Origin of the sequence: Amycolatopsis sp. A133, assembly GCF_031082405.1 — a bacterium.
In the GTDB taxonomy this organism is placed as follows: domain Bacteria; phylum Actinomycetota; class Actinomycetes; order Mycobacteriales; family Pseudonocardiaceae; genus Amycolatopsis.
On the sequence record NZ_JAVHJU010000015.1, the window covers coordinates 1 to 56159 of the forward strand.

Genomic DNA, 56159 nt, shown 5'->3' on the forward strand with positions numbered 1-56159 from the left:
TAGCCCGCTGCCGGCTGGAGCGGCGAGTTCCACGGTCTGGGGGCCGGTGGCCGCCGGTGCCGGCGCGGCCACGGCCACGACCGCGGACAGGGTGAACGTGATGATGGCCAGAATTCTGGTTCTCAGATGCACTAAGAAATCCCGCTTTCCTTCGATTTATTCCTCGCGGAATACGCCCGCCGATGGACAGTCGGAATGGGCTCAGCGGATGTGGCCCGGGGTGGATTCACCGCCGTGGAGAATTGCAAGTATTATTTCTTCGCCGTCGAAAGATATGAACGGCGTTGCCGACGGGACGCCCGCGGCTTCCGCCCACCGGGGCACGCACCGGCAGCAAAAGCGGTCCGTGACAGCCGGGACGAAGAACTACACCGAACCACCTGCGTGCGGCAGGCACCCCAGCCGCCGCCCGAGCGCCGCGGGGAACCGCAGGTCTCCGGTCATCAGTCTTCCGCCTTCCCCCATGAGCCAACCCCAGTTGACGAGAGTGCCGGCCTCCCAGCCGGGTGAGGCACTCTTGCCAGGCCGACCGTGCCAGCGGCGGCCGGACGGCGTCAAGCGCCCCGAAACGTTTTACCCCTGCTCGAAGGGTCTCCGAAAACGGGAACCTCAACGCGTCGTGCCGTGACCTGCGGAATCAGTGTCACGGCGGGCTTCTTCAGGGCTAGTTCTTGCGCGCCACCAGCGCCAGCCCACCGCACTCGGCGGGGTCGGCGGGCATCTCCGCGGAGCCGTCCGGCCGCCACTCGGGGATGAACACGATGCCCGGGTCGACGATCTCGAAGCCGTCGACCAGCGCCCGCAGCTCGTCGGCCGAGCGGGGCGTCACCGGGTTCGCGCTCTTCTGGTACATCGCGACGGCGCGGGCGGTGTTGTCGCTCTGCTGCTCGTAGGTGGCGGACGACAGGGCGAGGTAGCTGCCGGGCGCGAGCGCGTCGCGGTAGGCGCCGATGAGCCGGGCCGGGTCGCGGGAGTCCGGGATGAAGTGCACGAACAGCGCCATCACCACCATGACCGGCTGGTCCAGGTCCAGCATCATCTCGGTGATGTCGTGTTCGAGGACGTCGTCGGGGAACTCGGCGTCGGCGTGCACCATCGCGGCGTTCTCGTTGCCTTCGAGCACGATCTCGCTGTGCGCGACAGCCACCGGCTCGTTGTCGACGTAGACGACCCGCGCGGCGGGGTCGACGGCCTGGGCCACCTCGTGCACGTGCCCGACGGTCGGCATGCCGGAGCCGATGTCGAGGAACTGCCGGATGCCCTGGTCCAGCCCGAACCGGATGGCCCGGCGCAGCCACTGCCGGTTGAGCCGCGCCCGCTCGCGCGCGTTCGGCTGCGCGGCCAGCACCTGCTCGGCGAACATCCGGTCGACGGCGTAGTTGAGCTGCCCGCCGAGGATGTAGTCGTACACGCGCGCGGCATTGGGCTTGTCGAGGTCGATGCCCCGCCGCGCGTACTCGTCTTCGCTCATCCGCCGCTCCTGGAGTCAGGTGTGCCGCGAGAATAGCCGCTCAGTTCTTGCGGGCCACCAGGGCCAGCTGGCTGGCCAGCTCCGGGCGCTCGCCGGCCTCGGCGGGGTCGTCCGGACGCCACTGCGGCGTGAACACGATCCCCGGCGGCAGGATCTCGAAGCCGTCCACCAGCGCGCGCAGCTCTTCCTTCGAGCGCGCGAAGACGTCGGTCCCGCTCTTCCGGTACAGCTCCGCGGCGCGCCGGACCTCCTCGCCCTGTCCTTCGAACGTGCCCGACGACAGTGCCAGGTAACTCCCCGGCACGAGCGCGTCCCGGTAGGCCGCGATCAACCCCGCCGGGTTCCGCGAGTCCGGGACGAAGTGGATGAACGCCGCCATGATCACCATCACCGGCCGGCCGAAGTCCAGCAGCCGCTCGGTCGTCGGGTGCTCGAGGACGGTGTCCGGGAACTCGGCGTCCGCCTGCACCATTTCCGCGTTGTTGTTGTCCTTCAGCACGATCTCGCTGTGCGCGACGGCGACCGGCTCGTTGTCCACGTAGACCACGCGGGCTTCCGGGTCGATCGACTGGACGACTTCGTGCACGTGCCCCACGGTCGGCATGCCCGAGCCGATGTCGAGGAACTGGCGGATGCCCTGCTCGGCGCCGAACCGGACGGCGCGGCGCAGCCACCGCCGGTTCAGCAGGGCCAGGTCCCGGGACTCCGGCCGCACCTCGAGGATCCGCTCGGCGAACTCCCGGTCGATGGCGTAGTTCAGCTTGCCGCCGATCAGGAAGTCGTACACGCGGGCCGCGTTGGGCCTGTCGAAGTCGATCCCGCGGGTGGCGAGCTCATCGGCCATCAGCGCTCCTTGCGGGCCACCAGCGCGAGGCCGCCCGCCTGCTCCGGCGGGTCTTCGAGCGGGCCGTCCGGGCGCCACTCGGGCGTGAACACGATCCCCGGCGGCAGGATTTCGAAGCCCTTCACCAGCGCCCGCAGTTCGTCGGGCGAACGCAGGGTCAGCGGCGTGCCGCTCTTCTCGTACAGCGCGACCGAGCGCTGGGACTCCTCGCCCTGGCCCTCCCAGGTGCCCGACGACAACGCGAGGTAGCTGCCCGGCGCGAGCACGTCGCGGTAGGCGGCGATCAGCCCGGCCGGGCCCCGCGAGTCCGGGATGAAGTGGATGAACGCCGCCATGATCACCATGACCGGCTCGCTGAAGTCCAGCATCGCCTCGGTGACCGGGTGGTCCAGCACCTCGTCCGGGCGCTCGGCGTCGGCCTGGACCATGGCGGCGTTCTCGTTGCCCTCCAGCACGATCTCGCTGTGCGCGACGGCGATCGGCTCGTTGTCGACGTAGACCACCCGGCACGCCGGGTCGATCGACTGGACGACCTCGTGCACGTGCCCGACGGTCGGCATGCCCGAGCCGATGTCGAGGAACTGCCGGATGCCCTGCTCCGCCGCGAACCGCGCGGCCCGGCGCAGCCACGCCCGGTTGACCAGCGCCATGTGCTTCGCGTTCGGCAGCACACCCAGGATCCGGTCGGCGAACATCCGGTCGACGGCGTAGTTCAGCTGCCCGCCGATCATGTAGTCGTACACACGCGCGGCGTTCGGTCTTTCGAGGTCGATGCCCCGCTTCGCGTGTTCGTCGTCGCTCATCCGCCGCTCCCGGGTCGAAGGTGTGACGGGAGAATAGTCCGGTTCACAGCAGCGGCGGCACCGCGGCGTCGATGAGGTGCGGGCCGGGCTCGGCGAAGGCCCGCTGCAGCTGCTCGGCGAGCTCCTCGGCGGTGGTCGCCCGCGAAGCCGGCACGCCCATGCCCTCCGCGATCTTCACGAAGTCCATGTCCGGCCGCGAAAGGTCGAGCAGGTCGTTCGCCTTCGGGCCGCCCGAAGCCGCGCCGACGCGCTGCAGCTCCAGCCGCAGGATCGCGTACGCGCGGTTGTTGAGCAGCACCGTCGTGACGTTCAGGTTCTCCCGCGCCTGCGTCCACAGCGCCGAAATCGTGTACAGCGCGCTGCCGTCGGACTGCAGGTTCAGCACCGGCCGGTCCGGCGCGGCGACGGCCGCCCCGGTCGCGACCGGCATGCCGTAGCCGATCGCGCCGCCGGTCAGCGTCAGGACGTCGTGGCGCGGCGCGCCGGCCGTCGCCATCGGCAGCATGAGGCCGGAAGTGTTGGCTTCGTCGGCGATGATCGTGTTGTCCGGCAGCAGCGCGCCGATGACGTCGACCCAGTTCTGCGGGGTCAGCGGCCCGCTCGGCAGCGCGGGCCGGGACGCCTCCGCCAGCACCGGCTCGGTGTCCGCGGCGACCAGCCCGGCGACCTCGGCCAGCGCGCGCGTGACGTCCTGCCCGACCGCCGCAAGCGTGTGCACCTGCGCGCCTTCGGGCACGAGGTCGCTCGCCTTGCCCGGGTAGGCGAAGAACGACACCGGCGCCTTCGTGCCCGCGACGACGACGTGCTTGATGCCGTCGAGCTGGTAGGCGACCTGTTCGGCGAGGTAACCGAGCCGCTCGATCGACGGCAGCCCGGCACCGCGCTCGAGCCGCGCCGGGAACGTCTCGACGAACACCTTGGCACCGGTCGCGGCGGCGATCCGGCTCGCGGCGCGAAGGCCATCTTCACGGCACGCGCTGCCGCCGATGAGCAGCGCCACCGGCTCCCCGGTGCCGAACACCGCGGCGACGTCCTTGACGGTCGAGGCGTCGACGGCCTGCGGCACGCGCGGCGGGATCGGCGCGCAGGTCTCGCCGCCTTCGCCCCACGAAGCGTCCGCGGGCAGGATCAACGTGGCGACGCGGCCGGGCGCGTCCTGCGCGGCGGCGACCGCGGCGGCGGCGTCCGCCCCGACGTCCTTGGTGTGCTCCGAACGGCGCACCCAGCCTTCCAGCGAGCCCGCGACGGCCTCGATGTCCGACTCCAGCGGCGCGTCGTACTGCTTGTGGTAGGTCGCGTGGTCGCCGACGACGTTGACGATCGGCGTGTGCGCGCGGCGCGCGTTGTGCAGGTTCGCCAGGCCGTTGCCCAGGCCGGGGCCGAGGTGCAGCAGCGTGGCGGCGGGCTTGTCCGCGATCCGCGCGTACCCGTCGGCCGCACCGGTGACGACGCCTTCGAACAGCGCCAGCACGCCCCGCATCTCGGGGACGGTGTCGAGCGCGGCGACGAAGTGCATCTCCGACGTGCCGGGGTTGGCGAAGCACACCTCGACGCCGGCGTCGACCAGCGTGCGGATCAGGGACTGGGCGCCGTTCAGCTCACTCATGGGCACACCTCGCTGACGCTCGGCGCGGCCTGAGCGGCAAACGCTGTGTTGAATGATTCGTTCGCAAGCTCACTCATGCGGTTCCTTCGGGGAAGAGAACACCGGGGTTGAGGATCCCGGCGGGGTCGAAGCTCTGCTTGATCCGGCGCATCAGCTCGATCTTCGCCGGGTCTTCGAGTTCGGCGTGGTAGTGCGCCTTGGTGCGGCCGAGGCCGTGCTCGCCGGAGATCGCGCCGCCGAGCTCCATGGCGTACGCGAAGACGTCGGTGAGCAGCTGCTTCCGCTTGGCCGCGTCCTTGCAGAAGATGGCGAGGTGGACGTTGCCGTCGCCGGCGTGCCCGCAGCCGAGCGCGCCGCCGCCCGCGGCCATCGCGAGTTCCCGCGCCTTGGTGATGAACTGCGGCATCGCGGTCCGCGGCACGACAACGTCGATCACGTCGTCGGCGCCGGCCGCCTTCGCGGTCCAGAAGGCCTTCTCGCGGGCCTCGATGAGCTTGCGGGCGGCGTTGCCGTCGAGGACGTAGACGTCGGTGGCGCCCAGTTCGCCGAGCAGCTCGCCGACGGTTTCGACGTCCTCCTCGAGCCGTCCGGTCTCGCGGTTTTCCAGCGCCACGACGAGGTACGCCTCGCTGGTCTCGCGGATCTTGTCCGGGACGCCGAGCTCGAGCTTCTCGTTGTAGACGATGGCCGCCATCGTCAGGTTGTCGATGTACTCGAGGATGTGCGGCGCGAGCCCGCTGGAGAGGATCTCCGGCACGGCGGCCATCACCTGGCCGAAGTCGCCGAAGGGGGCGAGCACCGTGGCGCCGTGGGCCAGCCGCGGGTGCAGCTTGACGGTGATTTCGGTGGCCAGCGCGAGGGTGCCCTCCGAGCCGATGATCAGCTGCGTGAGGTCGTAGCCGGTGGAGATCTTCGACGTCTTGCCGCCGGTCCGGATGATCTCGCCGGTCGGCAGCACGGCCTGCAGGCCGAGCACGTTGTTGCGGGTGACGCCGTACTTGACGGCCCGCATCCCGCCGGCGTTGGTCCCGACGTTCCCGCCCAAGCTCGCGCTGAGTTCACCGGGGTAGACGGTGTAACCGAGCCCGGCTTCGGCGGCCTTGGCATCGAGTTCGGCGAGGGTCACCCCGGGCTGCACGACGGCGACGTGGTTCCCGGTGTCCACTTCGAGGACGGCGTTCATCCGCTCGAACGAGATCAGGAGGCCGTCGGCCGTCGGCCGGGCCGCCCCGGAAAGCCCGCTCCCGGAGCCGCGAGCCGTCACGGGGACGTTGTACTCCGAAGCGGCTTTGAGCAGCTCCGCGACTTCTTCGGCCGTTGCCGGCTTCACGACGTACGCAGGTTTCTGCGGCTCCGCCGTCAACGCCTCGTCGTGCGCGTAGTCCTCCGAGATCGCCTCGCCCGTGAGCAGGTTCTTGTCCCCGACGATCTCGGCCAGCCGTGCTGCCACGTCGCCCATCGGCAGTGTCTCCTCCGCGCCGTCGCTGTGGTTACCGCAGCGTAGTACGTACTGCCGGTACGGTGCTATGAAGGTTTTTCACGTTCTGTCGATTTAGCTCAGGCTAAATCTCTGGTGGGTGACGGCGACGGCGGCGAAGCTTCCGGCATGACCTCGACCTACACCTTCGAAGACGGCCTTTCGGTGCACCGCCTCGGTTTCGGCGCCATGCGGCTCACCGAATGGGACCACGTGAAAGACGGCGCCAAGGCGGTCGCGCGCCGGGCGGCCGAGCTCGGCGTGACGTTCTTCGACACCGCCGACGCCTATGACCTGGGCCTGAACGAAGAGCTCCTCGCCGACGCACTCCACCCCTACCGCGGGTTGCTCGTCGCGACGAAGTGCGGGCACGCGCGGCCGAGCCGCGGCGAGTGGGTTCCGCTCGGCCGGCCCGAATACCTCCGGCAGCAGGCGGAACTCTCGCTGCGGCGGCTGCGTGTCGATCACCTCGACCTGCTCCAGCTGCACCGGATCGACCCGCAAGTCCCACTCGCCGACCAGGTCGGCGCGCTCGCCCGGCTGCGGGACGAGGGCAAGGTCGCCCGGATCGGGCTGTCCGAGGTCAGCGTCGCGCAGCTGACCGAGGCGCGGGCCGTCGCACCGATCGCGAGCGTGCAGAACCGCTACAACCTGACCGACCGCGCGTCCGACGACGTGCTCGGCCACTGCGAGCGCGAGGGGATCGCGTTCGTCCCGTGGCTGCCGATCGCGCGGGGTGACCACGCGACGGCCGGCGGGGTGCTCGGCAAGGTCGCGGCCGCCTTGGGTGCGACACCCGCTCAGGTGTCCCTCGCCTGGCTGCTGCGGCGCTCGCCGGTGGTGATCCCGATTCCGGGGACGTCGTCGATCGCGCACCTGGAAGAAAACTGCGCCGCCGCGGAAATCGGGCTTTCCGACGCCGATTTCGAGCAGCTGACCGCCCTGGGGTGAAGCGCGCGAACGAGAGCCTCTCGCCCTCGACCCCCCGCAGCCACAGGTCCTGCGCGGCCGCCGCCATCGCCCGATCGCTGTGCGCTTCGCTGCCTTCGTCGTAGCCGTACGCCGGGTTGCCGATCTCCCTCAGTTCCCCGTGACCGAAGCGACGACGTCCCCGAAGATCCGCAGCGCCTCGTCGACCTGCTCGGCGGTGACGACCAGCGGCGGCACCATGCGGACGACGTTCATGTACGGCCCACAGGTGAGCAGCAGCAGGCCGTTCTTCGCCGCCGCCTGCTGCACGGCCTGCGCGGTGGCGGTGTCCGGCTCGCCGTCGGCGGTGGTGAACTCCGAGCCGACCAGCAGCCCGAGCCCGCGCACCTCGCCGATCGACGGCGTCTTGTCCGCGATCACCCGCGCGCCTTCGAGCAGCTGGCGGCCGCGCTCGGCGGCGTTCTCGACCAGGTTCTCCTGCTGGATGACTTCGAGCGTCGCGATCGCCGCCGCGCACGAGACCGCGTTGCCGCCGTACGTGCCGCCCTGCGAGCCGGGGAACGCCTTCGCCATCAGCTCCTGCGAAGCGGCGATGCCGGACAGCGGGAAGCCGCTCGCCAGGCCCTTCGCGATGAGGACGATGTCCGGCGAGACGTCGAAGTGGTCGTGGCCCCAGAACTTCCCCGTGCGGCCGAAGCCGGTCTGGATCTCGTCGACGACGAGCAGGATGCCGTGCCGGTCGGCGCGCTCCCGCAAGCCGGCCATGAACTCCGTGTTCGCCGGGACGTACCCGCCTTCGCCGAGCACGGGCTCGACGAAGAACGCCGCAGTCTCGTTCGGCGCGCAGATGGTCTGGAACAGGTAATCCAGCTCGCGCAGGGCGAACTTCGTCGCCGTCTGCTCGTCCCAGCCGTAGTGGTAGGCGTAGGGGAAGGGGGCGACGTGCACGCCGGCCATCAGCGGGCCGATGCCGGCGCTGAACCGCGTCCCGGACGTCGTCATGCTCGCGGCCGCGACCGTCCGGCCGTGGAAGCCGCCCTGGAAGACGAGGACGTTCGGGCGTTTTGTCGCCTGCCGCGAGAGCCGCAATGCCGCTTCGACGGCTTCGCTGCCCGAGTTCGCGTAGAAGAGCGAGTCGAGGCCGCTCGGCAGGACCTCGCCGAGGCGCTCGGTCAGCTCGAGCAGCGGCTTGTGCATGACCGTCGTGTACTGCCCGTGGACGAGCTTCCCGATCTGCTCCTGCGCGGCCCGGACGACGTGGGGGTGGCAGTGCCCGGTGCTCGTGACGCCGATGCCGGCGGTGAAGTCCAGGTGGCGTTTGCCCTCGACGTCGTAGAGGTAAACCCCTTCACCGTGGTCGACCACGACGGGCGTTGCCTGCTTGAGCAGCGGAGAGAGCTGGGCCACAGCGTGCTCCTCGGTCGGTCTGGGCGGGTTGTCGATTGTTGACAATATCCATAGCATGGCTCTCGGGACAACACGTGAGGAGCAAGTCGGGATGAGCGCGAGCACCGAGTCCGGCGTCGTCGAGGCGGTCGGCAAGGAACTGTTCATCGGCGGCAAGTGGGTCGCTGCCCAGGACGGGAAGACCTTCCCGGTGGTCGACCCGGCCACCGGCAAGGAGCTGTGCCACGTGGCCGACGCTTCGCCGTCGGACGGCGTTGCGGCCTTGGACGCCGCCGTCGCGGCGCAGGCCGGCTTCGCGAAGATGGCGCCCCGCGAGCGCGGCGAGATCCTGCGCCGCGCCTACGAACTGCTGATGCAGCGCCAGGAGGAACTGGCGCTGCTGATGACCCTGGAGATGGGCAAGCCGCTCGCCGAGTCGAAGGGCGAGATCGCCTACGCCGCGGAGTTCTTCCGCTGGTTCGCCGAGGAAGCCGTCCGCATCGGCGGCGGCTACGCAACCGCCCCGAACGGCTCGGGCCGGTTCCTGATCACGAAGCAGCCGGTCGGGCCGACGCTGCTGATCACGCCGTGGAACTTCCCCATGGCGATGGGGACGCGCAAGATCGGCCCGGCGATCGCCGCGGGCTGCACGGCGGTGATCAAGCCCGCCGCGCAGACGCCGCTGTCGATGCTCGCGCTGGCCGGCATCCTCGCCGAGGCGGGGCTGCCGGAAGGCGTGCTCAACGTCGTCACGACCAGCGACTCCGGCGGTGTGATGGAGCCGCTGATCCGCGACGGCCGCGCCCGCAAGCTCTCCTTCACCGGCTCGACCGGCGTCGGCCGCAAGCTGCTCGAGCAGTGCGCCGACAAGATCCTCCGCACGTCGATGGAACTGGGCGGCAACGCGCCGTTCCTGGTCTTCGACGACGCGGACATGGACGCCGCCATCGAAGGCGCCATGCAGGCGAAGATGCGCAACATCGGCGAGGCGTGCACGGCGGCGAACCGGTTCTACGTGCAGCGCGGCGTCGTCGACGAGTTCGCGCGGCGGCTGACCGAGCGCATGCAGGCGCTGCCGATGGGCCGCGGCACCGAGAAGGACGTCGTGGTCGGCCCGCTGATCGACGACAAGGCCGTCGAGAAGGTCACGGAGCTGGTCAAGGACGCCACCGACCGCGGCGCGAAGGTGCTCACCGGCGGTTCGGAAGTCGACGGGCCGGGCCACTTCTACCAGGCCACCGTGCTGACCGACGTCCCGCAGGAGGCGCGGCTGACGCACGAGGAGATCTTCGGGCCGGTCGCCCCGATCACGTTGTTCGACACCGAGGAAGAGGCGGTGGCGAAGGCGAACGACACCGAGTTCGGCTTGGTTTCCTACGTCTTCACCAGTGATCTCAAGCGCGCGCTGCGGGTCTCCGAAGCTCTGGAGGCCGGCATGATCGGGCTCAACCAGGGGATCGTGTCGAACCCGGCGGCGCCGTTCGGCGGGATCAAGCAGTCCGGGCTCGGCCGCGAAGGCGGGTCGGTCGGCATCGACGAGTTCCTCGAGACGAAGTACATCGCGGTGGCCCTGTGACGACCCGCCGCTTGGCGAGCATCCCCGGCGACGGGATCGGCGTGGACGTCACGGCCGAGGCCCGCAAGGTCCTCGACCGGGCGTCCGCTCGGTTCGGTTTTTCGCTGGAGTGGACCGAGTTCGACTGGAGCTGCGAGCGGTACGCCCGGGTCGGCGCGATGATGCCGGACGACGGGGTTTCGCAGCTTTCGGCGTTCGACGGGATCCTGCTCGGCGCGGTCGGTTTCCCCGGCGTCCCGGACCACGTTTCCCTGTGGGGCCTGCTGATCCCGCTGCGGCGGGCGTTCCAGCAGTACGTCAACCTGCGCCCGGTGCGGCTGCTGCCGGGCACGACGTCCGTGCTGGCCGGTCGGAAGGCCGAGGAGCTGGAGCTGGTCATCGTCCGCGAGAACTCCGAAGGGGAGTACTCCGCGATCGGCGGGCGGCACAACGCCGGGCGGCCGGACGAATTCGTGCTGCAGGAATCGGTTTTCACGCGCGTCGGCGTCACCCGGATCATCCGGTACGCGTTCGAACTGGCCCGGACGCGGTCTTCTCGGGTCTGCTCGGCGACGAAGTCCAACGGCCTGATCCACTCGATGCCGTTCTGGGACGAGATCTTCGCCGAGGTCGCGGCGGAGTTCCCGGACGTCCGCAGTGAACAGGTGCACGTCGATGCGCTGGCGGCCCGGATGGTCCAGGCGCCGGACCGGCTCGACGTCGTGGTGGCGTCGAACCTCTTCGGCGACATCCTCAGTGACCTCGCGGCCGCGATCACCGGCGGCCTCGGCATGGCCCCGTCCGCCAACCTCAACCCATCGGGTGAATTCCCGTCGATGTTCGAGGCGGTCCACGGGAGCGCTCCGGACATCGCCGGGCAGGGTATCGCCAACCCGGTGGCACAGATCCTGGCGGCCGCGATGCTGGTCGAACACCTCGGCGAAACCGTTGCCGCACAAGCGATCCGCGCCGCGGTGGACCGGGTGCTCGACGAGGGCCGCGTGCGCACGCCCGACCTCGGCGGCACGGATACCACAGAACGGCTCGGCACGGCGGTGGCCGAAGCGCTGGGCTGAGTTTTTGTCGGTGCCCTCCGGCACGGTGGTCCCGAGCCCACCGAAGGGGAGGAGTCACCGATGTGCTTCGAGTGCGAGAACCGGGACAGATCCGGTTACCTGGAACGGCTTCGCTGCGGCGTAGCCGACCGGGGCTGGCTGGTGCAGGGGGTGGAGGGAGCCGGCCCGTACCCGCCGTGGGCCTACACGATCGGCCTGAGCGGGTACGGCCTGCCGGAGCTGGTCGTGACCGGCCTCCCGGCCCTCGCGGCCGGCAACCTGTTGAACTCCCAGGCATCCCGCGCCCTGCGCGGCTCGCCCCTGGCGCCGGGCGACCACATCCCCCTGGACGACGGCCGGCTCATCGAGGTCGTCTCACTCGCTGAGCCGTCGGCCCACCTGGTGTTCGCGACGGCGTTGTACGGCCCCGAAATCCGCGCGCTGCAACTGGTCCACGCGGACGCCCAGGGCCGTTTCCCCTGGTCCCCCGACTACCGCGACGGCCGCGCCGGCCAGCCGGTCCTAGGACCCCGCCATGCCCGCTAACCCCCACCCAACACTCACCCCCTCCCGCAAGATGCCCCTCCAGTCACGCAAGATGCCCCTCCAGTCACGCGAGATGCCTCTCCAGTCACGCGAGATGCCTCTCCAGTCACGGGAGATGCCCGCCCAATCACGAGAGATGCCCGCCCAGTCACGCGAGTTCCGCCCTCAATCACGCGAGTTCCGTCCCCAATCACGCGAGTCCCGCCCCGAATCACGCGAGTTCGGGCACCCGTCACGCGAGCCGAGCGCTCAGGAACGCGAGCCGACCGCCCCGGCACGCGAACCGACCCGCCGATCACGCGGGCCGGCCCTGCGATCACGCGTTGCCCGGCACCGGCGGGGCGTGCCCGTCCTTCAGGCTCGTGCCCGGCGCGAGCCGCTGCACCGCGTCCTCCATGTGGGCGTCGAGCAGGGTCAGCGCCGTTTCTTCGTCGCCGTCCCGAAGCGCCTGGATCAGCTTCGTGTGCTCCTCCACGCGCTCCTCGACCCGCTGGTACGTGCTCTGCAACGCGGTCAGGCACATCCGCGTCTCGATGAGCAGCGTCCGGGCCATCCGCACGAGCCGCTTGCTGCCGGACGCGTTGATGAGGGCCTCGTGGAACTTCAGGTCCGCGGTGGAGAGCGCGCCGGGGTCGTCTTCGCTCGCCGCCGTCGCCATCTCGGCGACGGTCTGCTCGAGCAGGTCCGCGATCCGGTCGCGGTCGCCGCCGCGCAGGGCGCGCAGCATGGCGGCGCGCTCGATCGCGGAGCGGGCGGCGTAGATGTCGTAGACGTCGCCCGGCTCGAGGTCGATCACGAACAGCCCGCGGTGCCGTTCACTGCGCAGCAGCCCTTCGGACACCAGGTGCTGCATGGCTTCCCGGAGCGGCCCCCGTGACACCTGGAACCGCGCGGCCAGCTCGGTCTCGCCGAGCTGGGTCCCGGGCCGGAGGGCGCCGGTCATGATCGCGTCGCGCAGCTGGCGCGCGATCACGGCGGCCGTCGACTCGCGGCTCACCGGTTCGATCTCGGGCAGCGTGCCCGGTGGCAGGGCCATGTCAGGCGCTCCCGTCCGGCAGGTGCCGGAAGAGCGCGCCGAGCGAGCGGACGAGGCGGTGCTGCCCGGTCAGGCGCAGCCCCTCCCAGACCGTGACCTGGTTGGCGGTCAGCACGGGCTTGCGGAGCGCGGCCTCGACGGTGTTGATCTCGCCGAGGGTGCGCATGGCGGTGTCCGGCACGAGCACCGCCTCGGCGTCCGGGTGGTCGTGGCGCACGGCGAGTTCGACGACGGCCTCCGGGCTCATGGCGCCGACCTCGGCGGCCGTGACGATGTCGGCGCCGGCCATCGAGACGACCTCGATGCCGCCGGCCTCGAGGAAGTCCACGAACAGGCGGGCGATGTCGTCCGGGTAGCCGGCGGCGACGGCGACCCGCTTGACGCCCAGCGCACGCGCGGCGTGCACGAACGCGAAGGAGGTGCTGGAGGCCGGGACCCCGGCGACGGCGGTGAGGCGCTCGGCCTGGTCGCGCGCGCCTTCCCAGCCGTAGACGAAGCTGCCGCTGGTGCACGCCCAGATCACGGCGGCGGGCTCGTGCTTCTTGAGCAGGGCGACGCCGTCGGCGAGGCGGGCCTCGCTGCCGAGGTCCAGCAGCTCGGCCACCGCGTGCTTGTCGGTGCCGTAGATGTGCTCGACCGCCAGCCGGATGTCGCCCTCGTCGACGGCCGCGCCGCCGAGCAGCTGCTCGGCCAGTGGGTAGTCGTCTTCGGCCGCGTGGTCGGGGTAGATGAAACCGATGGTGGGCACGGAACCTCCGGAGGGGACGCAAATTGTCGACAATCCTAGAGGGGTGGTCAAGGAAAATCTTCACGACACGTCACGAAGCCACCTCCCGGTCCGACGATGGGAGGTTCATCCGGCGCAGGCACGCCCACATCGTCAGCTGGTTGGCGGTCAGCACCGGCTTGCCGAGCGCGGCTTCCAGGGGTTCGATCAGGTCGTAGGTGGGGAGGTTGGTGCCGCTGACGAAGATCGCTTCGGCGTCGCCGTGGAGGTCGAAGGGGGCGATGACACCGATGACACCGATGCCCCGCTGGGCCAGCGGGCCGTCGAACGCGAGGAAGTCGAAATCCAAGGCTCAGCCTCCGGAATGTGCAGTCCGGTGCTCCGGGGGTCGTTCCTCGGATTGTTGACAATCATACGAGTGACTTTTACCGTGTCAACGTGATCGCCTCGGAACACCGGGAAGCTCCCGTCCTGGCCGTGCTCTGCGGTGAGTCCCGCCCACCGGACATGCGTGCTGTCGAATCCGGGGCGGTCTTGCGTTACACGGACGCGGCGGGCCTCGCCGGAGCGTTGTCCGGAGCGGACGCCCTCTTCGTCTACGACTTCCTCTCCACGGCGGTGCCCGGCGCGTGGCACGCGGCCGACCGGCTGCGCTGGCTGCACATCGCCAGCGCGGGGGTCGACCCCGTGCTGTTCCCCGGGCTGCGCGAGAGCGACGTCGTCCTGACGAACTCGCGGGGCGTCTTCGACGACGCCATCGCGGAGTACGTGCTGGGCGTCGTGCTCGCCTTCGCGAAGGACTTCGCGCGCTCGCACGACCTGCAGCGCGAGGGCCGCTGGCTGCACCGCGAGAGCGAACGGATCGCCGGGCGGGAGGTGGTGGTCGTCGGCACCGGGCCGATCGGGCGGGCCATCGCGCGGCTGCTGCGTGCGGCCGGGATGCGGGTGCGCGGCGCCGGACGCCGTGAGCGCACCGGCGACCCGGACTTCGGCGTGGTGCACGAGTCCGCGCGGCTCACCGAAATCCTGCCGCACGCCGACTACGTCGTCGCGGTCGCGCCGCTGACCGAGCACACCAAGGGCATGTTCGACGCGCGCGCGTTCGCCGCGATGAAGCCGTCGGCGCGGTTCGTCAACGTGGGCCGCGGCGAGCTCGTGGTGACGTCGGACCTGGTGGAAGCGCTGGCCACGAAGGCCATCGCCGGCGCCGCGCTCGACGTGTTCGACACCGAGCCGCTGGCGGCCGAAAGCCCGCTGTGGACGATGCCGGACGTGCTGATCTCGCCGCACATGTCGGGGGACTTTGCCGGCTGGCGGAACACCCTGGTCGAGGTGTTCACCGAAAACTTCCGCCGCTGGCGCGCGGGGGAGCCGTTGCGCAACGTCGTCGACAAGACGCTCGGGTACGTGCCGTCGGGGAACCAAGGAGCCGGATGAACGACAGGATGCTGACCGCCGGCGAGCTCGTCGCCGCCTACGCGACCGGTGAGCTGTCGCCGGTCGAGGCGACGCAGAACGCGCTGCAGGCGATCGAAGCCCGGGACGGCGACTGCAACGCCTTCTGCCTCGTCGACGCCGACCGGGCGCTGGAGCAGGCCAAGGCGTCCGAGGTCCGCTGGCGGGACGGCAACCCGATCGGCTGGCTCGACGGCGTGCCGTCCTCGATCAAGGACATGTTCCTCACCCGGGGCTGGCCGACCGTGCGGGGCTCGAAGAGCATCGACCCGGACCAGCCGTGGGACGTCGACAGCCCGGTCGCCGCGCGGATGCGCGAGGCCGGCCTGGTGCTGCTGGGCAAGACGACCACCCCCGAGATCGGGTGGAAGGGCGTCACCGACAGCCCGCTGCGCGGCATCACGCGCAACCCGGCGGACCCGTCGAAGACGGCGGGCGGGTCGAGCGGCGGCAGCGCCGCGGCCGTCGCGGCCGGGATGGGCGAGCTGTCGGTCGGCACCGACGGCGGCGGCTCGGTGCGGATCCCGGCGTCGTTCTGCGGCATCGCCGGGCTGAAGCCGACCCACGGCCGGATCCCGCTCTACCCGGCGAGCCCGTTCGGCCCGCTCTCGCACGCCGGCCCGATGGCGCGGTCGGTGGACGACATCGCGCTGCTGCTGGACGTGCTGTCGCTGCCCGACCACCGGGACCCGGCCGCGCTGGCGCCACCGGCGGGGTCGTTCCGCGAGGCCGTCCGGCGGGACGTGCGCGGCCTGATCGCCGCGTTCTCGCCGGCACTCGGCTACGTCGACGTCGACCCGGAGGTGGCCGCGATCGTCGCGGACGCGGTCCGCGCGCTGGGGGACGCCGGCCTGCACATCGAGGAGACCGACCCGGGCTTCGCCGACCCGAAGCCGGCGTTCGACATCCTGTGGTCCTCGGGTGCGGCGAAGCTGCTGGACTCGTTCCCGCCGGGTTCCGAGGAGCGGACCGACCCGGGCCTGCGCAAGGTCTGGGAATCCGGCCGGAAGTGGACGGCGAGCGACTACCTCGACGCGACCGCCGAGCGGGCGGCGCTGGGCATCCGGATGGGCGAGTTCCACACGCGCTACGACGTGCTGATCACGCCGACGCTCCCGATCGCGGCGTTCGAGGCCGGGCACGACGTGCCGCCGGGCAGCGGGCTGAGCGAGTGGCCGGAGTGGACACCGTTCACGTACCCGTTCAACATGACCCAGCAGCCGGCGATCAGCGTCCCGGCCGGGCGCACATCGGCGGGCCTGCCGGTGGGCCTGCAGATCGTCGGACCGCGGCACTCGGACGACCTGGTGCTGGCCGTGGCGAAGCTGCTGGAGGAAGTCCGCCCCTGGGCGCCGGCCTGACCACACGTGAGAGTGAACCCCGGACCCCGGAGGGTAAAGCTGTGCCACTGTCGGCCGGATGAACGCTCAAGGCTGGCGCTACGAACGAGCCATCCCCACCGTCGACGCAACCGGGCAGCCAACGCGGGTGGTGGTCGGCCTCATCGACCAGGGCGACCGGCTGGCAGCGGCGTTGCGAGTGGACGACGGCAAGACGGCGCTGGTCCCGCTGGAAACGGGCGGCGAGCTGCTGAAGGCGCTGCGCGAGACGCTGGAGAGCTGGTGGCGCCTCGACGGCCACCGCGACCTGACGTCCGGACCCCGCGTGGGCCGGTAGGTCAGCTCGCGCCGGCCGGCGCCCGGCGGACCAGGCCGCGCACCTGCGGGCTGCACAGCACGAGTGCGGTCGCCCCGACGACGAGGGCCGCGCCGCCCAGGAGCGTCGCCGATCGGCCGGCGTGTTCGGCCAGCGGGCCCGCGCTGATCTGGCCGATCGGTATCGCGATGAACGAGCCGAGCATGTCGTAGGAGTAGACGCGGGCGAGCTTGTCCGGCGGGATGTTCTCCTGCAGCGACACGTCCCATGCGACGGAAAACTGTTCGATCGCCACGCCCGAGAGGAACATCGCGAGCAGCAGCGGCAGCAGGTACGGCGTCTCGCCGAGGACCAGCATCGGCAACGCGTCGACCACGATCAGCGCGACGCCGACGAGCAGCATCCGCCGCGGCTGCCAGCGGGCGGCGAGGACGCCGCCGAGCAGTGCCCCGGCGGTCTGCACGGCCAGCGCGAGCCCCCAGCCGGTGCGGCCGAAGGTGTCGTCGGCGACCAGCGGGCCGATCACCAGCAGCGCGCCCGCGTTGACGGCGTTGACGACCATGAACTGCAGCACCACCAGCCACACCCACGACCGGGCGCGGAACTCCCGCCAGCCTTCGGCGAGTTCGGCGAGCGGGCGGCGGCCGGGAACCCGTTCGCCGCGCGGCAGCCGGATCCGGCGGTACGCCAGCGCGGCGGCGAGGAACAGCAGGGCGTTCCCGGCGAGCGCCCAGCCGGAGCCGGCGAAGGCGACGAGCACGCCGGCCAGCCCGGCCCCGGCGATGCGCCCGGCGTTCGACAGCAGCCGGACCAGCGCGTTCGCCTGGGCGAGCTGCGAGCCGGGCACGGTCAACGGCGTGAGCGACGCGGCCGCGGGCAGCGAGATGGCCGAGACGGCACCGTTGACGAGCCCGAGCCCGGCGAGCAGGGGGATGGAAGCGAATCCGCCGAGGACACTCGCGGCCACGGCGGCCTGCGTGAGGGCGGCGGCGGTTTCGGTGCCCTGCAGGATGACCGACCGCGGCAGCCGGTCGGCCAGCATCCCGCCGAACAGCAGGAGCAGCACGTTGGCGAGCGACCGAGCCCCGACGACCACCCCGAGGTCCACGGCGGACCCGGTGAGATCAACGACGGCGAAGGCCAGGGCAAAGGGCGCAACGGCATTTCCGAAGTCGGCCAGGCTCCGGCCGGTGACGAGGGCGCGGAACCGGGCTTCCCGCAAGGGGGCGAGGAGGGGAGCGGTCATCGGAGCGGCTCCGGATCCACCCACAACTCCGCGTGCGTCAAGGAAGCCGGGCGCTCCGCTGCCAGCACCCGGAGGAGGTCGTGGGGCATGGCGGCAGCGTACGACCCCTGTCAAAGAGTCCGGCGCACGCTTCTCGAGCACTAGAGACCCAGCATTGCGGGACACAACAGGTTCACAGCGAGAACCGGGCGCCATCCGGAGGCAGCGAAGCGCCCGCGGCCAGCACCGCCGCGTGTTCCGGCGATGCGGGGTCGAGCACCGGGTTCGTGTTGTTGAGGTGCGTGAACGCCCAGTGCCGCCCGGCGATCCGCGGCAGGCTCGCCGTGATCGGCAGGTGGCCCATCGCGAGCTGGTCCGGCCCGCCCACCCCGGCCATCTCGTCCGGCGCGTGGAACGTCCCGTCCAGCAACACCAGGGAAGCGTCCGCGACGAACTCGTCGAGCCCCGCAGGCCAGCTCCGCAGGCACGGCGCGTACACCAGCACCCCGCCCGTCGCCGGGTCCGAGATCCGGTACGCGACCACCCAGGGGCCGTCGGAAGCCGCGGCGTACTTCGGGCGCTTGTCGCTCACCGGCAGCACGTCGACGCGCAGGCCGGGGATGTCCACATCGGACGACCACGTCCAGCCGCCGTAGCCGTCCACGATGGCGCGGAACGGCGACAGCGCGGACAGCACCGCCGGTGGGGCCCACACCGGGAGCCCGCCCGACTCGCGCAACATCAGCAGACCCAGCGAGTGGTCGAGTTCGGCGTCGGTCAGCAGCACCCCGCGCAGCGGGATCTCGCGCGGCCCCGGCCCGGCCCGCAACTCCGGCGTCCCGAGGATCTGCGACCGGATGTCCGGCGAGCAGTTCAGCAGGTACCAGCCGGCGCCGTCCGCGCTGATCGCGACGCAGTCCTGCGAGCGCGGCGCCAGCTCGGATGTGCACAGCCGGCAGGCGCAGTTCCACTGTGGACACCCGCCGCCCGCCGCGGTGCCGAGCAGGATCACCTTCACCGGCGCATGACCAGGTCGGGCACCGGCGGGCGGGACAGGATCAAATCGACCACGCCGCGTTCAGGCGACCGCGAGCACACCGGGTCGGTGGCCGCGGCGTCGCCGGTGAGCAGGAACGCCTGGCAGCGGCAGCCGCCGAAGTCGAGTTCGCGGCGGTCGCACGTGCGGCACGGCTCGGCCATCCACTCCTCGCCGCGGTAGGCGTTGAACGACGAGGAGTGGTACCAGATGTCGGCCAGCGGCGTGTCCCGCACGGTAGAAAGCGAAAGCGTCGAAATCGCCGACGCCGCCGGGCACGGCAGCACGGTCCCGTCCGGCGCCACGGTCAGCTGCCGCGCACCCCACCCGTACATGCACGGCTTCGGGTACGGCTCGTGGTAGTCGGCGACGACGTAGACGATCTCCATCGTGCCCCGCAGGCGGGCGACGGCCGCGCGCACCACCGGCTCGGCCGCGGCGAGCTGCGCGGGAGTCGGCATCAGCGCGTCCCGGTTGCGCAGCGCCCAGCCGTAGTACTGCGTGTTCGCCAGCTCCAGCCGGTCCGCGCCCATCCGCTCGGCGAGCTCGATGATCCCGGCCAGCTGGTCGTGGTTGCGCCGGTGCAGCACGACGTTCAGCGACAGCGGCAGCCCGGCCGCCTTCACCAGCGCGGCCGCGGCGAGCTTCCGGTCGTGGGCCTTCGTGCCGGCCAGCGGATCGGCCCGCTCCCGGGTCGCGCCCTGCGCGGACAGCTGGACGTGCGCCAGCCCGCGCTCGACGAGGTCGTCCAGCCGCTCCCCGGTCAGGCCGAGCCCGGACGTGACGAGGTTGACGTAGCAGCCGAGCCCGCTCGCGTGCGCGACCAGTGCGGGCAGGTCCCGCCGGAGCAAGGGCTCCCCGCCGGACATGTGCACCTGCAGCACGCCCAGTTCCCGGGCCTGGGACAGCACCGAGAGCCAGTCCGCAGTGGACAGTTCGGCGTCCCGGGCGGTCAGTTCCACCGGGTTGGAGCAATAAGGACAGTGGAGCGGACAGCGGTGGGTCAGCTCGGCCAGCATGCCGAGCGGCGGGGTCACGTCCATGCGACGACCCGCCGTTCGCCCAGCCGGGACAGCACGGTGAGGACGTCCTGCGCCACCACGCCGGAGTAGCGCCGGGAAAGCGCCGCCGTGATTTCGGTGACGGACCGGGTGCCGTCGCAGAGCTCGAGCACCGCGGCCGCGGTGGTGTTCGGCACCAGGACGCCTTCGGGGAACAGCAGTACGTGCGTCTCCCGGACGTGGTCGAAGGACAGCCGCACGCCGCGGCGCAGCTGCGGGACGGACTCGGCGGTGATCACGCGGCCGCCCGTTCGACCGCGTCGAGCATCGACCACAGCACGTCGCACTTGAACGCCAGCGCGGCGATCGCGCGGTCCTGCTGTTCGCGCGTGCCGCAGTGGCGGACCACGATGTCGAGGGTGTCCTTGCCTTCGCCGGCGACCTTGTCGATCCGGTTGGTGAAGTAGGCGAGGTCTTCGCGGGCGATCCACGAGTAGTTCGCGAGCATGTCCGCCACGCGCTGCTGCATCAGGTGCCCGGCGAACATCTCGGTCAGCCCCGACGCGACGGCCTCCCACCACGGCTTCGTCCGCGCGAAGGTCACGTAGGCGTCCACCGCGAACCGGACGCCGGGCGCGACGTGCCGTTCGTCGAGCACCTCTTCCCGATCCAGGCCGACCGCCGTGCAGAGCCGCAGCCAGCGTTCGATCCCGCCGGTACCGGCGCTCACGCCGTCGTGGTAGACGATCCGGTCGAGCCACTGGCGGCGGATCTCCGGCAGCGGGCAGTTGCTGATGATCGCCGCGTCCTTCTGCGGCAGCACGCACTGGTAGTACCAGCGGTTCGCCGCCCAGATCCGCAGCGCGCGCTCGTCGAGCTCGCCCGCGTGCAGCCGGCGGTGGAACGGGTGCGTGCCCCAGTACCGGCCGGAAAGACCGCGCAGCTCGTTGATGAATGCGCTTTCCGGCAGTGGCTCGACCGGCATCCGTCAGTCCGCCATGCGGGCCGCGTAGGCGGTGACCTCCATCGGGGTTTCGTACTCGACGAAGTCCGGCGTCGTCCACTCCTCGGTCATGCCCTGCTCCTCTTCTCCGGGGTTGATCGCCGCCACCCTAGGAGCGGTAAGAGCCGCCTGACCAGCATTTTCGCCCCGCTTTCGGAAAGTTTCCTTCCGATGGGGGAGCCAGCGTGCCGGTGAGCGGGCTACCTTACCGCAGCTTCGAGTTCCACCAAGGCTGTGTCGAGGTGTGTCAGGATCCGCTGCAGGTGCGGGACGCTCCGGCGGCAGCCGGTGATGCCGAAGTCGAGGTGGTCGCCGTTGCTGGTCAGCGTGATGTTCACGGCCTGGCCGTCGAGCAGCACCGACGCCGGGTAGATGCCGTCGAGCTGGGCGCCGTTCCAGTACATCTGCTTGCGGGGGCCGGGCACGTTCGAGATCACCACGTTGAACGGCGGCCGCGTGTTCTTGACGACGCCCGGGATCGGGGAGGCGCCGAGCTGCGCGACGTTCACCGCCGACAGCAGCAGCGTCTGCAACGGCGTCAGCTCGGAAAACAGCCGCTTGCCATTGCGCATCGACTGGTGGATCGTGACGAGCCGCTTGCCCGCGTCCGGCAGGTCGGTGGCCAGGTTGCACAGCAGCGCGCCGATGTTGTTGCCCGCCGCTTCGCCGGGGTCGTTCTGGCGGCGCAGCGACACCGGCACCATCGCGATGAGCGGCGCGTCCGGCAGCGCGCGCTGTTCGATGAGGTAGTCCCGCAGCGCACCAGAGCACATCGCGAGCACGACGTCGTTGCGCGACACCCCGGCCGCGGTCGCCACCTGCCGGACGCGATCCAGCGGCCACTTCTGCGCCGCGAACCGCCGTGCGCCGCCGATCGTCACGTTGAACATCGTCTTCGGCGCCTGTCCCGGCAGCGTCAGGGTGTGTTCGCCGAACGCCTCCCGCGCCACCTTCATCGCGGCCGGCGCCAGGCTCGCCAGCTGGTTGGCCGTCTTGCTCGCGGTCTGCAGGAACGACCGCGGGCGCTTCGCGCGTTCTTCGCGGGGCTCGCGCCGGCTGCCCCACCACGGCGGGCAATCCGTGTCCGCGGGATCGTCCGACAGCGTGCCCTGCAGCTGGCGCAGCGCCGAGACGCCGTCCATCAGCGCGTGGTGCACCTTGGTGTAGACGGCGAACCGGCCGTCGTCGAGGCCCTCGATGAGGTGGGTCTCCCAGAGCGGCCGGTGCCGGTCGAGCAGGGTGCTGTGCCAGCGGCTGGTCAGCTCCAGCAGCTCGCGGACGCGGCCCGGCCCCGGCAGCGCCGAATGCCGGAAGTGGTAGTCGAGCTCGAGATCGACGTCGGTCGCCCAGGCCACGTGCCCCATCGTGGTCACCGGCCGGGCCGGGCGGCGGCGGAACACCGAGCGCATGTTGTCCGACTCCAGCAGCGAAGTGCGGATGTCGCGCAGGTACTCCGGGCCGGCGCCGTCGGGTTTCTTGAACAGCTGCAGACCGCCCACGTGCATCGGATGCTCGCGCGTTTCGACGAGGAGGAACATCGAATCGGTCACGGGCATCATCGCCATGGGACATCACCTTCCGAGCTCGGCACGCCGACTCTACGCGCTCGGCGGCCGCCGGTGGATCACGTTCTACTCTGCGAGGATGACCGCCCGCGGCGCAGCGGAAACGTCCTTGCCGCCGATGGCCGAACGGCCGCAACCGGATCGCCGGGAAAGCGTCTTGCGGTCGTGGTGGTCCCACGCCGGTCCGGACACCGGGGGGCTGATTGCCAGATCGTTCAACGATCTGGCAGTATCCGGGCCGTGGCTGTGAGTGGTGCTCGGGAGCTGGTGGACGCGCTGGAAGCGCTCGGAACGGAGATCGTCTTCGGGCTCCCGGGGGTGCACAACCTGCCGTTGTGGGAAGCGCTCGGCGAGACCGGCATCAAGCTCGTCGGGGTCCGCCACGAACAGACCGCCGGGTACGCCGCCGACGGCTACGCCCGCGCCACCGGCAAGCTCGGCGTCGCGCTGGTCACCACCGGCCCGGGCGCGGCGAACACCCTCGGCGCGGTCGGCGAGGCCATGGCGTCCGCGGCTCCGGTGCTGGTCATCGCCACCGACATCCCCTCGACGCTGCGGCGGCCGGGCGTAGTCCGCGGTGCGCTGCACGAGACTTCCGACCAGCAGGCGATGTTCGCGCCGGTGACCAAGGGCGGCTTCACCGTGCGGGCCGCCGACCAGATCGGCACCACCGTGCACCGCGCCGCCCGGCTCGCGCTGCAGCCGCAGAGCGGCCCGGTCTACCTCGGCGTGCCGACCGACTACCTGCGCGAAAGCGTCCCGCACCGCCGCCCGCCCGCACCGCACCGCAAGCCCGACGTCGACGTCCCCGACCTCGCCCGGGCCGAGGCGATGCTGTCCGACGCGCGGCACCCGCTGATCTGGGCCGGTGGTGGCGCGCTGCGCTCGGGGGCCGGCGACGCGATCGGTGCCCTCGCGGAGAAGATCGCCGCCCCGGTGATCACCACGTTCGCTGCGCGCGGGCTGCTCCCGCTCGACCACCCGTGCCTGGCGCCGAACCCGGTGCACACGCCGGAGGTCGGCGAACTGTGGGACGAAGCCGACGTCGTGCTCGCCATCGGCACCGACTTCGACGGCCTGATGACGCAGAACTGGCGGATGCCCAAGCCGCCCAAGCTGATCGCGATCAACGTCGACGCCGACGACGCCGCCAAGAACTACCGGCCCGACCTCACGCTCGTCGGGGACGCGCGCTCGATCGTCGAGCGGCTGCTGCCGAAGCAGCGGGCCGGGCTCGACGACATCACCCTGCGGCTGGCCGGCATCGGCCGGCGCGTGCGCCAGCGGATCCGGGACGAGGAACCGCAGGCCTACGACTTCCTGTCCACTTTGGACGAGGTGCTGCCGACGGACGCGGTGCTCGTGTCCGACATGTGCGTCGCCGGCTACTGGGTCGGCGGCTTCCACCGGGTGCGGGCGCCGCGCAAGCTCGCCTACCCGATGGGCTGGGGCACGCTCGGCTACGGCTTCCCGGCCTCGCTCGGCGCGGCGGCGGCCGGCACCGGACGCGCGGTCTGCATCACCGGTGACGGCGGTTTCCTCTACGGCTGCGGCGATCTGGCGACGCTCGCGCAGGAGCAGCTGCCGGTCACGGTCGTGGTGGTCGACGACGGCGGGTACGGGATGCTGCGCTACGACCAGGACCGCGAGGGCCTGCCGCGCCGAGGGGTCGACTGGGACAGCCCGGACTTCGTCGGACTGGCCCGGTCGTTCGGGGTGCACGCCGACCGCGTCTCCGGCTTCGGGCGGGCGTTCCGGCGGCTGCTCGGCGAGTTCGTCGAGTCGGACGAGCCGAACGTGCTGGTGGTGAAGGCCAAGCTGAAGCCGCCGCTCAACACCTCGCCGCGGTGGTACCGGACATGAGGATCGGCGTCGACATCGGCGGGACGTTCACCGATCTCTGCGCCGTGGACGAGACCGGGATCGTCGCCGTCGGCAAGGTCCTGACCACACCCGGCGAGCCGGCCCGGGCGGTCGAGGAGGGCCTGGCCGCGCTGCTGCCGGACCTCGGGGCCGTCGAGCAGGTGGTGCACGGGACGACGCTGGTCACGAACGCCCTGATCGAACGCACGGGCTCGCGGACCGCGCTGCTGGCGACCGCCGGCTTCCGCGACGTCCTGGAGATGCGCCGCGAGCACCGGTACGAGCTCTACGACCTGCACCTCGAGCTCCCCGCGCCCCTGGTGCCGAGGCACCTGCGGTTCGACGTCCCCGAACGGGTCCTCGCCGACGGGTCCGTCCACACCGCACTCGACGAGGAGCACGTCGCCCGGCTCGGCCGTGAACTGGCCGGACGCGGGATCGAAGCCGTCGCGGTCTGCTTCCTGCACGCGTTCACCAACCCCTCGCACGAGCGCCGGACCGGGGAGATCCTCGCCGAGGTCGCGCCCGGCATGCGGGTCGCGTTGTCCTCCGACGTCGTCCCCGAGATCCGCGAGTTCGAGCGGGCGTCGACCACGGTCGCCAACGTCTACGTCCAGGACCTCACCGAGCGGTACCTGCGCGACCTCGAACAGCGGCTGCACCGGCTGGGGATCTCCCGGGCACCGCACGTCATGCTGTCCAACGGCGGTCTGGCCACTGTGGACACGGCGGCGAAGTACCCGATCCGGATCCTCGAGTCCGGCCCGGCGGGCGGGGCGAGAGCCGCTGCGTCATTGGGGCCGGCGGACCTGCTGGCCTTCGACATGGGCGGCACCACGGCGAAGCTGTGCCTGATCGCCGGCGGTGCACCCCTGGTGACGCACGAGTTCGAAGTCGACCGCAAGTACCGGCTGCTGCCCGGGTCCGGCCTGCCGGTGCGGGTGCCGGTCACCGACATGATCGAGATCGGCGTCGGCGGCGGCTCGATCGCCCGGATCGACGCCCTCGGCCTGCTCGGCGTCGGACCCGATTCGGCCGGGTCCGAACCCGGCCCGGCCTGCTACGGCCGCGGCGGCACCGAACCCACGGTGACCGACGCCGATCTGGTGCTCGGCTACCTCGACCCCGGTTACTTCCTCGGCGGCGAGATGCGCCTGGACGTCGAGGCCGCGCGGAACGCGATCCGGGCGCGGATCGCCTCGCCGCTGGGCGTGAGCGTCGAAGAGGCCGCGTGGGGCATCCACACCAGCGTCAACGACGACATGGCCAACGCCGCCCGGGTGCACGCCGTCGAGCGCGGCCACGACCCGGCGAAGCTGCCGATGTACACCTTCGGCGGCGCCGGCCCGGTGCACGGCGCCGGTGTCGCGCGGGCGCTCGGGGCGCCGTCGGTCGTCGCACCACCGGCCGCCGGCGTGCTGAGCGCGGCCGGGTTCCTCACCGCGCCGCCGGCGTTCGACTTCGTGCGGTCGGCCCGCGCGGCCGTCCACGACCTGGCGTGGGAGCAGGTCGACGCGCTGTTCGCCGAGATGGAGGCCGAGGGCGCGGCGCTGCTCGCCAAGTCCGGGGTGGACGAGGTCACGCACCGCCGGATCGCCGAGATGCGGTACGCCGGACAGGGTTACGAAATCCGCGTCCCGGTCTCCGGCGGCCGCTGGCCGGACACCCTGATCGGCGAGTTCACCCGCACCTACCGCGCGCTCTACCGGCGGACCGGACCGGACGTCGGCGTCGAGGTGCTGAACTGGCGGGTCGTCTCGAGCGGCCCCAAGCCGGCGGTGACCTTGCGGCCGGCCTCGTCGAACACTCCGGGGAAGGCCCACCAGGGCACCCGGCGGGCCTACTTCCCGGCGGCGGGTGGATTTGCCGACACGGCCGTGTTCGACCGGTACCGGCTGGAGGCGGGGACGCGGATCGAGGGACCGGCCATCGTGGCGGAACGCGAGTCCACTGTGGTCATCCCGCCGGGCGCGCACTGCGTGGTCAGGGCCGATGCCGCGCTGGAGGTGACGGTGTGAGCGTCGGGCCCGTCCTGGCCGGGCTGTTCGGCAACCGGCTGCACTCGATCCTCGCCGAGCAGCAGAACGCGCTGGTCAACACGGCCTTCTCCGCGGTGGTGCGGGAATCGCTCGACCTGGCGTGCGCGGTGTTCGACTCGCGCGGCGAGATGATCGGCCAGTCCGTCGGCGGCACGCCGGGGCACATCAACGCGATGGCGACCGGCATGCACCACTTCGTCGCGCAGTACCCGCCGGAGACCCTCGAACCCGGCGACGTGCTGCTCACCAACGACCCGTGGCAGACCGCCGGGCAGATCAACGACATCACGGTGGCGACGCCGGTGTTCCGGCACGGACGGCTGGTCGCCTGGTTCGCCTCCTGCTGCCACGCACCCGACATCGGCGGCCGGCTGGTGTCCGCCGAGGCCCACGAGGTCTTCGAGGAAGGCCTGCGGCTGCCGATCCTCAAGTTCCTGCGCGCGGGCGAGGTCAACGCCGACCTCGAGCGGCTGATCCGGGCGAACGTCCGGACGCCGGAAGAGACCATCGGCGACCTGTACGCGCAGGTCACCGGCAACGAGGTCGGCGCGGCGAGCCTGCTGCGGCTGCTGGACGAACTCGGCCTCGAGACGCTGGACGAGGTCGCCGCCGAGATCATGGACCGCTCGGAACGGGCGTTGCGCGACGCGCTGCGGGAACTCCCGGACGGGACGTACACCAACAAGATCGCCACCGACGGCTTCGAGGACGAAGAGATCGTCCTGCGGGTCGCGGCCACTGTGGACGGTGACGAGATCCACCTCGACTTCGCGGCTTCGTCGCCGCAGAGCCGTCGCGGGATCAACGTCGTCCTCAACTACACGCGGGCGTACGCGTCCTTCGCGGTCAAGGCGGCGATCGCGCCGGAGGTACCGCACAACGCCGGGTCGTTCCGGCCGGTACACGTCACCGCGCCCGAGGGTTCGGTGCTGAACTGCCTGCCACCGGCGCCGGTGGCCTCCCGGCACCTGATCGGGCACTTCCTGCCGTCGCTGCTGATCGGCGCGCTGCCCGGCACGGCGATCGCGCCTAGCGCGGACGCGCTGTGGATGACCATCTGGCGCGGGCCGGGGTTCATGCTCAACGTCTTCCAGACCGGCGGCACGGGCGCACGCTCGGACAAGGACGGCCTGAGCACCACCGGGTTCCCGAGCGGCCTGCGCTCGACACCGACCGAGGTGATCGAGACCATGGCGCCGCTGGTCCAGCACGCTCGGGCGCTGCGGGCCGACTCCGGCGGCGCGGGCCGGTTCCGCGGCGGACTCGGACAGGTGACCACGATGGGCGCACTCGGCGTGACTTCCTGGAGCGTCAACGGGAACGTGGACCGGGTGCGGGCCGCGGCGCCCGGAGTGGACGGCGGGCTCGCCGGCGCGCCCGGTCGCTTCGGCCTGCGCGGCGGGGCGGACCTGCCCGCGAAGAGCCGGGTGCCCCTGGCCGTGGAGTCCGTTGTGGACGTCACGCTGCCCGGCGGCGGCGGGTACGGGCCGCCGTTCGAACGGCCGGTGGCGGCGGTGCTCGCCGACGTCGTCGACGGTTACGTCTCGGCGGCCGCGGCGCGCGAGGTGTACGGCGTCGAAGTGCGCTACCTGGGGGAGCCGGACGCGCTCGTCCGGCTGCCCGGGGACTACGCGGTGGACGAAGAGCAGACAGCACGACTGAGAGCGGGGCAGTGAGCATGGATCGGTTGGCCGGCAAGGTTGCGGTGGTCTTCGGCGGCGCGCGGGGCATCGGCCTCGCCACGGTGAAGGAGTTCCTCGCCGAGGGCGCGACGGTCTTCGCTGCCGACATCCGCGAGCCCGCGGAAGCCATCGACGGGTACCGCCATTCCATAGTGGACGCCACCGACGAAGCCGCCGTGGCGGCGTTCGTCGACGGGGTGATCGCCGAGGCCGGCCGCATCGACGTGCTGTTCAACAACGTCGGCATCCACCTCGGGAAGTCCCTCGTGGACACGACGCTGGCCGACTTCGACCACATCTTCGCGCTCAACGTGCGGGCCGCCTTCCTCGGCACCCGCGCCGTGCTGCCGCACATGATTGAACGAAAGGCCGGCAGCATCATCACGACGTCGTCGAACGGCGGCGTGATGGGCCGCCCCGGCGACCCGGTGTACAACGCCACCAAACACGCGCTGGTCGGGCTGACGAAGTCCATCGCCGTCGCCCACGCGCACCAGGGCATCCGGGCCAACACGGTGAACCCGGGCGCGATCGACACCGACATGCTCCGCAGCACCCTGGCGTCGCCCGAGGAATTCGAGACCAAGCAGCACCAGCTGGTCGCGAGCACCCCCGCGGCCCGCGTCGGCGAGGCCTGGGAGGTCGCGAAGGCCGTGGTGTTCCTGGCCGGCGACGAGTCGCGGTTCATCAACGGCGTCGTGCTGCCGATCGACGGCGCGAAGGCCGCGGGCGCGATGCCGGGGAACCGCTACAGCCTCGATTTCGAACTCGGCGTCAGGTAGCACCGTGACCGTCGATGCCTCGGGGCTGGAGAGCGCGCGGCACCTGCTCGAGCGCAGCGGCACGGCCGAGCGGGTCGCCGCGATCCTGCGGCAGTACATCACCGACGGCGTCTTCGCCCCCGGTGAACGGCTGTCCGAGCCGGTGATCAGCTCGGCGCTCGGCGTCTCGCGCAACACACTGCGCGAATCGTTCCAGCTGCTCGCCCACGAACGGCTGGCCGTGCACGAGCTGAACCGCGGCGTGTTCGTGCGCGTGCTGACGACGGAGGACATCGAGGACCTCTACGTCGTGCGCCGCGCCACCGAATGCGGGGCCCTGCGCCGCGCGGCCGAGCTGTCCACGGTGGATCTTTCGGTGCTGGAGCAGGCGCTGCACGACGGCCGGGCGGCGGCGCGGGCCGAGGACTGGCGGTCGGTCGGCACCGCCAGCATCCACTTCCACCAGGCTCTCGCGGACCTGGCGGGCAGTGAGCGCCTGTCCGCGACGATGCGCCAGGTGCTCGCCGAAACGCGGCTGTTCTTCGTGCTCAACGAGAACACGCGCGAGTTCTACGAGCCGTTCCTGGACTGCCACGACAAGATCCTGCGCGATCTGCGCCGCGGCCGGTTCGACGCGGCGGAGGCCGCGTTGGACCGCTACCTGCGTGACGCCGAAACCCGGCTGCTGGAGCTCAGTACGCCGGCGCCGCGGGGAACCGGGACACCGGGAACACCACGCTGAACGCGTACACCTTGTGATAGGTGGTGGGGCGGTACCTGCCGTCGGCGCCGGCCGACCAGCCGTACCGGACGATCGTGCGGAAGACGGAACACGCGCTGTAGCCGGCGGCGGGTGGGCCGGCGGCGCGAGCCGTGGCGGCCGGTGCCGAGGCGAGCAGCACGGCGGCCGCGGCAGCGATCGCGGTCGCACGTCGGGGGAGCACCACCCCACTCAACCCCGGGGCCGGCCCGGACCGGAAAGGATTCGAGCCGGTTCAAATCCGCGGCTCCCGCTGCTACCTTCGGTGCGTGTTCACGCTGCGGGTCGACGCCGAGACGGTGGCCAGGACACGGTTTTCCCCGTCACTCGCGGCAGAGTCCCTCGCCTGGCTGAAACTCGCCGCGAGCTCGGGCAGGCACCCGGTGTTCGGCGACCCCGGTCCGCTCGCCCGCGGGGCGCTCGCCCACCCGGACGTCGCCCTGCTCCTGGACCTGCTGCCGCGCCCCGGCGAGGTCTACACCCCGGACCTGCTCACCCCGCAGCCGAGCACGGCCACCCGGCACCAGGACCTGCTCGACGAGCAGATCGCGCGGATCGAGGCGACCACGCAGGACGACGTCGAAACGCAGGTGCTCGACTACACGCAGGTCCACTGGACCAGACCGCTGCCGGTGCCGGTCCGGCGGAGCGTGGAGGCGGGGTCGATGCCGCGGCGGCTGGCCAACGGTCTCGCCCGGTTCTGGCGGGAGGCGCTGGCCGAGGACTGGGCCGGGCTGCACGCGGTCCTGGACCGGGACATCACCCACCGCGCGAAGACCATCGCCCGCCACGGCGTCGGCGGGGTGCTCGCCGGTCTGCACCCGACCATCGGCTGGGCCGGCGACGCCATCACCGTCGTCAAGCCGTTCGACGGTGAGGCCGACGTCTCCGGCCGCGAGCTGGTCCTCGCCCCCGGCGTGCTCAGCTGGCCCGGCACCAGCATCCAGATCGACGTCCCGGGCCAGGTCGTCCTCTGCTACCCCGCTCACGGGGTCGGCACCGCCGCCGACCGGCAGCCGGGCCGGCTCGCGCCCGTGGTCGGCGCCGCCCGGGCGGCGCTGCTCACCGACCTCGAGACCGCGCGGTCGACCGCGGAGCTCGCCGCCCGGACCGGGTACAGCCCGGGCACCGTCTCCTACCACTTGAGCGCCCTGCACCGCGCCGGGCTCGTCAGCAAGGCCCGGGACGGGCGGTACGTGCTCTACCAGCGGACCGCCCAGGCCGTCGTGCTCCTCGAGGGCGCCCTCAGCAGCTGACGTTCGGCGCGACCGGAGTCGGCGTACTCCTCCGCCGAGCCGTCGTCGGCCGCGATGGCCAGCTGCTGCACGCCCGTGACCGGGATCGTCACCTTCTGCGGCTTGGTGCCGCGCTGGACGGGCCCGGTCGCGAACAGCTCCTTGCCGTCGCCCAGCACGCGGAACGCCACCGTCGCCTGCGGGCCCGAGACGTCGTCGACGCCGTACTGGGTGGTGAACGACTTGCAGGCCCCGCCGAGGTACAGGCGGATCACCGAAGGCGCGTGCACGCCGATCCCGCTGTTCGGCTGGTACCCGGCGCCGCCGATCGCCATCGCCCGCCCGTTGGCCACGCTGCCGCGTTCCACCGGGCCGAGCCCGTTCTCCGAGTACAGCCACGGCCGCGTCGAGAGGTAGGTCGTGCCGGGCGACGGCGCGGTCACCAGCGGCGACTCGGCCGAGCCCGCCGCGGTACGGAAACCGAATTCGCTCGTGTAGCCGCCGCTCACCCCGACGAGCACCTTCGCGGCCGGTGCCGCGGCCGGCCGCAGCGTGAGCTCGTGCGTCACCGTGCTGCCCGGTGAGACCCGCGGGACGTCCACCTGCGCGGGCCCGTCCAGTTCCCACCCGGACGGCACGGTGATCGTGTACCGCGCGCCGGTGATCGGGGTGTCACCGTCGTTGGTCAGCGTCACGGTGCCGGGCACTTCCTGGCCGGCCAGGAAACCTTCGGGGAGTTCGACACCCAGCGTCACCAGCGGTTCGGCGGGAGCGGGCCGGCCCGGCCACGCACGCAGGAACACCCCGGACAGCGCGGACACGGACGCGCGCAGCGTGCCGGTGCTGGTCGATTCGGCGCCGGTCCACAGGTTGCGGACGCGGTAGGCCGGCGCCGCCGCGACGCCGGACTCCGCCAGGGCGAACGGGATCGTCCGGGCGACCGAGCCGCGGTTGAGCAGCAGCACGGCGACCGAGCCGTCGGACATCGGCTTCGCCCAGACCTCGCCGTCGGAGAAGTCGCGGACCTTGCGCCCCGGCGTGCCGGACCAGTCCTGGTCGACCGCGATCACGTCGCGGTTGGCCAGCGTGTCCAGCGGGAACGACTCGTTCGGCAGCAGCGGCGCGTTCAGCAGCGCCCACAACGAGAACTCCGCTCGCCGCACCGGCAGGTCGAGGAAGCTGAAGTTGAGGTACCCGGGGTCGCTCCAGCCGCCGGGGCCGGTGTGCCCGGCGAGCGGAATCTGCTTGTCGACTTCGGTCATCACGGCCGCGAACGGCTCGGGGAGGTCGCTGGTGAGCTGCCACGTGTGCGCCCCCGCGCCGGGCGCCCACTCCCACTGGCGGTAGCCGGCCGAGAAGGTGTCGACCATGGCGAGCGTGATCGGCCGTCCGGTGGCCTTGAGCGCGTCGCTCATCTTCTCGACCGCCGCCGCGACGCCGGTCTGGCCACCGCACGTGTCGTACTCGAGGTAGTCGACGCCCCAGGCCGCGAACGTTTGCGCGTCCAGGACCTCGTGGTCGCGGGAGCCGGGTATCGCGCTGCCGCAGACGAGCGCGCCGGTGCCGCTGTGCAGCCCGAACTCCAGCCCGTTGGCGTGCACGTACGCGATGAGCCCCGGCAGGTCCGGGTACTTGGCGGGGTCCGGTTGCAGCTTGCCGTCCGCGGCGCGCGTCTTCGCCGCCCAGCACCCGGCGATGTTGACGTAGCGGTAGCCCGCGTCCTTCAGGCCGCTGGTCACCAGCATGTCGACCGCCGCGCGGACCTTGGCGTCGTCGATGCGCGGGCACTGGTTCCAGCCGCGGGACCACGAGATGCCCATGGGCGGGGTCGTGGCGATGCCGGGCTCGCCGGCGACCGCGGGTGCCGCGACCGCCGTCCCGAAGGTGAGGAGCGTGAGCAGCAGGACCCCGGACCGTCGCATGGTTCCCTCCCCGGAACTGCGGACAAGATCTCCAGGGTGCGCGGGGGGACGAACCGGGCACGAGGGGAGAAATGCCGACTCCGGACGGGTGGCCGGAGGCGGCGGGCGGTGGGTGATCTGCCGAGGCCGGCGGGGACCCGGGTAGAAAAGGGGACCGGACGCCGAGTGAGACGAGGAGCCGTCGATGCCCCCTGCTGTCCGCCCGCTGGACGGGATCAAGGTCGTCGACCTCTCCCGCATCCTCGCCGGGCCGTACTGCACCCAGTACCTCGGCGAAATGGGCGCGGACGTGGTGAAGGTCGAGCCGCCGGGGCACGGCGACGACACCCGGGGCTGGGGGCCGCCGTTCGTCGGCGACGAGGCCGTCTACTACCTGGCCGCCAACCGGAACAAGCGCGGGATCGTGCTCGACCTGAAGAGCGATCGCGGGCGGGACGCCCTCCGCCGGCTGGTCGCGGACGCCGACGTGCTGGTCGAGAACTTCCGGCCGGGGACGCTCGAGAAGTGGGGCATCGGGTACGACGCGCTGGCCGCGCTCAACCCCCGGCTGATCCACGTGTCGATCACCGGGTTCGGGCAGACCGGCCCGTACCGCGACCGCGCCGGGTACGACCTGGTGGCCCAAGCCCTCGGCGGCGTGATGTCGCTGACCGGCGAGCCCGGCGGCGCGCCGGCGAAGGTCGGGCTGCCGGTGGCGGACCTGAACGCCGGGACGTGGGCGATCATCGGCGTGCTGATGGCGTTGCAGGCCCGGCACACGACCGGCCGCGGCCAGTACCTCGACGTGTCCCTTTTGGACAGTCAGCTGGCCTGGCACGTCTACGCCGCGGGCGCGCACTTCTACGACACCCCGCGACCGCGCCGGATGGGCTCGGCGCACCCGAGCATCGTTCCGTACCAGGGTTACCACGTCGACGGCGGCTGGCTCGTCATCGCGGTCGGCAGCGAGAAGCTGTGGCACGCGTTCTGCGGGGTGCTCGGCCTGGACATCGCCGCCGATCCGCGGTTTTTGTCGAACGCGGTGCGCGCCGCGCACCGCGACGAGCTCAACGCGCTGCTGGAGCCGGTGCTCCTGACCCGCACGGCGGCGGAGTGGATGGCGGCGTTCGACGCGGCGGGCATCCCGGCGGCGCCGGTCAACGAGATCGACGACGTCTACGCGGACCCGTGGGCGGCCGCGCGCGAGCAGGTGGTGCGGCTGCCGCACCCGACGGTGGGGACGTACGTGGGCACGGGCTTCCCGGTGAAGGCGTCGGACACCCCGGCCCGGCCGACGTCCGCCCCGCCGACGCTGGGGCAGCACACCGCGGAAGTGCTGGCCGAGCTGGGGTATTCGCCGGAGGAGATCGCGGAGTTCCTGGACTGACCGGCCTGTTTCCGCGGGTGAACTGTGCACGATGGAGTGGTCGCGTTCGCTGCTTCGTCCTGGTAGGGATGGGGGCAGGACAGAGGAGGAGCGATGGCAGCACAGCACGCCCTGTGGCACCCGTTCGCCGACATGGGCGCGGTCGACGGCGATCGGATGGTCATCACCCGCGGCGACGGCTCGTACGTCTGGGACGACGCGGGCCGCCGGTACTTCGACGCGACGGCGTCGCTCTGGTACGCGAACTTCGGCCACGGACGTCCGGAGATCACCGAAGCCGTCTCCCGCCAGCTGGGGACGCTCGACTCGTGGAACCTGTTCGGCTACAACGCGAACCAGCCGGCGATCGAGCTGGCGGACCGCGTCGCCGCCCTGGCGCCCGAGCCGGGGTCGAAGGTGTTCTTCGGTTCGGGCGGCGGCGACGTCATCGACACGGCGGTGAAGCTGGCGCGGGCGTACTTCGCCCAGACCGGGCGGCCGGAGAAGGTGCACGTGATCGGCCGCGCCCAGGGCTACCACGGAACCCACGGTTTCGGCACGGCGGTCGGCGGCATCCCGGCGAACGCGACGGGCGTCGGCCCGCAGCCGCCGGAGTTTTCGCACGTCCCGTACGACAGTGCTGCGGCGCTCGAAGCCGAGATCCAGCGTGTCGGCGCTTCGCGGGTGGCGGCGTTCTTCTGCGAGCCGGTGATCGGCGCGGGCGGAGTGCTGCTGCCGCCGGAGGGGTACATCGAGGAGGTGGCGGCGATCTGCCGCCGTCACGAGGTGCTGTTCGTCGCGGACTGCGTGATCGCGGCGTGGGGCCGGCTCGGAACGTGGTTCGGCATCGACCGCTGGCCGGTGCAGCCGGATATGATCACGACGGCGAAGGGCATCACGGGCGGAACGATCCCGCTGGGCGCGCTGGTGGTGGCCCCGCGGGTGGCCGAGCCGTTCTTCACGGGGGCACCGGGAGCCCCGATCTTCCGCCACGGACCGACGTACGCGGGCCACCCGGTGGCGTGCGCGGCCGGCTTGGCGACCTTGGACATCTACGAGCGCGACGGCTTGATCCCCCGAGGCCGCGAGCTGGAGAAACCCCTGGCCGACGCGGTATCGGGGGTCAGCGGGCACCAGCTGGTGACGGAGGTCCGCGCGGGACTGGGTTTCCTGGCGGCGGTGAAGCTGGTACCGGAGGTGCTGGAGGCGGACCCGGGAGCCCCGGTGAAGCTGCAGCGCGCTTGCCGCGACGAGGGCGTCATCGTGCGCAACCTGGGCAAGGGCATCGCGGTGTCCCCGCCATTGGTGGCGGAGGAGCCGGAGCTGGACCTCCTGGCATCTGCGTTGCCCAGGGCCCTGGACCGCTTGGCGGCGCAGGTCTGAGGTCGCGAATGACTCATTCGGGACGTCGGAGGTCCCGAATGAGTCATTCGCGACGTTCGTGTGGGTGAGCGGCTGGGGCGGGTCTCGCGTGACTGGGGGCGGGACTGGCGTGATTGAAGCCGGAACTCGCGTGGCTGGGCGCGGGACTGGCGTGATTGAAGCCGGAACTCGCGTGATCGGGCGCGGGACTGGCGTGCTTGGGGCCGGAACTCGCGTGATTGAGTCCCGATCTCACCTAGCGGGTCGGCGGCGGCCCCCAGCCCACCGCCGACCCCGCCCGTCCACACTCATCCCGGCCCCGGCCCCGGCCCCGGCCCCGGCCCCGGCCCGGCCCCGGCCCCGGAAGCCCGGGGGCCGGAAACCCGGAAGCCCGGCGGACCGCTCACTCAAGAGATGCAGAACTCGTTGCCCTCCGGGTCCGCCATCGTCACCCAGCTGTGCGGCCCCTGCCGGCCCCGGTGCAGGAACGTCGCCCCGCGCGAAGCCAGCTTCTCCATCTCCGCCTCGACGTTGTCCGCACCCACCCACACATCGACGTGGACCCGGTTCTTCACCGTCTTCGCCTCTGGGACCTCCTGGAAGAGGATCCGCCGCGGTGGGCCCTCGGGTGGCGAGTCCGGGTGGCGGATCCCCGCCCCCGCTCGCCACACCAGCGAACCGCGGTAGGTCCGGGTGTCCTCCTCCTTGGCGTACCCCTTCGCGATCATCTCGCGGATGAAGTCTTCGTCCGTCGGTTCCACGGACCAGCCGAGCGTCTCGGCCCACCAGCCGGCGAGCACGTGCGGGTCGGCCGAATCCACCACTACCTGGAAGTCATGCGCCATACCGGCACGTTAACGACCGAGTCCGACATTTTTCGCAGCATCGGGTCCTCGGGGACGACCGTGAAGCGCCACTTGTCCACGCCGCCGCCCATGATTTCGGCGTATCGGCGTGCACCGTCGGCGTTGGCGAACCGCACCTGCTGGCCGTTCGTCAGGTGGGTGATCTTGACCGCCACGACTACCTCCCGAATTTGTGGGCCGGCCCGCGGAGCTTCCCCCTCCGGGACCGGCAGGCACAGTAGAACACATGTTCGACCGGGCGCGCCACTCTCTCCCCCAAGTAGGGGAGCAACCGCAGAAACCGCAGGTCAGAGGGGGCGAATCATGGCCACACGCGGCCAGGCGTCCAGGCCGCGAGCGGCCTCGGCGCGGCGGATCGAACGCAGGCCGTCGCCGATTTCCGCGTCCGGGACGACCCGGAACCGCAGCCGTTCGTAGTACGGCGCGTTCCACGGCACGGTTTCGAACGTCGTCAGCGTCAGCGCCCTCAGCCCGCGGGAAGAAGCCCACCCGGCGAGCGTCTCGATCAGCGCGCTGCCCAGCCCGCGCCGCGCGTGGGACGGCCGGACCGAGACCTGCTCGATGTGCGCGCAGCCGTCGACGACTTCCGCGATCAGGTACGCCACCGGCCGGTCGGCGGCGTCGACGCTCACCCACGCGCGGCCGGCGGACTGGTACTCCGCCAGCGCGGCCACCGAGCCGGGGTCGTCGTCGGCGATCGCCGCCATGTCGACGTCGCGGAAGAGGCTGCCTGCTTCGCGTTCGACGTCGACGAGCGCGGGCAGGTCGTCGGGGCGCGCGAGCCGGATCACCCGGGCAGTTCTACGCGCCCGCCCGGGATTCTCACAGCGAATAAGACGCGATCGCCCGCTGGATGCGGATCGCGTAGCCCCGCAGGGCGGTGATCGCCGTGTCCCGCATCGCCTCGGAGATCCGGGCGGCCGGGCCGGCCATGCTCAGCACCGTGGGGCGCCTGCCGATCGTCTGCACCGGCACCGAACAGGCCCAGACCCCTTCGTCGAGTTCGCCGGAGCTGACCGAATACCGGTTTTCCAGCGCCCGCTTCAGCTCGTCGCGCACGGCGGTGCCGCGCTGTTCGACGATCGACGGCAACCGCCGTTCGCGTTCGATCTCCGGCAGCAGCGCGAGCAGCATCTTGCCGGACGCGCCGACGCCGAGCGGCAGCGAATGCCCCGGCTCGAACGTGAACCGCATGGCGCGGTCGCACTCGACGCGGTCCGCGCACACGGCGGAGTCGCCGAACTGCTGGAACAGCATCACCGTCTCGCCGAGTTCCCGCGCGGCTTCCTCCATCGCCGGTCTCGCCAGCCGCACCACGTCGTTCGCCAGCTGCGCGGCCCGCGCCAGCGGCATCACCTGGCTGGTCAGGTGGTAGTGCCCGGCCCGGCCCTCCTCGAGCAGCTGGAGCTCCTTGAGCAGGGCCACGTAGCGGTAGGTCGTCGCCACCGGGGTGCCGATCGTCGCGGCGAGCTCGGCGACGCTGGCCTCCGACCGGCGCTCCGAAAAGGCCAGCAGCAGCTGGAGGACCTTGCGGGAACTGCTGGCACCGGGGGTGCGGCGCGGGGAGGCGGAGGTGGAGGTGGAGGCGGAACCGTCAACGGCACTGGCGGCACTGACGGCAGGCGTCATCATGACCTCTCGGTGGGCGAAACATCGCTATCACGCGGGGTGAATAAATTAGCACGTTGCGTGAATCGGAGGCCAGTATTCACCGCAGGATGGGAAATTCCACCAGTGTGCGTCGTTTCGATTCTTCTTGTAGTACTTCGCTGTGGGGAAAAATACCGTCACCCGCGCTTCAGGAACGGCGTCAGCAGGCCGGGAAGAGCCTGGTCGGCGAGGGCCAGCCCGTCGGCCTCGCCGACGTCGAGCACGCGGTAGCGGCCCTTGCCCGCGGCGACCGGCGCGACCAGCGTGACCAGACCGGCCCGGCGCTGGAAGTACGAGCGCTCGACGACGATCCCGGTCATCCCCTCGCAGCGGACCGCGGCCGTGCCGCGGTCCAGCGAACCCGAGCGCGTCACCAGGTAGCGGCCGGTGAGCGCGTGGCCGAGGCCGCGGTAGCGGTCCCAGCCGACGAGCGCGGCGAACGGCAGCAGCACGAGCGCGACCTGCCACGGCCAGTCCGGCAGCGCGCCGAGCCACGCCAGGCCGTAGAGCGCCGCGGCGAGCAGCAGCACGCCGAGGACCGCCCGGGAAAGCCGCCGGTACAGCGCGCGGCGCGGGTGCCGCACCAGCGGCGTCGCGGCGAGGTCCTCGCCGAGCACCTCGGCGACGACTTCGTGCGCGCGCCCCAGCGGCGCGGGCGGCAGCAGCAGGCCGCCCCCCTTGTCGGCGCCCTTGCCTTCGCGCAGGCCGCCGGCGATCGCGACGCAGCGGGCGCCGCCGGCCAGCCGCAGCGGCAGCGGCTCGCGGATTTCGGCGCCCCGCAGGCGGTCCTCCTCGATCGACACCGACCGCGTCGTGATCAGCCCGCGCCGGATGTGCAGCGTGCCGGCGGGCTCGCGGGTGAGCCGGAAGTTCCAGAACGACAGCACGTACCCGCCGATCGACAGCAGCGAGACGAGCACCAGCAGCCCGGCGGCGGCCAGCACCAGGCTCAGCCACACCGGGGTGTCGGCGAAGTGCCCGACGACCGTCTGGACCAGGGAGAACTGGATCGGGTCGAAGTGCAGTTCGTGCGCGAAGTGGTAGACGGTGCCGACGGCCGCGCCCACCACCGCCAGCCCGGACAGCGTGAACGGCGCGTACCGCAGCCAGCGCTTGTCGACCGCGGCGATCACCTGCTCCGGCGGCGCGGCGGCGGCCTCCGTCGCCACCGTCCGGTGCAGCAGCAGCGTCCGCAGCCGCTGGGCCTCGGTGATGGTGACGGCGTCGAGGACGAGCTCGTCCTTGCCCGGCCCCTTGCCGTGCGAATGCCGCCCGGTGCCGATCCGCGCGGCGGCCAGCGAGAACAGCCGGTGCTTCGGCTCGGAGGTGACGTCGACCGTGCGGATCCGGTCGCGCGGGATGGCCCGGTGCTTGCGCAGCAGCAGCCCGGTGTGCCACTCGACCTGCGCCCCGGTGATCCGGTAGCGCGAGGTCAGCACGTGCGAGACGCCGGTGAACACGGCGATCGCGGTGAAGACCAGGCCGATCCACTGCCACGGCTCGCCGTGGCCGAACAGCAGCGCGCCCAGCAGCACCGGCAGGGACCGCACCAGGTCCAGCACCGGCCGGATGAGCAGCATGCGCCGGTCGAGGTGGCGCCACGGCGCGTCCGGCGTGCCCTCGGCGGGCGCCTCCACGGCTTGGGTGGTGCCCTCTGCCGCCTCCGCGGGAGAGGGCACTGCCGCCTCCGCGGGAAGGAATGCGTCGGCGGGGCTCACGTCGCGTCCCCTCGCACGGCCTGCGTCGTCTTCGTCAGCTCGTCGGCCAGCGCGAGCGCGCGGTCGTGCGCCAGGCCCGCGATGCGCAGCGGGCCCGCCGCGGACGCCGTCGTCACGGTGATCTTCGCCAGGCCGAACAGCTGCTCGAACGGGTCGCGCTCGATGTCGACGGTCTGGATCCGCGAGACCGGCGCGATCCGCCACTCCTGCTTCAGCCAGCCGGCCTGCGTGTAGACGGCCTCGCCGGTGACCTCCCAGCGGTGCACGCGGTAGCGCCACTGGGGCATCACGATGAGGTGCAGCGGGCCGAGCACGCAGGAGAGCACCAGCGTCACGGTCAAGAACGACGGGGCATCGTCGCTGGTCACCACGATCAGCGTCTGCACGCCGAACAGAATGATCCAGAGGATCGACGCGGTCACCGTCCAGTAGCCGATGGCCCGGCGGCTGACCCGGTGTGCCGGCGGCCGCAGCCGCAACGCCGTGTTCGGGGTGTGTGCGTTCACGGTTCAAGCGTGCCCGATCGGTGCCTTGCGTGCCCACGACACTTGTCACGATGGCGATCCGGTCCGGCCTCGATCGCGTGGCGTTACGATCGGCGACACCGTCGGAGGAATGGAATGCCCGCACGCGTGTGTTGTGCTGGGTGGATTGACATATCAGCGACCAGGAGGATCCGGTGGGACTCGATCCCGACGACCTGTACGAGGTGGACTCGGACGTCCCCGACCTGACCGGGGCGGTGCTGCTGCACCACTTCGAAGGGTTCATGGACGCCGGCTCGGCGGGCCGTCTGCTGGCCGAGCACCTGCTGGGCGGCGAGCACCGGGTGGTCGCCCGCTTCGACGTCGACCGGCTCATCGACTACCGCTCGCGGCGGCCGACGATGACCTACGCGGTCGACCACTGGGAGGACTACGACGCGCCCGAGCTGGTCGTGCACCTGCTGCACGACACCGACGGCGCGCCCTTCCTGCTGCTGTCCGGCCCGGAGCCGGACCACGACTGGGAGCGGTTCTGCGCGGCGGTCCGGAACCTCGTCGAGCGCTGGGGCGTCCGGCTGACCGCCGGGTTCCACGGCATCCCGATGGGGGCGCCGCACACCCGCCCGCTCGGCGTCACCGCGCACGCCACCCGCAAGGACCTCGTCGGCGACAACCAGCCGCTGCCGAACCGGCTGCAGGTGCCGGGCAGCCTCGCCGCGCTGCTGGAGTACCGGCTCGGCGAGTGGGGCCACGACGCCATGGGCTTCGCCGCGCACGTGCCGCACTACCTCGCGCAGTCGACGTACCCGGCCGCGTCGCTGATCGTCCTCGACGCGCTGAGCCGGGCGACCGGCCTGAGCCTGCCCGAGGGCGAGCTGCGCGCCGCCGCGGACCTCGCCGACGCCGAGATCAACCGGCAGGTCGCGGAGTCCGACGAGATCGCCGACGTCGTCCGCGCCCTGGAGCGGCAGTACGACACGTTCGTCGAGGCCTCCGACCGGGACAGCCTGCTCGCGGAGTCGGTCGAGCACATGCCGACAGCGGAGGAGCTCGGCTCGCAGTTCGAGCGGTTCCTCGCCGAGCAGAACGGTGGCGACGGGCCCGAGCGCTGATGGCGCGCTACGACAAGATCGGGGTCGGCTACGCACTGGGGCGGCGGACCGACCCGCGCTGGCTCACACCGGTGCTTTCCGCGCTGGGTTCCGCGGCTTCCGTGCTGGACGTCGGCTCGGGGACGGGTTCCTACGAGCCGCCCGGCCGGCGGGTGGTCGCGGTCGAGCCGTCGGCGGAGATGATCCGGCAGCGCCCCGCGGGGGCCGCGCCGGTCGTGCGGGCGGTCGCGGAGGCGCTGCCGTTCGCGGCGGGCACGTTCGACGCCGCGCTGGCGGTGCTGACCGTGCACCACTGGCCCGACTGGCGGCGGGGCCTCGCCGAGCTGCGCCGGGTCGCTTCCCGGCAGGTCGTCCTCGCTTACGACACCGAGCGGCACAGCGACTTCTGGTTCGTGCGGGAGTACGTACCGGAGGTCGCCGCGCTGGAAGCATCGAGGCCCTCGGCGCCGGAGATCGCCGAGTTCCTCGGGGCGTCTTCGGTGACGGAACTGCCGGTGCCGTGGGACTTCACCGACGGAGTCTTCCCGGCGTACTGGCGCCGCCCGGAGGCCTACCTCGACCCGGCGGTCCGCCGATCGTGCTCGGCGCTGGCCCAGACGTCCCCGGCCGCGGTGGACCGCGGAATCGCCCGGCTGCGGGCGGACCTGGAGTCCGGGCGCTGGCAAGCGGGGCACGCGGAGCTGCTGGACCGGCCGGAGTGGGACGCGGGATTCCGGCTCATCGCCGCCTGAACGCTCACGCGCCGTGGCAGCCTTCTTCGTTCAGCGGCCCGAACGACGGCAGGACGAGCCCGCACAAGTAGCCGTCGACCCACCGGCCGCTCCCGGCGATGTTGGTCCCCAGCCGGACGAACGGCGCGAAGCCCCGGATCCCCGCGGCCAGCGCGTCCTGGTTGCGCTGCAGCATCGACGTCAGCTGGTCCAGCTGGGAGAGCAGCGGGCCGACGCGAGACTCGTTGATCAGCCCGGACAATTCCGAAGACAACCGCCGGGAGCCCTCGAGCAACGTGCTGATCGCCGTCTCGCGGTTGATCACCTCCGCGAGCAGCTCGTTCCCGTCGTCGAGGAGCCGTCGCACGGCCGCGTCGCGGTCGACCAGCGTCTGCGAAACCACGCGCGTGTTACCCAGCAACGCGGCGAGCCGGCTGTCACGCGAAGCGAGCGAGTCCGACAGCCGCGAAAGCCCGGTGAGGGCGGCGCGGACGCTCTGCGGTGTGTTCGCCAACGTCGCCGAGAGCGTGTCGAAGCTCTTCGCCAGCCGCGTGGTGTCGATGCGGTCCACTGTGGACGACAGCTCGCCGAATGCCGCGAGGATGTCGTAGGGCACGGTGGTGCGGGACCCCGGGATGGGCCGTCCCGGGTCGAGCGTGCCCTCGCCCTGCGGGTCGAGGGCGAGGTACTTCTGGCCCAGCACCGTCTTCAGCCGGATCGCCGCGGCTGTCGCGTCGCCCAGCCAAGCCCCCTTGGCCTGGAACGAAACCAGCACGTGGTCGCCGCGCAGCCGCACGTCCGACACCCGGCCGACCTCGACGCCGGCGATGCGGACGTCGTTGCCGGCGCTCAGCCCGGCCGCTTCGGTGAACTCGGCCGAGTACGTCGTCCCGTCGCCGATCACCGGCAGGGAACGCGCGTTCAGTGCCGTGACCACCCCCAGGGACAGCACGGTCAGGCCGACGAGCGCCGTCCTGACCGGAGCGTCGGCGGCCCGAGGTGCTGACATGGCGTCAAGAGTGACGCACGTCACGCCGGGCCGCCAGCCGGGTCCCCCGATGAGCGGAATCGAGCCCCGGGTACTCGCGGTACTCGAGCGCATTGGCCGCCCGGTCGGTCATCCGGACGAAGAGGCCGCCCAGCAACCGCGTGCTCAGCATCCGGTAGACGCGGTTGCGGCCGCGGATCTTCGCGGCCGTGCGCGGCGCGAGGAAGTTGCCGGCGCCCTTGCCGTTCTTCTGCCCGACCGTGGCCGGCTTGCGGAGCCGCTCCTCGTATTTCGCGAACGCCGTCACGTGGTCGCCGCCGGCCGCGACGAGCTCCCCGGCCAGCACCTGGGCGCCCATCATCGCGAGCCCGGTGCCGGACCCGCCCGGCCCGGCGCACCACGCGGCGTCGCCGAGCAGCACGACCCGGCCCGCCGACCAGCGGTCGAGGTGGACCTGGCTGATCGAGTCGACGTACAGGTCGCCGGCCCCGGGCAGCGCCTCGAGCAGCTTCGGCGTCTCCCAGCCGGTGTCCGCGAACAGCTGGGCGATCAGCGCGCGCTGTTCGCCGGGGGTGCGGCGGTCGAACTCGATGCCGTCGGCCGCGAAGACCAGGCTGACGTGCAGCTGGTCCGCCCGCCGGTGGCTCCCCACGGTCAGCCCGCGGCCGGGCTCGTTGTACATGATGCTGGTGTGGTCGAGCCCGAGGTGGTTGGGCGCGGTGTAACCGGCGATGCCGAAGCCGAGGTCGCGCCGGAAGTCCCCCGCCGGCCCGAACGCGGCGGCCCGGACGCCGGAGTGCACGCCGTCGGCCCCGACGACCAGGTCGAACCGTCTCGGTGCCCCGTGCCGGAAGGTGACGTCGACGCCGTCCGCCGTCTCGGTGAGGCTCGTGACGCGGTCGCCGAAGACGTATTCGGTGTGGTCCGCGGTGTGTTCGTACAGGATCCGCGCGAGATCGCCGCGCAGGATCTCGACCTCCCCGCTCCAGGCGGCGCCCGGCACGGTCAGCACGGGCCGGGCGTCGAGGCCGAGCACGGTCTGGTCGCCCATCGCCGTCTCGTAGCGGCGGACCTCGTCGAGGACGCCCATGGCCGCGAGCAGCTTCACCTGCTCACCGCGGAAGTCGACGGCCTGGCCGCCGGGCCGCAGGGCGGGCGCGGACTCGACGACGGTCACGCGGTAGCCGCCGCGGTGCAGCCAGTGGGCCGCGGCCGGGCCGGCGATGCCTGCCCCGGAAACGAGCACGGTCTTGGTCATCGGAGGTTCCTCTCGGGTCGGTGGGTGCCGACGCCGAGATTGCGGGCGGCCGCTGACGGTCCCCGCACGGTCCGCTGACGGCTCGGCCAGTGCGGTGCGGTTGCAGTCGCTAACATGACCCGGGTGGACCGCGCCGTCGAAGGCCGGATCCGGGAGGACGGCGATGGCGTCGTCGAGGCACGCATCCTGGATGCCGCTGCACACCTGATCGCCGAAGAGGGCTTCGGCAGGTTGAAGCTCGGCGGCGTCTGCGCCCGCTCCGGCTACGCGCGATCGGTGATCTTCCAGCACTTCGGCGATAAGGACGGGCTCGGCCGGCGGCTTGTCGAGCACGCCGTCGAGGCGTTCACCGACGCCTACAGCGAGGCGGTCGCGGCCCGGACCGGAGCGGCCACCGCGACGCCGATGGACCTGCTGCGCGCGCTGCTGGACATCATCTTCGAGCTGATCCGCACCATGCCGACGCTCAACCAGGCGTTCCTGGCCCTCTGGGGCGACGCGGCGGCGGAGTACTCGGCCCTGCGCGGCGCGCTGACGGAGGCCGACCGCCGGTTCCGGTTCGCCATCGCCCAGACTGTGGCCAGCGGGGTCGCGGACGGGTCCATCACCGGTGTCCGCGACCCCGATTCGTACGCCTCGGCACTGCTCGCCCAGCTGCGCGGGATCTCGATGCAGGCCCTGATCGACCCGGACGGCGTCGACCTGCGCGGCCTGCGCGCCGAGCTGGAACGCAGCGTCGACCGGCTGTCCGCGGGCTTCCGCGGCTCGTTCTAGAGGGCGTAGACGATCCCGCGCAGCACGATCACGCCGATGAAGACCAGCGTGAAGGCCAGATCGAGCGAGAGCCCGCCGATCCGCACCGGCCGCACGACCCGCCGCACCGGCCCGATCACCGGCTCGGTGGCGGCGTAGGCCAGGCCACGGGCGCGCCGCGCCCACGGCGGGGTGTCGGTCATCATCCCGACCCAGTCCAGCACCATCCGCGCGACCAGCACCAGCAGGTACAGGCTCAGCACGAACCCGAGCAGCGTCCCTAGTGCACCCATGGTCCCTCCCGTTCTCACTACCGGGAGAACGCGCGAGCGGCGCGGGGAGTGCCAGTTCTGTCCGGTTCACAGCATTTCAACAGGTTGGTGCCACCCGGCCTGGTGAACCACGTCGTCCGTGGGCCGGTGCACCCGACCGGCCCGCGGACGACGTCGGGGGAGAGTCAGCCGAAGGTGACCACGAGCCGGCCGTCCGCGGCGAAGGACCACCTCATCGTGCCGGCGTAGGACGAACAGCGGGACCCGTTCTTGCCGGTCCAGAACTGGTCCGAGCTGTCGACGTTGCCGACGGTCTTGTCGTTCGACCCGCCACTGGCGAAGCGGCACGAAGTGTCGTTGCGGAAGACCGAGGTCCCGGTGTCGAAGGAGAAGTTGCGCTCGGCGTTGTCGATGCCGACGTTGTCCGAAACCGTCATCGACCCGGGGTTGCTGTTGTAGGTGAACCCGTGGTGGCCGTTGCGGTAGGCGATGTCGCGCCGGACGATGTGGTTGACCGCGATCTTGTCGCCACCGAGCTTGTAGCCGTTGCGGTCGCCGTTCTTGTTCACGGTGCCGTTGCTGAGGGTGCCGTTGGCGTAGGCGAGGGAGTCCTCGATGGTCACCGGCCCGATCGGGCCGGTTTCGGTCTTGGTGTAGAGGTCCCAGCCGTCGTCGATGTTGTTGTGGGCGACGTCGTAGCGGAAGACGTTGCCGGGGCCGGCGGTGAGTTTCGCGGCGAAACCGTCGGCGTCCTCGCCGTCGGAGTCGGCGTTGTCGTGCGATTCGGAGCTCACGACGAGGTTGTTCGACGGCCACTGCTCCTTCGGCGTGCTGGACGCGATCCGCGAGATCTGCAGCCCGGAATCCCGGTTGAAGCGGGTCACCACGCGTTCGACGACGTTGTTGCTGCCGCCGACGAAGATGCCGTTGTCCCCGGCGCGCTCGACGACGATGCCGGCGACGCGCCAGTACGAACCGTTGAGGGCGAGACCGCGGTTGGCGGAATCCTCGGTCATGGCCGAGAAGTTCAGCACCGGGGTTTCGCCGGGGTAAGCCGACAACGTCTTGCGCGCGCTCGAGGTGCCGCTGTTGCCCGGCGCGATGGTGACCGTCTGGGCGTAGGAGTAGGTGCCGCCCCGCAGCGAGATGGTGCCGCCCGCGGTGATGCGGGTGAGCGCCGAGGGCAGCGTCGTCGGATCCGCCTGGGTACCGGCGGCGGAGTCCTTGCCGTTGGGCGCCACGTACAACGTGGTGGCCGCGGCCGCCGCCGGCGGGGCCAGTGCGGCCATCGTGATCAGCGCTGCGCTCACTGCAAGCGCTTTCTTACGGGGAATGCTTCCGTACGAACCCATCTGCACGCCTCCTTGCGGGCAAGAATGTGCCGGACACCGGATCCGAGAGCGCTCCCAGTCGGAGCGGGATCTCCGGTGAGGCGACGGTAGCACCGGGTCCCGGCGGCCCGAGTGGGCCAAGCGGGTCGTCTGTACTGAAAACGCTTTCAGCGGCGCGGGCCCACCCCGGCTACGCGCGGCCGGACGCCGGGGTCGTCGTCAGGACGGGGGCTCGACGGTGAACTCCAAGGCCCAGCGGCCGTTCGTCACCGGGGCCGCGTCGCGGAAGGCGAGTCCGCAGCCGGTGGCCAGTCCGGTCAACTCCTCGACGGTCCTTTCCTTGCTGCCGAAGCACATCAGCATGAACAGGTCGATCGCGGTACCGGCCCCGTGCCCCCGCACCGGCTCGATCAGCACGACGGACGCGCCCGGCGCGGCGGCGCGGCGGCAGCCGTCGAGGATCCGGCGGGCGTGCTCGTCGTCCCAGTCGTGCAGGATGTCGGACAGCAGGTAGGCGTCGGCCCCCGCGGGCAGCGGGTCGAAGAAGCTGCCGGCCACGGCGCTCGCCCGATCGCCGAGCCCGGCGGCCTCCAGCCGTCCCTCGGCGGCCGCGGCCGCCGGCGGCAGGTCGAGGATCCGGCCGCGGACACCCGGGTGCGCCCGCAGGATCTCGATGAGCAACGGCCCGTCACCGCCACCCACATCGAGGATGTCGGGGAACCGGCTCCAGTCGAAGTCCCGGGCGATCAGCGGCGCCTGTTCACGGAACCGCCAATTCATCTGGGCGTCGAACGAGCTCCGCAATTTCGGCTCGGCGTCGAGGTCGGCCCAGAAATCGCGGCCGTACCGGCGCGGATAGGCGGGCGCACCGCTGGTCATCACGTCGAGCAGCTCGACGAAAGCGAGTTCGGCCCGGCCCCCGGCGCAGGTGATGTCGAGCAGCGGCTTGACCCCTTCGGGCGCATCTTCCCGCAGCTGCGCGCCGAGATCGGTCGGCCGGTAGCGCCCGGATCCGTGGTCCAGGTCGAAAACCTCCACCGTGACCAGGTGATCGAGCAGCCGGCTCAACGCCGCCGCCGACGTCCCGGTCCGGGCCGCGAGCTCCTCCGCCGTCGCCCCGCCGGTTCCGGCGTGTTCCGCCAAGCCGAGCGTCGCGGCCACCCGGACGGCCATCGGAGTGGCCAGATCGGCCAAGGGCATGATCGACCGCTTCACGGGAGGCTGGGTCATTCCGCCAGCTTAGCGAGCCGCCGGAATAGGGCAGAGCAATTAATGGGTGTGGTACCCATTTCCCGTCGAAATCTCGAATGGTTGGGGCGCGGCGCCTCGACAGCGGGAAGCAGGCCACGCACCGACAGGCGAAGACGGCACTCGGTCGAGTCCCGTCAGTGCATTGGCCCCCGCCTTGGCCGGGTCCGCGGGGGCAGCACGCAAAACAGCCCCTACCGCGTTTCCGCTGGTAGGGGCCTTCTGTGTGTGCCCTCGGCAGGATTCGAACCTGCGACACCTGCCTCCGGAGGGCAGTGCTCTATCCCCTGAGCTACGAGGGCCCATCGCTGGGCGACGTCGAAAGCTTAGCGCATGCCCCGCCACCCCCGTCCCGCAGGTACCCCACCCGCGCTGTCCCTGGTCAGCGGGCGGTGGTTGATCGGTTCGGCGGGACGTCGCTAGCGTGGGAAGCCCACCTGAAGGAGCCGAGATGGCCGAGCCGTTCCAGGTCGCTCTTGATGAGGGCGATGTCGCCGATCTGCGGGAGCGGCTGCGGCGGACCCGGTGGCCCGAGGCCGAGACCGTCGACGACTGGTCGCAGGGGGTTCCGCTCGGCTACGTGCGCGAGCTCTGCCGGGACTGGGGTGAGGAATACGACTTCGGGTTCGCCCGCCGGCTCAATGTCTTCCCGCAGTTCCGGGCCACCGTCGACGGTGTGGGCCTGCACTTCCTGCACCTCCGGTCGCCGGAAGCGGATGCGCTGCCGCTCGTGCTCACCCACGGCTGGCCCGGGTCCGTGCTGGAGTTCCTCGACGTTCTCGGGCCGCTCACCGATCCCGCGCGGTACGGGGGCGATCCCGCCGATGCCTTCCACGTCGTCGCGCCGTCGCTGCCCGGGTTCGGGTGGAGCGACAAGCCCGCGCTGAAGATCGCGCGGGTCGCCGGGTTGTGGGACGAGCTCATGACGTCGCTCGGCTACGACCGCTACGGCGCCCAGGGCGGTGACTGGGGTGCCGCCGTCACGAACGCGCTCGCGCGGTCCAGCCACGTGGCCGGGGTGCACGTCAACTTCGCGCCCGTGCGGATGGACTTCGACGATCCGACGCCCGAGGAGCGCCAGGCCCTCGCCGACCTCCAGGAGTTCCGGCGGACCGGGAGCGGCTACTCCGCCCAGCAGGGCACCCGCCCGCAGACGCTCGGCTACGGCCTCACCGACTCGCCCGCCGGGCAGGCCGCCTGGATCGCCGAAAAGTTCTGGGCCTGGACCGATCACAAGGGGCACCCGGAAGACGCCGTCGACCGGCAGCGCATCCTGGACGCGATCTCCCTCTACTGGTTCACCGCGACGGCCGCCTCGTCCGCGCGGATGTACTGGGAGAACCACGACCGCGATCTGTCCACAGTGGATGCTCCGGCCGGGATTTCGGTGTTCCCCAAGGAGATCGTCCGGCCGTCGCGGCGGCAGGCCGAGCAGCGCTACACCGATCTGCGCTGGTTCGAGGAGCTGCCCGTCGGCGGGCACTTCGCCGCGCTGGAGCAGCCCGAGCTGTTCGTCGAGCAGGTTCGCGGCTTCTTCCGGCTGGTGCGCTAGCCGGCCGCGGAATCTGCCCGAACGGATGACCGGCGGCGAAGCGTGACGGGTCCGCCTGGCGGGAAACCCCGCCTGGTGGATTGGGTGGCGCAGCCGCGCGGGGTAGCTTGCGGTTGGGTGAACTTAGGCTGACCTCTGTTGCATATATGCGCATCCGACTATATGTTTGGCCCGACGGTGAACCGGGAACGGAGGCGGAATGGGACACGGCCACGGGCACGGCCACACGATCGCGCCGGCGAGCGCGTCGGGCCGCCACGTGCGGCGGCTGGCGATCGCACTGGGCATCGGCGCCGGGTTCATGGTGCTCGAGTTCGTCGTGGCCGTGACGACCGGCTCATTGGCCCTGATTTCCGACGCGGCCCACATGTTCACCGACGTCCTCGGCGTGGGCATGGCTCTGGCCGCGATCATGCTGGCGCGGCGCAGCGGCCCGACCGTCAGCCGCACGTTCGGGCTCTACCGCGCGGAGGTGCTGGCCGCGCTCGCCAACGCGCTCCTGCTGTTCGGCGTCGCGGGGTACGTCCTCATCGAGGCCGTCGGCCGCATCGGCGACCCGCCGGCGGTGCCGGGCCTGCCGGTGCTGCTGGTCGCGGCCGCGGGCCTGGTGGCCAACCTGGTGTCCTTCGGCGTCCTGCGCGCGGGGGCGAAGGAGAGCCTCAACGTCCGCGGCGCGTACCTCGAGGTGCTGGCCGACCTGATCGGCTCGGTCGGCGTGCTCGTCAGCGGCGCGCTGACGCTGCTGACGGGCTGGCGCTACGCCGACCCGATCATCGGTGTCGCGATCGGCCTGTTCGTGCTGCCCCGCACGTGGACGCTGGCCCGGCGCGCGCTGCGCATCCTGTTCCAGCACGCGCCGCAGGGCGTCGACGTCGGCGCGATCAACGCGGAGCTGGCGGCCCTCCCGGGTGTGGCGGACGTGCACGACCTGCACGTCTGGACGCTGACGTCGGGCATGGAGGTGGCTTCGGCGCACCTGACGCTGGCGCCGTCCGCGAAGCAGTCGGACGTGCTGACCGAGGCGCAGAACCTGCTCTCGTCGCGGTACGCGATCGAGCACGCGACCCTGCAGGTGGAGGCGCCGCAGTGCGCCCGCCGCTGCCAAGAGCTCTCCTGGTGACGCGCCGCCCGGCCGGTCACCCCAGGCGCGCGGCGCGGGTCAGCAGGTGCCGCCGCTCGGGTTCGCTGGTGGTGCGCCGGGCCGCCTCCCGGTAGCCGGCGCGGGCCGCTTCGTGGTCGCCCGCCATTTCCAGCAGGTGGGCCCGCACGGACCCGAGGTGGTGGGAGGCGGAGAGGCGTTCGTCGGCCGAGAGGGCGTCGAGCAGGGCCAGCCCGGCCGCGGGTCCGTGGACCTCGGCCACCGCCACCGCCCGGTTGAGCGTCACCGCCGGGTTGGGGGCCACGCGCTCCAAAACCGTGTACAGGGCCAGGATCTGCGGCCAGTCGGTGACTTCGGCGGTGGGTGCCTCGTCGTGGACGGCGGCGATGGCGGCCTGGAGCTGGTACGGGCCGACCGGGCCCGTCGGCAAGGCGCCGGTGACGAGAGCCACGCCCTCGGCGATGGCTCCGGTGTCCCAGAGCGTCCGGTTCTGCTCGCTCAGCGGCACCAGTGACCCGTCCGGGGCCGTGCGGGCCGGCCGGCGGGCGTCGGTCAGCAGCAGGAGGGCCAGCAGCCCGGCCACCTCGCCGTCGCCGGGGACCAGCCGGTGCAGTTCGCGGGCCAGCCGGATGGCCTCGGCCGTCAGCTCGGCCCGAACCAGCTGCGTCCCCGACGTGGCCGTGTAGCCCTCGTTGAAGACGAGGTAGACCACGTGGAGCACAACGCCGAGCCGCGCCGCCTGCTCGGCGGGCGGCGGCAGCTCGAAGCCTGCTCCGGCCGCCTTGATGCGGTGCTTGGCCCGGCTGATCCGCTGGGCCATGGTCGCCTCGGGCACGAGGAAGGCCTTGGCGATCTCGGCGGTCGACAGGCCGCCGACGGCCCGCAGCGTCAGCGCGATCTGCGACGGTGGTGTCAGCGCCGGGTGGCAGCACAGGAACAGCAGCGTCAGGGTGTCGTCACCGGCTTCGGCCGTGCCACCGGCGGGCGGCGGGGTGCGGAGAGCATCGGCCTCCTCCCGCCGGCGGCGGGCGGCGTCGCTGCGCACCTGGTCGGCGAGACGCCGCGACGCCACCGTCACCAGCCACGCCCGGGGGTTCTCCGGCCACCCCTCCACCGGCCACTGGGCCGCGGCCGCCACCAGCGCTTCCTGGACGGCGTCCTCGCACGCGTCGAACCGGCCGTAGCGGCGCACCAGCACGCCGAGCACCTCCGGGACCAGCCGCCGGACGGCCTGCCAGCCGGTCACGGCCCGACGTTCGCCTCGTGCATCAGCGGCCGGACCTCGACCCCCCAGTAGCGCGCCGACGGGGCGCGGGCCGCGATCTCCAAGGCCCGGTCCAAACCGTCGCAGTCGACGATCATGAAGCTGCCCAGGAACTCCTTGGCCTCGGCGTAGGGACCGTCGGTCACCACCGGCGTCCCGCCGGTGACCCGGACCATCTTGGTGTTCACCTCGTCGGCGACGCCGTAGGCGCCGACCAGCTCGCCCGACTCGAACAGCTCCTGGTTGAGCGCATCGGTCTCCCGGATGAGCTCGGCGAGGGCCTCCGCGCCGATCGAGTTGAAAGCTTCTTCGTTGCCGTAGATCAGCAGCATGTACTTCATGGCGCGCGTTCCTCTCTCACTGCCCGGTCTTGGCCGGTCCGACCAGGTCGCCGCTCGCGCCGCGATCGTCCAGCACCAGCTTCGACCGTCCCGTGACGGTATAGCGGATGTGGGTCACCCCGGGCGCGTCGACGACCCGGGTGGGTACCAGCTCGATGCCCTCGTCCGCGCCGAGGCCCGGACCGGGGCCGAACAGGCGCTGGCCGTCGCCGAGCAGCACCGGCGCGATGTGCAGCTCGAGCTGGTCGAGCAGCCCGGCGGCCAGCACCTGGCGCAGGAGCTCCCCGCCGCCGGAGACCGCCACGTCCTTTTCGCCGGCGGCGTCCCGGGCCAGCTCGACGGCCCGTTCCAGCCCCTCGGTGACAAAGGTGAAAGAGGTGCCACCCCGGCGTTCGAGCACCTCCCGGGGCCGGTGGGTGACGACGAACACCGGGGCGCGGAACGGCGGCTCCTCGCCCCAGGGAACCTCGCCGGCGTCGAACATGCGCCGGCCCATGACGTAGGCGCCGGCCGCGGCGAACGACTCCTGGATAATCTCCGAGTCGATCGACGGCTCGCCGCCGGCGAAGCCCTGCCGCTCGCGCCAGGCCATGGCGTCGACGGCCCAGCGGGTGACCCGGAAGAAGCCCGGCGCTTCGGGCCCCCGCATCCAGCCACTCATGCCCTGCTCACCCCGCGGGTCCCGCGGCCCGGTGTAGAAGCCGTCGAGGGACACCGACATCTGGGCGGTCACCTTGGTCATCGTTCGCGCTCCGCTCGTGGGTGGCGGCCCCTGCGGCCGCCGCTGCCCCTCAGTCGGAGCCGGCCGCCCGTTCTCGACACGCGCCGGCAAAAAAGAAACCGGCCGCCACCCCAAGAGGTGACGGCCGGTTCCGGATCTTCGGGCTAAGCCGGCAGCGGCTGGGCGTTCCGGACCGAGAGCATCAGCTTGATCTGGTCCATCTCGGCCCCCTGCGACGTGATGATGCTGTTCACCAGCGCCTTCAACGCCGGCACGTTCGAGTGCGCCGCCGCGTACTGGGCCATGGCCGTGCCGCCCTGGTGGTGGCGGAGCATCAGCTGCAGGAAGTACACGTCGAACGCGCTGCCCGACAGCGACCGCAGCTTGGACAGCTCCTTGTCCGTCGCCATGCCCGGCATCAGTGCGCCGGCGGCCGGGTTGACCGAGGACGGTGCCATGCCGTCGTGGCCCGGCATCGGCTCGGTCATCCACTGCATCGGCGCGCCGATCGGCTGCTCCGGCTGGTCCCACAGCATCAGCCAGCCCTTCATGCGGCCGACCTGCTCGAGCTGCGTGCGCTCGATGTCGAACGCGAGCTGCTTGATCTCCACGTCGGTCGTGCGGTCACGGACGATGCCCGCCATCGTGACCGCCTGCAGGTGGTGCGTCGACATGTCCTGGGCGAAGCCGACCTCGACCGAGCCCCGGGCCGGCACGGTGGCCGTGTCCGAGGCGTCGATCGCCCGGGTGAGGAACATGCCGGCCGTCGCGCCGATCAGCAGGACGGCCAGCAGGGTCCCGCCGATGATCACCCAGCGCGACCAGGTCGGCTGCTCGGTGACCTCGTCGGTGTCGAGGCCGGCTTCGGAACTCACTGGCTCGGCTTGGTCGGCGCGTTCGGGGGCGCGGGCATGGTCGACGGAGCCGAGGACGGCTGGCCCTGCTCGTTCTGCGCGCCCGCGCTGCCCTTGTAGTCCATCGGCTTCGCGTCCGGGCCCGGCTTCGACGCGTCGAACGGCGGCGGGCTGTCCGGGTCGAACGAGCCCGGGACCGCGTCGCAGGACGCGCCGACCTCGGGGTAGACGCCGTTCGGGTTGCTGCGCAGCGCCGCGATGAACTCGTCGATCCGGGCGTCGTTGGCGTCGTCCAGCTTCAGCTGGTGGCCCCACGACTGCAGCGAGATCGGCTTGTCGAGACCCGGGTAGGGCGACAGCATCGTGTACGGCTTGTCCTTGACGCGGACGCTGAGCAGGTTCAGCGCGTCACCCGAGATCTGCTGCGGGTTGTAGGCGATCCAGACGGCGCCGTGTTCGAGGGCGTGCACCATGTTCTCGGTGCGGACGGCGGTCGGGTAGACCGTGCCGGTGCAGGTCGCCCAGGTCTGGTCGTGCGGGCCGCCGAACGGCGGGGTCTTGTCGTAGGCGACGCGCTCGGTCGGCAGCACGTGCACGCTGCCGGTGTAGGTCGCCATCACCACGCCGGGGATGCGCTTGGACGGGTCCGGGTCCGACGCGGTCGGCGCGAACGACGCGGCCGCCGCCTCGCGGTCGGCCTGCTCACGCTTGGGCGCCGACTGCACCATGTAGTAGACGATCACCGAGGCGGCCAGTGCCACGATGGCGACGACGGCGACGATCGTCCCCCACGGTGTGCCCTTCTTGCTCACGACGGAACCGCGGGCCGCCTTCACCGCCGAACCCTTTTTCCGAGTTGTCCCGTTCGCCATGGCTCCCGCGTTCTCCCTCTGGTGGCTGCGGACGGATTCCCGCCCGGGCCAGTGTAGAGACCGCCCGTCTGATCACGGTTAACACCTCACGCAGTGCTGACCGAGGCTTCGCCTCGGGCCGGGGGCTCCGCCACCCGGACCCCCGAAAACCCGTTCGTGGGATGCCCGCCGTGACGTCCCCGAGACCGCTGCCAACGTCCCACCTGGGCACACCTAGAATTCCGCAGGTGACTCCCGCCGCTCTCGCCGACCTGGTCCGCAGCTCCGCCGTGCAGGTGCTCGCCGCACGCGGCATCGACGACGCCGTGCTGCCGGAGCAGGTGACCATCGAACGCCCGCGCAACCCCGACCACGGCGATTACGCGACGAACCTCGCCCTCCAGGTGGCCAAGAAGGCCGGGCTGAAGCCGCGCGACTTCGCCGAGGCGCTCGCCGAGGCGGTCTCGGCGGACGACGGTGTCGCCTCGGCCGAGGTCGCCGGCCCCGGCTTCCTCAACTTCCGGCTCGCCGCGGCCGCGCAGGGCGACATCGTCCGCCAGGTGCTCGACGCCGGCGCCGCGTTCGGCCGCGGGGACGTGCTCGCCGGCACGCGGATCAACCTCGAGTTCGTCTCGGCGAACCCGACCGGCCCGATCCACCTCGGCGGCACCCGCTGGGCCGCGGTCGGCGACGCGCTGGGCCGGGTGCTGGCCGCCCAAGGCGCCGAGGTCACCCGCGAGTACTACTTCAACGACGCCGGCGCCCAGATCGACCGGTTCGTCCGGTCCGTGGTCGCCGCCGCGAAGGGCGAGCCCGCGCCGGAGGACGGTTACGCGGGCGGTTACATCAACGACATCGCCGCCAACGTCCTCAAGCAGGAGCCGAGCGCGCTGTCGCTGCCCGAGGCGCAGCGGCACGAGACGTTCCGCCGGATCGGCATCGGCCTGATGTTCAGCGAGATCAAGCAGAGCCTGCACGAGTTCGGCACCGACTTCGACGTCTACTTCCACGAGAACTCGCTGCACGAGTCGGGCGCGGTCGAAGCCGCCGTCCAGCAGCTCAAGGACTCCGGGAACCTGTACTTCGACGAGGGCGCCTGGTGGCTGAAGTCGTCCGAATACGGCGACGACAAGGACCGCGTCGTCATCAAGCAGGACGGCAACCCGGCCTACATCGCCGGCGACCTGGCCTACTTCAAGGACAAGCGCAACCGCGGCTTCGACCTGTGCATCTACATGCTGGGCGCGGACCACCACGGTTACATCGCCCGGCTCAAGGCCGCGGCCGCCGCGTTCGGCGACGACCCGGCGACGGTCGAGGTGCTGATCGGCCAGATGGTCAACCTGGTCAGCGACGGCAAGCCGGTCCGGATGTCCAAGCGCGCCGGCACCGTGATCACCATGGAGGACCTCGTCGAGGCCGTCGGCGTCGACCCGGCCCGCTACGAGCTGATCCGCTACTCCGTCGACTCCACTTTGGACGTCGATCTCGACCTGCTCCGCAAGCACTCCAACGACAACCCGGTCTACTACGTCCAGTACGCCCACGCGCGGCTGGCGTCCCTGCAGCGCAACGCCGCCGATCTCGGCCTGAAGTCCATTTCGGACGTCGATTTCGGACTGCTGACGCTGCCCGCCGAGGGCGACCTGATCCGCACCATCGGCGAATTCCCGGAAACCGTGCGCCGCGCCGCCGAAATGCGGGAGCCGCACCGGATCGCGCGCTACCTCGAAGAACTCG

54 protein-coding genes, 1 tRNA gene and 2 pseudogenes (1 of these 57 running past the window's edge) are annotated in these 56159 nt (G+C 71.6%); 21 read left to right on the forward strand and 36 right to left on the reverse strand.

The features are described from left to right. Nucleotides 1-664: 664 nt before the first annotated feature. From Q5425_RS14005 to Q5425_RS14025, 5 genes are all read right to left on the reverse strand, one after another. Nucleotides 665-1471, reverse strand: coding sequence for an SAM-dependent methyltransferase (locus Q5425_RS14005; RefSeq protein WP_308672633.1), 807 nt, complete (start codon nt 1469-1471; stop codon nt 665-667). Between the two features lie 40 nt (nt 1472-1511). Continuing rightward, a complete protein-coding gene (locus Q5425_RS14010; RefSeq protein ID WP_308672634.1) occupies nt 1512-2315 on the reverse strand; it encodes an SAM-dependent methyltransferase in 804 nt (267 codons plus the stop codon). Next, nucleotides 2315-3118, reverse strand: coding sequence for an SAM-dependent methyltransferase (locus Q5425_RS14015; RefSeq protein WP_308672635.1), 804 nt, complete (start codon nt 3116-3118; stop codon nt 2315-2317). The genes Q5425_RS14010 and Q5425_RS14015 overlap by 1 nt, the downstream gene beginning before the upstream one ends. A gap of 43 nt (nt 3119-3161) precedes the next feature. After that, nucleotides 3162-4724, reverse strand: a complete 1563-nt coding sequence (locus Q5425_RS14020; RefSeq protein WP_308672636.1) for an acetolactate synthase large subunit — start codon at nt 4722-4724, stop codon at nt 3162-3164. A gap of 73 nt (nt 4725-4797) precedes the next feature. Next, nucleotides 4798-6183, reverse strand: a complete 1386-nt coding sequence (locus Q5425_RS14025) for an FAD-binding oxidoreductase (RefSeq protein WP_308672637.1) — start codon at nt 6181-6183, stop codon at nt 4798-4800. Between the two features lie 147 nt (nt 6184-6330). On the opposite strand from Q5425_RS14025, the gene Q5425_RS14030 reads away from it, so the two are divergent. Beyond that, on the forward strand, nt 6331-7152 hold the full coding sequence (locus tag Q5425_RS14030; protein WP_308672638.1) for an aldo/keto reductase: 822 nt from the start codon (nt 6331-6333) through the stop codon (nt 7150-7152). Here Q5425_RS14030 and Q5425_RS45740 read toward each other — a convergent pair. Together Q5425_RS45740 and Q5425_RS14035 are read right to left on the reverse strand one after the other, a co-directional pair. After that, nucleotides 7151-7279 (reverse strand): annotated as a pseudogene (locus Q5425_RS45740) (DUF3830 domain-containing protein); the annotation flags it as partial. The gene Q5425_RS14030 and the pseudogene Q5425_RS45740 sit on opposite strands and share 2 nt — an antisense overlap. A gap of 2 nt (nt 7280-7281) precedes the next feature. Next, nucleotides 7282-8538, reverse strand: a complete 1257-nt coding sequence (locus Q5425_RS14035; RefSeq protein ID WP_308672639.1) for an aminotransferase class III-fold pyridoxal phosphate-dependent enzyme — start codon at nt 8536-8538, stop codon at nt 7282-7284. A gap of 91 nt (nt 8539-8629) precedes the next feature. On the opposite strand from Q5425_RS14035, the gene Q5425_RS14040 reads away from it, so the two are divergent. The 3 genes from Q5425_RS14040 to Q5425_RS14050 are packed head-to-tail and all read left to right on the forward strand — an operon-like array spanning nt 8630 to nt 11673. Further along, complete coding sequence (locus Q5425_RS14040) at nt 8630-10093, forward strand: NAD-dependent succinate-semialdehyde dehydrogenase (RefSeq protein ID WP_308672640.1); 1464 nt, start codon at nt 8630-8632, stop codon at nt 10091-10093. Further along, nucleotides 10090-11148, forward strand: a complete 1059-nt coding sequence (locus Q5425_RS14045) for a tartrate dehydrogenase (RefSeq protein ID WP_308672641.1) — start codon at nt 10090-10092, stop codon at nt 11146-11148. Before Q5425_RS14040 ends, Q5425_RS14045 begins: the two co-directional genes overlap by 4 nt. Before the next feature lie 60 nt (nt 11149-11208). Further along, complete coding sequence (locus Q5425_RS14050; protein WP_308672642.1) at nt 11209-11673, forward strand: DUF4262 domain-containing protein; 465 nt, start codon at nt 11209-11211, stop codon at nt 11671-11673. Nucleotides 11674-11989: 316 nt separating this feature from the next. On the opposite strand, the gene Q5425_RS14055 is transcribed toward Q5425_RS14050, so the two are convergent. The 3 genes and pseudogenes from Q5425_RS14055 to Q5425_RS14065 all read right to left on the reverse strand — a co-directional run. Next, a complete protein-coding gene (locus tag Q5425_RS14055; protein WP_308672643.1) occupies nt 11990-12709 on the reverse strand; it encodes a GntR family transcriptional regulator in 720 nt (239 codons plus the stop codon). Between the two features lies 1 nt (nt 12710). Continuing rightward, nucleotides 12711-13457 (reverse strand): maleate cis-trans isomerase, encoded by a 747-nt coding sequence (locus Q5425_RS14060; RefSeq protein ID WP_308672644.1) that lies wholly within the window; start codon nt 13455-13457, stop codon nt 12711-12713. Between the two features lie 60 nt (nt 13458-13517). Continuing rightward, nucleotides 13518-13701 (reverse strand): annotated as a pseudogene (locus Q5425_RS14065) (Asp/Glu/hydantoin racemase); the annotation flags it as partial. A 173-nt stretch (nt 13702-13874) separates the two neighbouring features. Here Q5425_RS14065 and Q5425_RS14070 point away from each other — a divergent pair. Genes Q5425_RS14070 through Q5425_RS14080 form a run of 3 tightly spaced genes read left to right on the forward strand, consistent with a single transcriptional unit; the run spans nt 13875 to nt 16568 of the window. Next, the gene (locus Q5425_RS14070) at nt 13875-14873 is read left to right on the forward strand and encodes a D-2-hydroxyacid dehydrogenase (protein ID WP_308672645.1); all 999 of its coding nucleotides are present in this window, start codon (nt 13875-13877) and stop codon (nt 14871-14873) included. Beyond that, on the forward strand, nt 14870-16252 hold the full coding sequence (locus Q5425_RS14075) for an amidase (protein ID WP_308672646.1): 1383 nt from the start codon (nt 14870-14872) through the stop codon (nt 16250-16252). Before Q5425_RS14070 ends, Q5425_RS14075 begins: the two co-directional genes overlap by 4 nt. 58 nt (nt 16253-16310) lie before the next feature. After that, nucleotides 16311-16568 (forward strand): hypothetical protein, encoded by a 258-nt coding sequence (locus Q5425_RS14080; RefSeq protein WP_308672647.1) that lies wholly within the window; start codon nt 16311-16313, stop codon nt 16566-16568. A 1-nt stretch (nt 16569) separates the two neighbouring features. Here Q5425_RS14080 and Q5425_RS14085 read toward each other — a convergent pair whose 3' ends face one another. The 7 genes from Q5425_RS14085 to Q5425_RS14115 form a co-directional block, all read right to left on the reverse strand. Then, entirely contained in the window at nt 16570-17793 is a 1224-nt protein-coding gene (locus Q5425_RS14085) for an MFS transporter (protein WP_308672648.1), read from the reverse strand. A gap of 172 nt (nt 17794-17965) precedes the next feature. Continuing rightward, nucleotides 17966-18790 carry a pyrroloquinoline quinone biosynthesis protein PqqB gene (gene pqqB, locus Q5425_RS14090; RefSeq protein ID WP_308672649.1) on the reverse strand — a complete coding sequence of 275 codons (825 nt, stop codon included), beginning with the start codon at nt 18788-18790 and terminating at the stop codon, nt 17966-17968. Continuing rightward, a complete protein-coding gene (gene pqqE / locus Q5425_RS14095; RefSeq protein ID WP_308672650.1) occupies nt 18787-19851 on the reverse strand; it encodes a pyrroloquinoline quinone biosynthesis protein PqqE in 1065 nt (354 codons plus the stop codon). Before pqqE ends, pqqB begins: the two co-directional genes overlap by 4 nt. After that, nucleotides 19842-20108, reverse strand: coding sequence for a pyrroloquinoline quinone biosynthesis peptide chaperone PqqD (gene pqqD, locus Q5425_RS14100; protein ID WP_308672651.1), 267 nt, complete (start codon nt 20106-20108; stop codon nt 19842-19844). The genes pqqE and pqqD overlap by 10 nt, the downstream gene beginning before the upstream one ends. Next, nucleotides 20105-20794, reverse strand: a complete 690-nt coding sequence (gene pqqC / locus Q5425_RS14105; protein ID WP_308672652.1) for a pyrroloquinoline-quinone synthase PqqC — start codon at nt 20792-20794, stop codon at nt 20105-20107. Before pqqC ends, pqqD begins: the two co-directional genes overlap by 4 nt. A 3-nt stretch (nt 20795-20797) precedes the next feature. Next, nucleotides 20798-20884, reverse strand: a complete 87-nt coding sequence (gene pqqA / locus Q5425_RS14110; protein ID WP_043776987.1) for a pyrroloquinoline quinone precursor peptide PqqA — start codon at nt 20882-20884, stop codon at nt 20798-20800. A 128-nt stretch (nt 20885-21012) separates the two neighbouring features. Continuing rightward, nucleotides 21013-22377 carry a wax ester/triacylglycerol synthase family O-acyltransferase gene (locus Q5425_RS14115; RefSeq protein WP_308672653.1) on the reverse strand — a complete coding sequence of 455 codons (1365 nt, stop codon included), beginning with the start codon at nt 22375-22377 and terminating at the stop codon, nt 21013-21015. A 240-nt stretch (nt 22378-22617) separates the two neighbouring features. Between Q5425_RS14115 and Q5425_RS14120 the strand changes: the two genes are divergently transcribed. From Q5425_RS14120 to Q5425_RS14140, 5 genes are read left to right on the forward strand one after another with little or no spacing between them, the layout of a single operon-like run. Then, complete coding sequence (locus tag Q5425_RS14120) at nt 22618-24240, forward strand: thiamine pyrophosphate-binding protein (protein WP_308672654.1); 1623 nt, start codon at nt 22618-22620, stop codon at nt 24238-24240. Beyond that, nucleotides 24237-26258: a hydantoinase/oxoprolinase family protein gene (locus Q5425_RS14125; protein ID WP_308672655.1), complete on the forward strand. Its 2022-nt coding sequence runs from the start codon at nt 24237-24239 to the stop codon at nt 26256-26258. The genes Q5425_RS14120 and Q5425_RS14125 overlap by 4 nt, the downstream gene beginning before the upstream one ends. Then, nucleotides 26255-27955 carry a hydantoinase B/oxoprolinase family protein gene (locus tag Q5425_RS14130; protein ID WP_308672656.1) on the forward strand — a complete coding sequence of 567 codons (1701 nt, stop codon included), beginning with the start codon at nt 26255-26257 and terminating at the stop codon, nt 27953-27955. The genes Q5425_RS14125 and Q5425_RS14130 overlap by 4 nt, the downstream gene beginning before the upstream one ends. A 2-nt stretch (nt 27956-27957) precedes the next feature. After that, nucleotides 27958-28743, forward strand: coding sequence for an SDR family oxidoreductase (locus Q5425_RS14135; RefSeq protein ID WP_308672657.1), 786 nt, complete (start codon nt 27958-27960; stop codon nt 28741-28743). 4 nt (nt 28744-28747) lie between these two features. Further along, nucleotides 28748-29464, forward strand: a complete 717-nt coding sequence (locus Q5425_RS14140) for a GntR family transcriptional regulator (protein WP_308672658.1) — start codon at nt 28748-28750, stop codon at nt 29462-29464. Here Q5425_RS14140 and Q5425_RS14145 read toward each other — a convergent pair. After that, nucleotides 29415-29666, reverse strand: coding sequence for a hypothetical protein (locus Q5425_RS14145; RefSeq protein WP_308672659.1), 252 nt, complete (start codon nt 29664-29666; stop codon nt 29415-29417). The genes Q5425_RS14140 and Q5425_RS14145 overlap by 50 nt on opposite strands. An 85-nt stretch (nt 29667-29751) precedes the next feature. On the opposite strand from Q5425_RS14145, the gene Q5425_RS14150 reads away from it, so the two are divergent. After that, nucleotides 29752-30738 carry an ArsR family transcriptional regulator gene (locus Q5425_RS14150; RefSeq protein ID WP_308672660.1) on the forward strand — a complete coding sequence of 329 codons (987 nt, stop codon included), beginning with the start codon at nt 29752-29754 and terminating at the stop codon, nt 30736-30738. Here Q5425_RS14150 and Q5425_RS14155 read toward each other — a convergent pair. Beyond that, the gene (locus Q5425_RS14155; protein WP_308672661.1) at nt 30684-32639 is read right to left on the reverse strand and encodes an NPCBM/NEW2 domain-containing protein; all 1956 of its coding nucleotides are present in this window, start codon (nt 32637-32639) and stop codon (nt 30684-30686) included. The two genes, Q5425_RS14150 and Q5425_RS14155, sit on opposite strands and share 55 nt — an antisense overlap. 184 nt (nt 32640-32823) lie before the next feature. On the opposite strand from Q5425_RS14155, the gene Q5425_RS14160 reads away from it, so the two are divergent. Beyond that, nucleotides 32824-34005: a CoA transferase gene (locus Q5425_RS14160; protein WP_308672662.1), complete on the forward strand. Its 1182-nt coding sequence runs from the start codon at nt 32824-32826 to the stop codon at nt 34003-34005. A 93-nt stretch (nt 34006-34098) separates the two neighbouring features. After that, complete coding sequence (locus Q5425_RS14165) at nt 34099-35367, forward strand: aspartate aminotransferase family protein (protein ID WP_308672663.1); 1269 nt, start codon at nt 34099-34101, stop codon at nt 35365-35367. Between the two features lie 386 nt (nt 35368-35753). Here Q5425_RS14165 and Q5425_RS14170 read toward each other — a convergent pair whose 3' ends face one another. The 6 genes from Q5425_RS14170 to Q5425_RS14195 form a co-directional block, all read right to left on the reverse strand. Continuing rightward, nucleotides 35754-36170 (reverse strand): VOC family protein, encoded by a 417-nt coding sequence (locus Q5425_RS14170; protein WP_308672874.1) that lies wholly within the window; start codon nt 36168-36170, stop codon nt 35754-35756. Then, nucleotides 36170-36367: a hypothetical protein gene (locus tag Q5425_RS14175; protein WP_004561810.1), complete on the reverse strand. Its 198-nt coding sequence runs from the start codon at nt 36365-36367 to the stop codon at nt 36170-36172. Before Q5425_RS14175 ends, Q5425_RS14170 begins: the two co-directional genes overlap by 1 nt. Before the next feature lie 132 nt (nt 36368-36499). Beyond that, nucleotides 36500-37003: a GNAT family N-acetyltransferase gene (locus tag Q5425_RS14180; protein ID WP_308672664.1), complete on the reverse strand. Its 504-nt coding sequence runs from the start codon at nt 37001-37003 to the stop codon at nt 36500-36502. Between the two features lie 31 nt (nt 37004-37034). Beyond that, nucleotides 37035-37841 carry an IclR family transcriptional regulator gene (locus Q5425_RS14185; protein ID WP_308672875.1) on the reverse strand — a complete coding sequence of 269 codons (807 nt, stop codon included), beginning with the start codon at nt 37839-37841 and terminating at the stop codon, nt 37035-37037. A 158-nt stretch (nt 37842-37999) separates the two neighbouring features. After that, a complete protein-coding gene (locus Q5425_RS14190) occupies nt 38000-39442 on the reverse strand; it encodes a PH domain-containing protein (protein ID WP_308672876.1) in 1443 nt (480 codons plus the stop codon). A gap of 134 nt (nt 39443-39576) precedes the next feature. After that, a complete protein-coding gene (locus Q5425_RS14195; protein ID WP_308672665.1) occupies nt 39577-40086 on the reverse strand; it encodes a PH domain-containing protein in 510 nt (169 codons plus the stop codon). A gap of 173 nt (nt 40087-40259) precedes the next feature. On the opposite strand from Q5425_RS14195, the gene Q5425_RS14200 reads away from it, so the two are divergent. Together Q5425_RS14200 and Q5425_RS14205 are read left to right on the forward strand one after the other, a co-directional pair. Continuing rightward, nucleotides 40260-41177, forward strand: coding sequence for a PAC2 family protein (locus tag Q5425_RS14200; protein WP_308672666.1), 918 nt, complete (start codon nt 40260-40262; stop codon nt 41175-41177). Further along, entirely contained in the window at nt 41177-41908 is a 732-nt protein-coding gene (locus Q5425_RS14205; RefSeq protein WP_308672667.1) for a class I SAM-dependent methyltransferase, read from the forward strand. Before Q5425_RS14200 ends, Q5425_RS14205 begins: the two co-directional genes overlap by 1 nt. Before the next feature lie 4 nt (nt 41909-41912). Here the strand turns inward: Q5425_RS14205 and Q5425_RS14210 are convergent, their stop codons facing one another. Both Q5425_RS14210 and Q5425_RS14215 read right to left on the reverse strand, forming a co-directional pair. After that, a complete protein-coding gene (locus tag Q5425_RS14210; RefSeq protein WP_308672668.1) occupies nt 41913-42896 on the reverse strand; it encodes an MCE family protein in 984 nt (327 codons plus the stop codon). A gap of 4 nt (nt 42897-42900) precedes the next feature. Beyond that, entirely contained in the window at nt 42901-44133 is a 1233-nt protein-coding gene (locus tag Q5425_RS14215) for an FAD-dependent monooxygenase (RefSeq protein ID WP_308672669.1), read from the reverse strand. A 114-nt stretch (nt 44134-44247) separates the two neighbouring features. Between Q5425_RS14215 and Q5425_RS14220 the strand changes: the two genes are divergently transcribed. Next, a complete protein-coding gene (locus Q5425_RS14220; RefSeq protein WP_308672670.1) occupies nt 44248-44907 on the forward strand; it encodes a TetR/AcrR family transcriptional regulator in 660 nt (219 codons plus the stop codon). Here Q5425_RS14220 and Q5425_RS14225 read toward each other — a convergent pair. From Q5425_RS14225 to Q5425_RS14240, 4 genes are all read right to left on the reverse strand, one after another. Next, a complete protein-coding gene (locus tag Q5425_RS14225; RefSeq protein WP_308672671.1) occupies nt 44904-45179 on the reverse strand; it encodes a YggT family protein in 276 nt (91 codons plus the stop codon). The genes Q5425_RS14220 and Q5425_RS14225 overlap by 4 nt on opposite strands. A 164-nt stretch (nt 45180-45343) precedes the next feature. Continuing rightward, the gene (locus Q5425_RS14230) at nt 45344-46468 is read right to left on the reverse strand and encodes a right-handed parallel beta-helix repeat-containing protein (protein WP_308672672.1); all 1125 of its coding nucleotides are present in this window, start codon (nt 46466-46468) and stop codon (nt 45344-45346) included. Nucleotides 46469-46708: 240 nt separating this feature from the next. Beyond that, complete coding sequence (locus Q5425_RS14235; RefSeq protein WP_308672673.1) at nt 46709-47719, reverse strand: methyltransferase; 1011 nt, start codon at nt 47717-47719, stop codon at nt 46709-46711. Between the two features lie 247 nt (nt 47720-47966). Further along, nucleotides 47967-48039 (reverse strand) — tRNA-Arg (locus Q5425_RS14240). A gap of 149 nt (nt 48040-48188) precedes the next feature. Here Q5425_RS14240 and Q5425_RS14245 point away from each other — a divergent pair. Beyond that, entirely contained in the window at nt 48189-49289 is a 1101-nt protein-coding gene (locus tag Q5425_RS14245) for an epoxide hydrolase (RefSeq protein WP_308672674.1), read from the forward strand. 199 nt (nt 49290-49488) lie between these two features. Then, complete coding sequence (locus Q5425_RS14250) at nt 49489-50409, forward strand: cation diffusion facilitator family transporter (RefSeq protein WP_308672675.1); 921 nt, start codon at nt 49489-49491, stop codon at nt 50407-50409. Between the two features lie 16 nt (nt 50410-50425). Here Q5425_RS14250 and Q5425_RS14255 read toward each other — a convergent pair whose 3' ends face one another. The 5 genes from Q5425_RS14255 to Q5425_RS14275 all read right to left on the reverse strand — a co-directional run bounded on the left by Q5425_RS14255 (nt 50426) and on the right by Q5425_RS14275 (nt 54404). Then, nucleotides 50426-51634 (reverse strand): DUF6596 domain-containing protein, encoded by a 1209-nt coding sequence (locus Q5425_RS14255; protein WP_308672676.1) that lies wholly within the window; start codon nt 51632-51634, stop codon nt 50426-50428. After that, a complete protein-coding gene (locus Q5425_RS14260) occupies nt 51631-51993 on the reverse strand; it encodes a YciI family protein (protein ID WP_308672677.1) in 363 nt (120 codons plus the stop codon). The genes Q5425_RS14255 and Q5425_RS14260 overlap by 4 nt, the downstream gene beginning before the upstream one ends. A gap of 16 nt (nt 51994-52009) precedes the next feature. Further along, nucleotides 52010-52735: a dihydrofolate reductase family protein gene (locus Q5425_RS14265; RefSeq protein ID WP_308672678.1), complete on the reverse strand. Its 726-nt coding sequence runs from the start codon at nt 52733-52735 to the stop codon at nt 52010-52012. Between the two features lie 143 nt (nt 52736-52878). Beyond that, nucleotides 52879-53589, reverse strand: a complete 711-nt coding sequence (locus Q5425_RS14270) for a DUF305 domain-containing protein (protein ID WP_308672679.1) — start codon at nt 53587-53589, stop codon at nt 52879-52881. Continuing rightward, entirely contained in the window at nt 53586-54404 is an 819-nt protein-coding gene (locus Q5425_RS14275) for a DUF3105 domain-containing protein (protein ID WP_308672680.1), read from the reverse strand. Before Q5425_RS14275 ends, Q5425_RS14270 begins: the two co-directional genes overlap by 4 nt. 263 nt (nt 54405-54667) lie before the next feature. On the opposite strand from Q5425_RS14275, the gene argS reads away from it, so the two are divergent. After that, nucleotides 54668-56159, forward strand: the 5' portion of a protein-coding gene (gene argS / locus Q5425_RS14280; protein WP_308672681.1) for an arginine--tRNA ligase. The gene runs 164 nt beyond the window's last position; the window shows 1492 of its 1656 coding nt (coding positions 1-1492); the start codon lies at nt 54668-54670; its stop codon lies beyond the right edge, outside the window.

Excerpts from the sequence above, each read along its gene's own strand:
- Q5425_RS14005 (WP_308672633.1), bottom strand. The coding sequence starts at position 1,471 with ATGAGCGAAGACGAGTACGCGCGGCGGGGCATCGACCTCGACAAGCCC.
- Q5425_RS14010 (WP_308672634.1), bottom strand. The coding sequence starts at position 2,315 with ATGGCCGATGAGCTCGCCACCCGCGGGATCGACTTCGACAGGCCCAAC.
- Q5425_RS14015 (WP_308672635.1), bottom strand. The coding sequence starts at position 3,118 with ATGAGCGACGACGAACACGCGAAGCGGGGCATCGACCTCGAAAGACCG.
- Q5425_RS14020 (WP_308672636.1), bottom strand. The coding sequence starts at position 4,724 with ATGAGTGAGCTGAACGGCGCCCAGTCCCTGATCCGCACGCTGGTCGAC.
- Q5425_RS14025 (WP_308672637.1), bottom strand. The coding sequence starts at position 6,183 with ATGGGCGACGTGGCAGCACGGCTGGCCGAGATCGTCGGGGACAAGAAC.
- Q5425_RS14030 (WP_308672638.1), top strand. The coding sequence starts at position 6,331 with ATGACCTCGACCTACACCTTCGAAGACGGCCTTTCGGTGCACCGCCTC.
- Q5425_RS14040 (WP_308672640.1), top strand. The coding sequence starts at position 8,630 with ATGAGCGCGAGCACCGAGTCCGGCGTCGTCGAGGCGGTCGGCAAGGAA.
- Q5425_RS14050 (WP_308672642.1), top strand. The coding sequence starts at position 11,209 with ATGTGCTTCGAGTGCGAGAACCGGGACAGATCCGGTTACCTGGAACGG.
- Q5425_RS14055 (WP_308672643.1), bottom strand. The coding sequence starts at position 12,709 with ATGGCCCTGCCACCGGGCACGCTGCCCGAGATCGAACCGGTGAGCCGC.
- Q5425_RS14075 (WP_308672646.1), top strand. The coding sequence starts at position 14,870 with ATGAACGACAGGATGCTGACCGCCGGCGAGCTCGTCGCCGCCTACGCG.
- Q5425_RS14080 (WP_308672647.1), top strand. The coding sequence starts at position 16,311 with ATGAACGCTCAAGGCTGGCGCTACGAACGAGCCATCCCCACCGTCGAC.
- Q5425_RS14085 (WP_308672648.1), bottom strand. The coding sequence starts at position 17,793 with ATGACCGCTCCCCTCCTCGCCCCCTTGCGGGAAGCCCGGTTCCGCGCC.
- pqqE (WP_308672650.1), bottom strand. The coding sequence starts at position 19,851 with ATGGACGTGACCCCGCCGCTCGGCATGCTGGCCGAGCTGACCCACCGC.
- pqqC (WP_308672652.1), bottom strand. The coding sequence starts at position 20,794 with ATGCCGGTCGAGCCACTGCCGGAAAGCGCATTCATCAACGAGCTGCGC.
- pqqA (WP_043776987.1), bottom strand. The coding sequence starts at position 20,884 with ATGACCGAGGAGTGGACGACGCCGGACTTCGTCGAGTACGAAACCCCG.
- Q5425_RS14115 (WP_308672653.1), bottom strand. The coding sequence starts at position 22,377 with ATGGCGATGATGCCCGTGACCGATTCGATGTTCCTCCTCGTCGAAACG.
- Q5425_RS14125 (WP_308672655.1), top strand. The coding sequence starts at position 24,237 with ATGAGGATCGGCGTCGACATCGGCGGGACGTTCACCGATCTCTGCGCC.
- Q5425_RS14135 (WP_308672657.1), top strand. The coding sequence starts at position 27,958 with ATGGATCGGTTGGCCGGCAAGGTTGCGGTGGTCTTCGGCGGCGCGCGG.
- Q5425_RS14155 (WP_308672661.1), bottom strand. The coding sequence starts at position 32,639 with ATGCGACGGTCCGGGGTCCTGCTGCTCACGCTCCTCACCTTCGGGACG.
- Q5425_RS14160 (WP_308672662.1), top strand. The coding sequence starts at position 32,824 with ATGCCCCCTGCTGTCCGCCCGCTGGACGGGATCAAGGTCGTCGACCTC.
- Q5425_RS14165 (WP_308672663.1), top strand. The coding sequence starts at position 34,099 with ATGGCAGCACAGCACGCCCTGTGGCACCCGTTCGCCGACATGGGCGCG.
- Q5425_RS14185 (WP_308672875.1), bottom strand. The coding sequence starts at position 37,841 with ATGACGCCTGCCGTCAGTGCCGCCAGTGCCGTTGACGGTTCCGCCTCC.
- Q5425_RS14190 (WP_308672876.1), bottom strand. The coding sequence starts at position 39,442 with ATGCTGCTCATCCGGCCGGTGCTGGACCTGGTGCGGTCCCTGCCGGTG.
- Q5425_RS14205 (WP_308672667.1), top strand. The coding sequence starts at position 41,177 with ATGGCGCGCTACGACAAGATCGGGGTCGGCTACGCACTGGGGCGGCGG.
- Q5425_RS14210 (WP_308672668.1), bottom strand. The coding sequence starts at position 42,896 with ATGTCAGCACCTCGGGCCGCCGACGCTCCGGTCAGGACGGCGCTCGTC.
- Q5425_RS14215 (WP_308672669.1), bottom strand. The coding sequence starts at position 44,133 with ATGACCAAGACCGTGCTCGTTTCCGGGGCAGGCATCGCCGGCCCGGCC.
- Q5425_RS14220 (WP_308672670.1), top strand. The coding sequence starts at position 44,248 with ATGACCCGGGTGGACCGCGCCGTCGAAGGCCGGATCCGGGAGGACGGC.
- Q5425_RS14225 (WP_308672671.1), bottom strand. The coding sequence starts at position 45,179 with ATGGGTGCACTAGGGACGCTGCTCGGGTTCGTGCTGAGCCTGTACCTG.
- Q5425_RS14235 (WP_308672673.1), bottom strand. The coding sequence starts at position 47,719 with ATGACCCAGCCTCCCGTGAAGCGGTCGATCATGCCCTTGGCCGATCTG.
- Q5425_RS14245 (WP_308672674.1), top strand. The coding sequence starts at position 48,189 with ATGGCCGAGCCGTTCCAGGTCGCTCTTGATGAGGGCGATGTCGCCGAT.
- Q5425_RS14250 (WP_308672675.1), top strand. The coding sequence starts at position 49,489 with ATGGGACACGGCCACGGGCACGGCCACACGATCGCGCCGGCGAGCGCG.
- Q5425_RS14260 (WP_308672677.1), bottom strand. The coding sequence starts at position 51,993 with ATGAAGTACATGCTGCTGATCTACGGCAACGAAGAAGCTTTCAACTCG.
- Q5425_RS14265 (WP_308672678.1), bottom strand. The coding sequence starts at position 52,735 with ATGACCAAGGTGACCGCCCAGATGTCGGTGTCCCTCGACGGCTTCTAC.